The following is a 54,467-nucleotide window of genomic DNA, read 5'->3' as shown; positions in this document are numbered from 1 at the left end:
TTGAAGCGCGCCACGCAGGGTGGCCGAAGCTGTTGCAGCGCAAGCCAACTCACAGAAGAAAGCACGCACCGAGGCCAGTAGCGTTGCAGCAATCCCAGCCCAACACGCCAGAGCTTTTTGAGCGCCTAACGCTTGAATTAAGCCGAGTTGCGAAGCAACTTCGGCTTGAATGAGTTGTTAGGCAGTGAGTGGCCGCGAAGGTTGGATGGTGCAACCATGCTCCCCAGCACTGCCGCCTGGACCGAGTGTGCCACAGCTTACGGGATGGAGCTTGCCCAGCGATGCAGCGGCGCGTGATCCCACCGAAGCCCACTGCACCGAGCGCAGCGCGGGAACGACGTACCAAGGCGAAGCACCGAACTTGCCGCAACCAGCAACGGTGATGACTGCTGTCCGGAGCCAACCGCATGCACGCCTGCGAACCCACCGAAGCGGCAACCACCAACGCATTTGCTCCACCACGGCCTAACGCTTGAATTAAGCCGAGTTGCGAAGCAACTTCGGCTTGAATGAGTTGTTAGGCAGTGAGTGGCCGCGAAGGTTGGATGGTGCAACCATGCTCCCCAGCACTGCCGCCTGGACCGAGTTTGCCACAGCTTGCGGGATGGAGCTTGCCCAGCAATGCAGAGGCGCGTGATGCCACCGAAGCCAACTGCACCGAACGCAGCGCGGGAGCGACGTGCCAAGGCGAAGCACCGAACTTACCGCAACCAGCAACGGTGATGACTGCTGTCCGGAGCCAACCGCATGCATGCCTGCGAACCCACCGAAGCGGCAACCACCAACGCATTTGCTCCACCACGGCCTAACGCCTGAATTAAGCCGGCCCACATCAGGGCGGCGACTGAGTGCAAATATAGCCGAAGGCGTGTACTTAGGCGCCGCCCTGATGTGGGCTCGGCTTGAATGAATTGTTAGACGCACTTGCGGGAAAATTGGAACGCCAAGATTCTTTGACTTTTATTAGCTCCATCGAAGCCGGGGAAAGGTGCTTGACAGGCTGACTAAAGGACATACAGAAGACTCTCCCGTGGACAGCGGTCAGCGTGGCATGAACTGGCCTATCCACGCCTGAGACCGACACCGTGATGCGAACAAGCGGAGCTTCATCCGAGTCCATGGTGAGACTTGGAAACCCTGATGATATTTTAGGTCTGCAATAGAAGTTGATGGCACGGCCATCCACCTCCCGGTACGCCCTGTTGTAGGAAGCAATCTGCTCTTGGGCAACGGGCATAAGGTGCGGAGGTAGCTTGTTGACAAGCTGACGTAATAACCAATCTTCGGCTGGCGCAAGGGAGATATCTCCACGAAATATTCCCTTCAGCCAATCTGTGAACTTGGACATGTGCGTCTAACTACTATTGGACCGCCGAAATGCGGTGTTGCGCGGAGTATCTTCGATCGCTGGCGCTTTGTGAATGGGGGAAATCCTAGCAGCGATCACGGGATTACACGATTTTAAGCGGACTCTACCATTGCGAGGCTTCCAGCCTTATCCAGCAAGGACGCAGGCGTATGAAATACACCCCCAAAAACAATGGCGTAACAGCACGTCCGCCGACGCGGCTGCTCGATCGAGTGCGCGACCGCTTGCGCGTTCGGCACTACAGCCTGCGCACTGAGCAGGCGTGTCTCAGTTGGAGACGGCGCTTCATCCTGGCCAGCGGCTCTCTACCGCAACGTACCGCGTATCGATCGGCATCACGTGTCCGACGAAATCCCTAGTTTTCACAATCTTGCGTAGTGGCGTCACAGTGCACACCATGCAGTCACGACGCCCAACGCCAGAAACGAAAAAACCGCGCAATGCGCGGTTTTTTCGTCACACCTTTTGCCAACCGATCAAGGACGACGCGCTAGCGCCTCCACATCCTTGGCCTTGGGCAGCAAATCCTGTTTGGTCACCGCAAACGGCCCGATGCTCAGCATCGGCACTGCGACGATGATCGAGGAGATCACCACGATCACCGCGCCGATCATGTGCGTCTCGGCCAGGCCTTCCATCGACTCGCCGCCGTAGATGTACAGCGCCAATGCCGACAGGAAGAACATCACTGCGGTGATGATCGTGCGCGACAGCGTCTGGTTGATCGAACGGTTCAACACTTCCAGCGGTTCCACTCGCAGCGCACGGAAGTTTTCGCGCACGCGGTCGAACACCACGATGATGTCGTTGATCGCAAAGCCCATCACCGACAACAGGCCGGCCAACACGGTCAGATCGAACTCGCGACCGGTCAGCGACACAAAGGCCACCGTCACCAGCAGGTCGAACAAGGCCGTCAGGCTGGCCACCACCGCAAACTTCCACTCGAAGCGGAAGGCGATGTAGATCAAAAAGCCCACCAGCATGAACACCGTGGCGTACACGCCGTTCAAGGCCAGGTCCTTGCCGACCTGCGGGCCGACGAACTCGCCGGGCTGCACGGTGGCCGGGTTCTGCTCGGTGCTGACGGCCTTGCGCACTTCTTCGGCAACGGTGCGCGCCGCATCGTCCCGGTTGTTGTGCTGCTCGCGTGCCTGCAGGCGAATCATCACCTCGTTGCCGCCGCGGGCGTTTTGCACCTGTGCGTTGTCGAAGCCGGCCTTGGACAGCTGCTCGCGCACCTGGTCCACGTCCACCGTTTTCTGGAAGCTGGTCTGCACCAGCGTGCCGCCGGTGAATTCCAGCGCGTAATTGAAGCCCTTGCCGACGATGATGCCGACCGAAGCCACTGCCAGGATCAGCATCAGGATCAGCACCGGCTTGCGCGGGCGCATGAAGTCGATCTTGGTGTCGTTGGGAATGAGATGGAGCGGGAACAATTTCATGGAAAAGATCTTCCGTTTAGACGGTGCGCACCCTCGGGATACGCAACGCTTGCGAAGGGATTCATCCCTCGACCCCTACAGCGCGGCTGCACGGGTCGAGGCCGGACTCGCATCTCAAATAGCGACGGTCTTCAGCTTCTTGCGGCTGCCGTAGATCAGCACCGCCAGCGCACGCGACACGGTGATTGCGGTGAACATCGAGGCGAAAATACCGATCATCATGGTCAGCGCGAAGCCCTTCAACGGGCCGGTGCCGAACGCGTACAAGGCCACCGCCACGATCAAACCGGTGAGGTTGGCGTCCAGGATGGTGCCGCCGGCTTTTTCATAACCCGCAGCGATCGCCGATTTGGCAGGCACGCCAAGCCGCAATTCTTCGCGGATACGCTCGTTGATCAGCACGTTGGCGTCCACCGACAGACCCACCGACAGGGCAAGGCCAGCAAAACCCGGCAGCGTCATGGTGGCGCCGAACAGCGACATCACCGCCACCACGATCAGCAGGTTGAACAGCAGCGCCACCGAGGTGATCGCGCCGAACACGCGGTAGTAGATCGTGAAGAACACCAGCGTGAACAGGAACGAGTACACCACCGCAGTGACGCCGCGCTCCACGTTTTCCGCACCCAGGCTCGGGCCGATCACGTATTCCTCGACAAAATCCATCGGCGCAGCCAGCGAGCCGGACTTCAACAGCTTGGCCAGGTTCTCCGCTTCCACCTTCTCCAGGCCGGTGGTCTGGAAGTTCTTGCCGAACACACCGGCAATGCGGGTCGGCGACAATGCTTCTTCCTTGACCCGAACGCTGCGCACTTCCTTGCCATCGACCATGGTCACGGTGGGAATGCGCTCGATGTAGACCACCGACATCAGCTTGCCGACATTGGCGCTGGTGTAGTCGAGCATGCGCTGGCCGGCGACATTGTTGAGCGTCACCGACACCGCCGGCATGCCGTTCTGGTCGTTGCTGACACTGGCACTGACCATCTGATCGCCGGTCACCAGCGCGCGCTTGTTGAGCAACACCGGCGCGCCGGTATCGCGCACGCGGTAGACCTTGGCTTCCGGCGGAATGCTGCCGCTGCGCACTGCGTCTTCGGCATTGCCTTCGACCACCGCGCGGAATTCCAGCGAGGCGGTGGCGCCGATCAGGCGCTTGGCCTCGGCGGTGTCCTGCAAGCCGGGCAATTCGACCACGATGCGGTCTTCGCCCTGGCGCTGGATGGTCGGCTCGGACACGCCCAGCGCGTTGACACGATTGCGCAAGGTGGTGAGGTTCTGCTCGATCGCGCCGCTGGCGATCTGCTTGAGCTCGGCCTCCGGCACCTTCACTGCGATGTTCTGGCCGCTGACGTCGTAGGTCAGCGTCGGCTGGGCCTTGGCCAGCGCAGTACGCGCCGCATCGGCGCTGGCGCCCTCGCCCAGGCTGATCTGGATGCTGTTGTCGCCGCGACGCTCGACCGCCCGATAGGCGATGCGGCCCTCACGCAAGGTGGTGCGGATGTCTTCGGCAAAGCCTTCGATCCGCTTTTCCACTGCGGCCTTCTGATCGACCTGCATGGCGAAGTGCACGCCGCCGACCAGGTCCAGGCCCAGCACCATCGGCTTGCCGCCCAGCTTGGCCAGCCACTCCGGCACCGTGGACGCCAGGTTCAGCGCCACCGTGTAGTTCTCGCCCAGCTGCTGACGCAGCACATCGTTGGCGCGGGTCTGCGCCTGCAACGAGGACAGGCGCACCATCAGGCTGTCGCCTTCCTTGGTGACGGCCTTGGGCGTGATGCCCGCGCTCTTGAGCTCGCCGTCGATACGGCTGCGCAATGCGTCGTCGAGCTGGGCACCGCGGCTGGCGGTGATCTGCACGGACGGGTCTTTCTGGTAGACGTTGGGCAGCGCATACAACGCACTGACCGCCAGCACCAGCAGGATCAGGAAATACTTCCAGCGAGGAAATTCGAGCATTGCGACAGTCCCGCGCGACACCATCCCGGCGCAGCGCTCAGCAGTGGAAACGACTTCAAGCGGCCAACACAACGTCGCGAGCGGTCGTCAGGTAGATGCGGGCGGTGCGCAGACGCGGAATGGGTACCGAATCGTGGCACCGAGTGCGCCTGCCTGATGGCGTGCGCACCCGTGTTTTGCGTTACCCAAGGCGACTAGCAAACATGCGAGCGCTCGTCAGGTGGGTGGACGGCGCGTAGGAACCAAAATGCACGCGTGGTGCATGTCGACTCCGGCACCGGCCGCGCCCGCCTGACGGCAGCGCAGCAGTTTGGTAGCGACTTAGTTGGCGGACTTCAGCGTGCCCTTGGGCAACACGTGGCCGACGGCACTCTTCTGCACGCGGATGCGCACGTTATCGGCCACTTCCACGGTGATGAAGTTGTCGCCGATATCGGTGATCGTGCCGGCCACGCCGCCGGAAGTGATGACTTCATCGCCGCGCGCCAGCTTGTCCAGCAGCGACTTGTGCTCCTTCTGACGCTTCATCTGCGGGCGGATCATCAGGAAATACATGACCGCGATCAGGATGATCGGCAGCGCGAAGGTGGACAGGCTTCCCATCGGGCCGGGCGCCGGTGCGCCGCCAGTGGCCTGCGCCTGCGCGACGGGGATCAGGAAATCGAGCAAATTCATTCAATGCATCCTAGTTTGGAGCCAGCGCGCCCGGCGGGCCCACTCGCTATTCAGGTACCGCCGGAGCGGAACAGCCGGGAATTATGCCATGCGGGTCCCCGCCCGTCCGCGCCGGGGCACGGACGGCAGGGCTTAGCCGGTTTCCCCCGGCAACGGCGGCGTGGTCGCGCCGCGTGCCGCATAGAAGGACCGCCGGAACTCCGCAAAGGTTCCCGCCGCGATCGCCGCACGCAGGTCGGCCATCAGTTTTTCGTAGTACCAGAGGTTGTGAAGGGTGCCCAGCATCGGCGCCAGCATCTCGTTGCAGCGGTCCAGATGGCGCAGGTAGGAGCGTGTATAGCCGCTGCTGCAGGCATGGCAGCCGCAACCCGGCTCGATGGTGTCCAGGTCGCGCTCGTACTTGGCATTGCGGATGCGCACGGTGCCGAATGAGGTGAAGTAGTGGCCGTTGCGCGCGTTGCGGGTAGGCATCACGCAGTCGAACATGTCTACGCCACGCGCCACGCCTTCGACCAAATCCTCGGGCCGGCCCACGCCCATCAGGTAACGCGGACGCTCGGCCGGCAGACGCGGATGCAGGTGTTCGAGCATGGCGTTGCGCTCGTGCTCCGGCTCGCCGACCGCCAGCCCGCCGATCGCATAACCGTCGAAACCGATGGCTTGCAGCCCGTCCAGCGAGCGGCTGCGCAGGTCCGGATGGACCCCACCCTGCACGATGCCGAACAGCGCCGCGTCGTTGCCCAGCCCGTCATGCGCCTCGCGCGAGCGTTGCGCCCAGCGCAGGCTCAGCTCCATCGAGCGCTGCGCCACCTCCTCGGTGGCCGGATACGGCGTGCATTCGTCGAAGATCATCACGATGTCCGAATCGAGCACCTTCTGGATCTGCATGCTCTCCTCCGGACCCAGGAAGACCCGCGCGCCGTCGGTGGGCGACGCGAAGGTCACGCCCTGCTCGGTGATCTTGCGGCGATGCGCCAGCGAGAACACCTGGAATCCGCCCGAATCGGTCAGGATCGGCCCGTCCCAGCGCGCAAACCCGTGCAACCCGCCGTGGTCGCCGATCACATCCAGGCCCGGACGCAGATACAGATGGAAGGTGTTGCCCAGGATGATTTCCGCCCCCAGCGCGCGGATCTGCTCGGGCAGGATGCCCTTGACCGAGCCGTAGGTGCCCACCGGCATGAACGCCGGGGTCTCCACGGTGCCGCGCGGAAAGGTCAGGCGACCACGACGCGCATGGCCGTCGGTGGCTTGAAGCTGGAACTGGAGTCGGGACATTGAAAGGCCGGGATTGGGGAATCGGGATTTGGGAATCGGAAGAGCGGTTGGCAGGTGGCTGATCGTTCGGCGGATGCCGCCCTACGATTCCCCATTCCCGATTCCCCAATCCCTGCCCCACAGCAACATCGCATCGCCATACGAAAAGAAGCGATAGCGCTGCGCGATGGCGTGCTGGTACGCCTCGAAGATGCGCTCGCGGCCGGCGAAGGCCGAGACCATCATCAGCAGCGTGCTTTCGGGCAGATGGAAGTTGGTGACCATCGCATCGACACTGCGGATGCGGTAGCCGGGCAGGATGAAGATCCGGGTTTCGCCGGCAAACGGCAGCAGCTCGCCCTCGGGCGCGGCGTCGGTGGTGCGCCAGGCGCTTTCCAGCGAGCGCACCACCGTGGTTCCCACCGCGATGACCCGGCCGCCGCGTGCGCGCGTGCGCCGCACCTGTTCGACCAGCGCGGCGCCGACGTTGAGCCATTCGGTGTGCATCACATGCTGGTCGAGCGCATCCACGCGCACCGGCTGGAAGGTGCCGGCGCCCACATGCAAAGTGACATGGCCCAATTCCACCCCGCGTGCGCGCAACCGCGCCAGCAGCGCCTCGTCGAAATGCAGGCCGGCGGTCGGCGCGGCCACCGCGCCGACTTCGCGCGCGAACACGGTCTGGTAGCGCTCGCGGTCTTCCACTCCCGGCTCGCGGCGGATGTACGGCGGCAGCGGCAGGCGCCCGGCTTCCAGCAGCCAGTGCTCCAGCGGCGTGGGGATATCGAAGCGCAGCAGATAGAACTCGCCGTCGCGGCCCAGCACCTCGGCGTGCCCGCCGGCATCCAGCGCGATCAAACTGCCGGCCTTGGGCGACTTGCTGGCGCCGATCTGGACGCGCGCTTCGCGCTCGCCGAGCAGCCGCTCGATCAGGATCTCCACACGCCCGCCACTGGCTTTCTGCCCGAACAGGCGCGCCGGGATCACCCGGGTATCGTTGAAGACCAGCAGATCGCCCGGCTGCAGCAGTTCGGGCAGGTCGCGCACCTGACGGTCGGCCAGTGCCTGCGGCGATGGCGGCACCACCAGCAGCCGGCTGGCTGCACGCTCGGCCAGCGGCGCCTGGGCGATCAGCTCATCGGGCAGGTCGTAATGGAAATCGGACTTCTTCAAGGCGGCGGCGGTGCAGCGATTGGGGGGCGTTAGTTTAGCGGGACATGCCAGGGACATCCGTCTCCCGCCGGGAGTAAGGTGGCACGCAGCGCCGGACGCGGGCGCGCCGCAGGGATTTTGCCAATGACTGCAACGAAAAACGCGTCGCTACGCGCCGTCAGCAGTGAATCACCGACTGCTTAGCCAGCCCCGCCCTAGCGCCACTGGCACCCAAGCAGTGCCGTATCGCCATGGAGGAAAGCAACTGTGTTGTTTCAGGGGCTCTGGCCGTTGCACAAGCCGGGCAACTATCTTGATCGCCCAATGGCGATCGCTGCGGTGAAGCGCCCCTCTCCGACCTGCGCCATGGAGCCCCTCTCTCCGACCTGCGCAATGAAGCCCCTCTCCCGCCTGCGGGAGAGGGGTTGGGGGTGAGGGTAAGCCAGCAGACAGCCACCTCAATCGCCGCCCCCCATCCGCCCTTCGGGCACCTTCCCCCGCACGCGGGAGAAGGAAGACGATGGAGTTCCTCTCCCACTTGCGCCATGGCTCCCCTCTCTCCGACCTGCGCAATGAAGCCCCTCTCCCGCCTGCGGGAGAGGGGTTGGGGGTGAGGGTAAGTCAGCAGACAGCCACCTCGATCGCCCCCCATCCGCCCTTCGGGCACCTTCCCCCGCACGCGGGAGGAAGGAAGACGATGGAGTTCCTCTCCCAACTTACGCCATTGCGCCCCCTCTCCGACCTGCGCCATGGAGCCCACCTCTCTCACCTGCACGATGAAGCCCCTCTCCCGCCTGCGGGAGAGGGGTTGGGGTGAGGGCAGCACGCTGGGATGAGGACACCAAGGAAGACAGACAACCCAACGCATCAGCCCATCATTCCCCACCACCTCCACACCCGGCACCCGACTGCTTTAGAATTGAGCGGCTAAACGCCGGATTCCGCCATGCCTTTTGTTGTCACCGAAAACTGCATCAAGTGCAAATACACCGACTGCGTCGAGGTCTGCCCGGTGGATTGCTTCCACGTGGGCCCGAATTTCCTGGTCATCGACCCGGACGAGTGCATCGACTGCACCCTGTGCGAGCCGGAATGCCCTGCCAACGCGATCTACCCGGAAGATGACGTTCCGGCAGGCCAGGAAGGCTTTGTGGCGCTCAATGCCGAGCTCGCCAAGGCCTGGCCGGTGTTGACCGTGCGCCAGGAGCCATTGCCCGATGCCGCCGACTGGGATGGCAAGCCGAACAAGTTGCCGCTGCTGCAGCGCTGAGGCGTCAGAGCCGCGCCCCACGTCGCCGCAGCGCGCCAACCGTACCGCGTGGAAATGCAAAACGGGCGCCCAAAGCGCCCGTTTTGCTGTCCGCAACGCGTGAGCGGCCTCAGCCGCCCAGCTTGCCCTTCAATGCAGTGATCACCGCCACCGGCGCTGCAGCGGTAGCCGGCATGCCGCGCGGATCCACCGCCGACACATAGCTGCCCGCCTCGACCTTCACTACGCGCACCAGGAAGCTGGAGCCTTCGTAGCTCACGTCGTAGGAACCGAGCATCTGCGCCTTGCTGGCAATGGTCAGGCCCGGGATATCGGCGAGCGCCGCGCCGACCTTGGCAAACACCTCGTCGCGCTCGCCCGGCACCGTGAAGCCACTGTTGGCACTGGCAGACGGCGGCGCCGAAGTGTTGTGCTGGGTGGTCGATGCCAGCGTCGGCACCTTCATCGCACCGGAGGTGTCCGGCAGGTTCATATCCGGCGGGACTTCCAGTGGGCGGGCTTCCGGGGCGAGCGCATAGTCACCGCGTGCGCCCTTGTTGAACCAGCTGCAACCACTCGTGGCAGCGACGGTGGCGGTCGCCAGCAACGCGAGCGAGAGCACGCGGACGGGGGAAACGGAATGACGCATCGATAGATCTCCTGGGTCAGGCCGCGAGCATTTCGCGGCTGGAAAGCGCTTCCAACGCAACAGCGTCGGCGGCAAGGCGGTCGGCGGCAGGCTGGTGCGCCGCAGAAAGGGGGAGTAACGGCAAACGCAGGCCGTGGCCAATCCCGGCGCGCTGCAGCAGCGCCTTGACCGGGATGGGATTGGATTCGATCCCGCAGAAACTGTGATATTCGCTCAGACGCGCATCCCATGCTGCGGCCGCCTCCCGCTGACCATCCCGGGCCAGATCGCACAGGCGCCGGTACGCCGACGGCAATGCGTTGGACGCCACCGAGATCAGCCCGTCGGCGCCGGACAGCATCGCCTGCGCAGCGGTCCCGTCGTCGCCACTGAGGATCACAAAGGTGTCGCGACGCAGCGCCAGCAGCGCAGCGACACGCTCCGGCTCGTTGCGCGCTTCCTTGATGCCGACGATATTTGGATGGTCCACCAGCGCGGCCACCGTCTCCGGCAACAGGTCGCATCCGGTACGCCCAGGCACGTTGTACAGCACCACCGGCAGCCCGCCGTTGTCGGCAACCGCCAGAAAGTGCGCCTGCAGGCCGGCCTGGGTCGGGCGGACGTACGGTGGCGTCACCACCAGCGCGTACTGCGCACCCAGCGCGGCGGCGCGGCGCGTCTGCGCGATGGTCTTTGCAGTGCCCGACAGGCCGGTGCCGGCCAGCACCGGCACGCGGCCGGCCACCTGCGCCACGGCCGCGCGCAACAAGGTGTCGTACTCGTCGTCGCTCAATGCAGCGGCTTCGCCGGTGGAGCCGGCAACCACGATGCCCTGGACGCCGCCGTGCAGTTGCTGTTCCAGCAACCGCCGCCAGGCATCCAGGTCGAGTGCGCCGTCTGGACCGAATGGGGTCGCCAGCGCGGTGATGATGCCGGAAAGGGACAATATTCTGCTGCTCTTACGTGACAGGAAAGGCCCGCGCGCACGCGGGTTGTGACCGCCTGCATGTTACTTGCGGCGCGAAACCACGGGCAAGTATGCTGGTCACCGCCAGGGCGCCTGCCCGGGCGGCCATTCAGCCTGATGCAATGCCGGAAGCCCCTTTGACCGACTCGACTCCCCGGCCCTCGCCGACCGAAAACCACCTCCTGATCAACGCCTACACGACGCATCCGGAGTCCCCCCTGTTGCCCGTCACCCGCCGCATCGCCGACAGCGGCTGCAATCTCGTGGACGCCCGCCTGGCCACGGTGGGGCGCGATGTCTCGGTCACCGCCCTGGCCACCGGCTCCTGGGATTCGGTCGCCAAGCTCGAAGCGATGCTGACCCGGCTCGAACGCGAGGAAGGCCTGAAGCTGGTCTGGTACCGCACCGGACCCAAGCAGACCCAATCCAACCTGCTGCCCTACATCGTCGAGGTCATCGCCGCCGACAAGCCGGGCATCCTGTTCCAGCTGGCCGATTTCTTCGACCGCCAGGGCATCACCATCGAGAACCTGCAGAGCACACGTTATCGCGCCATGCAAACCGGCGCGGAGATGTTCTCTGCGCAGGTGACGATCGGCGTGCCGGCCAACATGCACATCGCCGCACTGCGCGATGATTTCCTTGAATTCTGCGATCACCTCAATCTCGACGCGATCATGGACCCGATGAAGTTTTAAGGCAGACGTCCCGATGGCCATCGCCCTCTCCGCACTGAAACAGATGTTCGAGCACATCCGCTCCGAGACCGACTGGAATCTCGACGGGCCACTGCGCTGGGAATATTTCTTCGCCGACCCGGCGCAGCAACCGCTGCAACAGCTTTCCGAACAACTGACCCAGGACGGCTACCGGGTCATCGACATCTTCCTCGGCGAACGCGACGAAGACGATGGCGACGACGAAGAGTCGTACTTCCTGCACGTGGACAAACTGGAACATCACACGATCGAGTCGCTGAATCAGCGCAATGCGCAGTTCGACGCACTTGCCAAACGTTTCCATGTGGCTGCTTATGATGGGATGGACGTCGGCCCGGCATGACCGCGCCGCACGCTCCTCCACTTAGGGCTGAGCAACGATGACCGACGCTGTACTGGAATTACCTGCCGCAACCTTCGACCTGCCGCTATCGCTGTCCGGCGGCGCACAGACCACGCTGCGCGACTACGCCGGCAAGTGGGTGGTGCTGTATTTCTACCCGAAGGACAGCACCCCCGGCTGTACCACCGAAGGCCTGGATTTCAACGCGCTGCTGCCGCAGTTCAGCAAGGCCGGCGCAGTGGTGCTGGGCGTATCGCGCGACTCGGTGAAGTCGCACGACACCTTCTGCGCCAAGCAGGGCTTCACCTTCCCGCTGATCAGCGATGGCGACGAGGCCTTGTGCCGCGCCTTCGACGTGATCAAGGAAAAGAACATGTACGGCAAGCAGGTGCTTGGCATCGAGCGCAGCACCTTTTTGCTATCGCCCGAGGGGCATGTCGTGCAGGAATGGCGCAAGGTCAAGGTCGCCGGCCACGCCGACGCCGTACTGACCGCGTTGAAGGCGCACGCCAAACAGTGACACCCCCTCGCATCCCGCGTCCTCCATCACCCTGCCCCGCAGGCGTGATGGCTCGCTCCTGCTCCATCACTTGGAAGACCCAATGACCCGAGGCAAGCGCATCTACGTGCTGGACACCAACGTGCTGATGCACGATCCCACCGCGCTGTTCAAATTCGAGGAACACGATGTATTCCTGCCGATGCAGGTGATCGAAGAACTCGACAACGCCAAGAAGGGCACCTCCGAAGTCAGCCGCAACGCGCGCCAGGTCAGCCGCTTCCTGGACGAATTGCTGGAAAACACCAACGCCGAGCAGATTCAGGCCGGCATCCTGCTCAGCCACCCGCAGGGCATCCAGCTCAAGGGCCAGGCCGCGATCGGCCGGCTGTATTTCCAGATCCATCCGATCGATCCGGGACGCACCTTCGGCGCGATGATTCCGGACAACAAGATCCTGGCCTCGGTGCTGGCGCTGTGCGAGGAAAACCCGGATGTGCCGGTCATTCTGGTGTCCAAGGACATCAACCTGCGCATCAAGGCCTATATCAGCGGCTTGAATGCGGAGGACTACCAGAACGATCGCGCGCTGGACGATTTCAGCCTGCTGTTCACCGGTGCCATCGAGCTGCCGGAAAATTTCTGGGAAAAACACAACGAAGACCTGCGCAGCTGGAACGAGCGCGGCCGCACCCATTACGAAATCGTGCTGGCCGACGACGAAGACTGGTATCCCAATCAATACCTGTATCTGCCGGGCGAGGACGAAGTCGAACTGCGCGTGGCCAGGGTCGGCGGCGGCAAGGCCACGCTGTGCCTGGTGGACGATTTCCGCAGCGGCCAGCACGCGGTGTGGGGCATCGTGGCACGCAACCGCGAGCAGAATTTCGCGCTCAATGCGTTGATGGACCCGGAGATCGACTTCGTCACCCTGCTCGGCACCGCCGGCACCGGCAAGACCCTACTCGCACTCGCCGCCGGCCTGGCGCAAACCATGGATCAGCAGCGCTACCGCGAGATCATCATGACCCGCGCCACCGTCAGCGTCGGCGAAGACATCGGCTTTTTGCCCGGTACAGAAGAAGAAAAGATGACGCCCTGGATGGGCGCGCTGACCGACAACCTGGAAGTGCTCACGCACAATCAGGAAGGCGGCGCCTGGGGGCGTGCAGCGACCAACGATCTGCTCGCCAGCCGCATCAAGATCCGCTCGATGAACTTCATGCGCGGGCGGACTTTCCTGTCGCGTTACCTGATTCTGGACGAGGCGCAAAACCTCACCCCCAAGCAGATGAAAACGCTGATCACCCGTGCCGGCCCCGGCACCAAGATCGTGTGTCTGGGTAACGTCGAACAGATCGACACGCCCTACCTCACCGAAACCACCTCGGGCCTGACCTATGCGGTGGATCGGTTCAAGGCCTGGCCGCACAGCGCGCACATCACGCTGCGTCGCGGCGAGCGTTCGCGGCTGGCCGACTTCGCCTCGGAGGTGTTGTGATGCACCTGCTGCGCGGCGCTGCGGCGCTCGCGGTCATGGCGCTGGCCGGCTGCGCGACCACGCAGCCGCCAGCGAGCGTGCCGACCAACATCAAGACCGGACAGTCGTGGGTGGTCACGCGGCAGAGCGTCGCCGAGGAGGTGCTGGACACCTGCTCGCGCGACAGCCCGGCGCGTCATCCGGGCCAGATCACCGGCTACTGGACGCCGAGCCAGCAACAGATCGAACAGCTCGAATCCAGGCAGGATGCGCTGACCCCGACCATCGCCGAACCACGCGATTTCGACCGGCAATACGTCGGCGTGACGATCCAGGGGCAGCAGTTGATCTACATCAACGCCTTCAAGCTGCCGAACGATCCAGCAGTGAAACCGGCCAGGGAGGCCATCCAGGTCTGCGACGGCGGAAGCGCATTCTGGGGCGCGCTGTACGACCCGCAGACCGGCGGGTTTTCGCAGATCGCCGTCAACGGCAGCCCCTGACCTGCGATGGGAATCCTGCTGCCGCGCTGGATCTGGATAGGCGCGGCGGTATTGTCTGGTGTGGCCGGCATGGTCAACGTGGTTGGCTACCTGAGCTCGGACCATCAGGTGGTCAGTCACCTGACCGGCACCACCAGCCTGCTCGGTGTCGCCCTGGTACAAGGGACAGCGGCCGAGGCCGGCTTTCTGTGGGGCATCCTGATCGCCTTCTGCGCAGGCGCAACGCTGAGTGGCGCGATCATCCAGGACGAGGCGTTGCGACTGGGGCAGCGCTACGGGATCGCACTGCTGATCGAAGCGCTACTGTTGCTGGCAGCCATTCCCCTGTTGAAGCTGCATCATGCCGGCGGCGTGCTGGTCGCCGCAGGTGCCTGCGGCCTGCAGAACGCCATGGCCACCACCCTCAGTGGCGCCGTGGTGCGCACGACCCATCTGAGCGGCATGTTCACCGACCTGGGGATCGGCCTGGGCCACCTGCTGCGCGGCCGACCGCTGCAGATCCGCCGCCTTGCGCTGAGCGGCCTGATCATTTCCGGCTTCCTGGTCGGCAGCATCGTCGGCAGCTTGCTGTTCCAACGCTGGCACTCCGACGCGCTCTACCTGCCTGTCGCCCTCACCGGACTCGGCGGCGCGGGCTACATCGCCGCGTTGCGCTGGCGTCGCTGGCGCAGCCGATGAGCAGCACATCCGCGCTGTGGCGGTGCAGAATCGGCGCATGACCACACCCAGCACCCTGTCCGCCCTGACCATCGCCGGCTCCGATTCCGGCGGTGGCGCCGGCATCCAGGCCGACCTCAAGACTTTCGCCGCGCATCGCGTGCACGGCTTGTCGGCGATCGCTGCCCTGACCGCGCAAAACACCCGCGCCGTCACTGCCGTGCATATCCCGCCGATCGGGTTTTTGCGCGCGCAGGTCGATGCCTGCTTTGTCGATTTCCAGATCCAGGCCGTGAAGCTCGGCATGCTCGCCAATGCCGAGGTCATCCATTGCGTGGCCGATCTGCTGGAAACCCATCGTCCACCGTTCGTGGTGCTCGACCCGGTGATGGTCTCCACCAGTGGCGCTCGCCTGCTCGAAGATGCCGCGCTGGATGCGCTGCGCACCCGCCTGCTCCCGCTGGCCACACTGATCACGCCCAATACGCCAGAAGCCGAACTGCTGACCGGCCGCCGCATCGACACTGCCGACGCCGCCGAACACGCAGCGGCCGCGCTGCTCGAACTCGGCGGCAACGCGGTGCTGCTCAAGGGCGGACACCTGCACGAAGGCGCACGCGTCCTCGATCGCTTCGACGACGGCGTCACCCAGGACGTGTTCATGCACCCGCGCCTGCAGGTGGACGCGCACGGCACCGGCTGCAGCCTGTCGGCGGCGATTGCCGCGCAGTTGTGTCAGGGTCTGTCGTTGCTCAACGCCTGCGAAGCGGCCATCGACTACGTTGCACGCGCCATCCGGCTCGGCCAGTCGCCCGGCCATGGCGACGTGCTGGTGCTCGACCATTTCGGCGCTGCGCCCAGCGTATGAGCCTGCACAGCAGCACGCTCGCCGCCAGCGCAGCGGATGGACATCGCTGGCAGGTGCTCCGCTGCGCGCCAGCGAAGCCGATCGCCACACTCTTGTGGCTGCCAGCGCTCGGGGTGGCGGCGCGCCACTACCAGCCGTTCGCACAGGCACTCGCGTCTGCCGGCATTGCGGTGTATCTGCACGAATGGCGCGGCAACGGCAGCAGCACGCTGCGCCCCTCGCGGCAGCACGACTGGGGCTATCGCGCGCTGCTTGCCGAGGACATTCCGGCCAGCCAGGCCCTGCTCGAGATGCATGACCCGCAGCTGCCGCGCGTGCTGGGCGGACACAGTCTTGGTGGCCAGCTGGCCTGCTGTCACGCCGCACTGCAGCCGGCGCAGGTTGCGCAGCTGTGGCTGGTCGCCAGCGGCTCGCCGTATTGGCGCCATTTCCCGGTACCGATGCGCTATGGCTTGCCGTTCGCCTATCGCGTGCTGCCATGGCTCGCACGCGTGCAAGGCGTCTTGCACGGGCGCGCGCTCGGCTTCGGCGGCACCGAAGCGCGCAGCCTGATCGCCGACTGGGCGCGGGTCGGCCGCAGCAATCGGTATCGCGCGGCCGCAACCACGTGGGATCTGGAACACGCGCTCGGCCAGCTGACGATTCCGATCAGCGCGGTGAGCTTTGCCCACGACCACTTCGGCCCGGTCGGCGCGCTGCATGCGTTGCTGGAAAAGATGCCGCAGGCGCACGCCGAGCGCCGGCAATTGGACGATACGCAGTTGGGCGCGCGCAGCGATCACTTTGCCTGGATGAAAGCGCCTGCTGCCGTGGCTGCCACATTACGGCGCTCCCTGGCGGGTGCGCCGCCGGCCACGCGAACGTCATAAAGGGATTGACGAGTGCGCCGGGCATCCGCATAATTCCGCTCCTGACGACGCGCCCGTAGCTCAGTTGGATAGAGTACCTGGCTACGAACCAGGCGGTCGGGAGTTCGAATCTCTCCGGGCGCACCATCTTCAGAACAACAAGAGACAGCCTTCAACCGCTGTCTTTTTAGTTACAAAGCTCCGATTGCACTGCGTCGGATCTGCAAGTCAAAAAAAAGATCATGCGCCCGTAGCTCAGTTGGATAGAGTACCTGGCTACGAACCAGGCGGTCGGGAGTTCGAATCTCTCCGGGCGCACCAATCTTGAAGAAAACGACCAGCTTGCTGGTCTTTTTTTTGCCTGCCATTTGAGGCGGCACACTCTCGCATCGGCACATCGCAACACGCACCGACGCCACGGTCGCGCACTACGGAAAGCAGCAATCGGTTATCCGATGCGTGCGGCGCTGGCGATCAATCAAGTGCGCCGCCAGGATCGGCGTCGCCGACCACTGCCACCGGCACCAATGCGGTCACCGGATGCCCGGCATCGCGCCAGGCGTCCAGCCCGCCCAGCAACGGACGCACATCGCGATAACCGCGCTCGCGCATCCGGCCGGCCAACCACGCCGCCGACACCTCGCCCGGGCACGCGCAATAAATCACCACGCCACGATCGCGCGGCACGGTGGCCAGAATCTGCGCGAGCTGGCGCTCGTCGGCGAAGACCGCACCAGGGATGGTATAGGGCTGCAGGTTGCGATAGCCCGGCGCTCGGATATCCAGCACGGTGGGACGCCGACTGTCATCGCCATCGAGCAACGGCGCCAGTTCGTCCACCGCGATGCGCGCATGTTCCAGCGAACGCAGCAGGGTCTGCCGCCGCCACCAACGCCAACCGACATAGCACGCCAGCAAGGCCACCAGGACCACGACTGCACCCGATCCGAGGTCGGACAGGAATGCGAGCACGTTCTGCACCTGATGCGCAAACACCGCGCCCAGGCTCAGGCCGACGAGCGCCCATAACGCCGCTCCCAAAGCGTCATAGCGCAGGAACGCCGCCGGGCGCACCTGCATCGCGCCCGCCATCGGCACCGACACCATCGATAACCCCGGCACGAACTTGGCCACTGCCAAGACCCGCACACCCCACCGCGAAAAGAAACGCTCGGTCTTTTTCATGCAGCTATCGCGCGACAGCGACAGCCGACACAGCGACTGCAAGGTGCGATTGCCGAAGCGGCGGCCGGCCAGATACCAGACCAGGTCGCCGAGCAGGCTCGCCAGCACCGACACCGCCAACGCGCTCAGGCCCGCCAGCCACGCGTCGCTGCCGCCCTGCAAGGCATAGCCGGCGCCGACCAACACCAGGGTCGGCAACGCCGGTACCGGCAGCCCAAGCGACAACGCCAGCACGTTGGCGAACACCAGCGCCAATCCGTACTGTTCGATCAAGCCTTGCATGCAACGATCCCGCGCGACGGCAAGCGCGCATTATCCGCTCTTGTTCACGCCTGCGACTGCCCGGCGGCGGCGGAACGATACGTTGCGGCAAGCGACTGCAACCAGCCATCGAACAGCCCCTCGCTGCGCAGTACGCGCCGCCACCAGCCCAGTGCCTCGCCCTCCTCGCCCGGCCGCCACGCCAGATAAAACGTTTCGTCGGGCTTGTGGGTGTCCACCTGTACCTCACGCAGCCGGCCATCCTGCAACGCGCCCCGCGCATAGGCTTCGGGCAGGAACCCATAGCCAACGCCGGCCACCTGCAGCTGCAACTTGGTCAGCATGTCCGGCACGGTGAGCACATCGCGACCCGACAGCAGACCCACCGTGCGCGGCAACAGCCGCCGCGCCGAATCCGCCACCGCGATCGCGCGGTGCGCGGCCAGCTCGGCAGCGCCCAACGTGGCCGCGCCCGCCAGCGGATGCGTGGGCGCCACCGCAAACACGAAGCGCAGCGTGCCGATCGCTTCGGCGACATAGCCACCACCGCTGGGCCCCTCGCCCGCCGCCACGATCAGGTCCACACGCCGATCCAGCAACGCCTCCCAACTGCCCGACAACGACTCGCTCAACACGCGCAGGCGGGTGCTGTCTGCCACGGAGTAGAAGTCCAGAATCTGCGCCTGCAGCAGCGTGACCGGGAAGATCGCATCCAGCCCGATCGCAAAGTCCGATTCCCAGCCCGACGCGACACGCCTGACACGCACCTCCAGTTCCTGCGCAGCCCGCAGCAAATGCCGTCCTTCGCGCAACAATTCGCGGCCGGCCTGGGTCGGGGTTGCCTTGGGGCCGGCCCGCTCGAACAGCTGCACGCCCAGATCGGCCTCCAGCCTGGAGACCGTGTAGGAAATCGTCGACGGCACCTTGAACAACACCTTGGCCGCCGCCGCGAACGAGCCACGACGGTCGATCGCGTCCAGGATCTGCAAGGCTTCCAGGCTGATTTTCATGGTTCGATTTTTTCGATGGTAGCAGCCAAATCTACTCGCTTTTTTTCCATGCCGCTGCCGGGGAGACTACCGATCAAGGCGCTGGGACACCGATTTCACCATCGGCGCCACTCGAATCTTTCAAGGAGATGCAGCATGTTGACTGTCCGCAAGAGCGAAACCCGTGGCCACGCCGAGCATGGCTGGCTGTCCTCGCGCCATACGTTCTCCTTCGCCAGTTATGACGACCCGCGCCATATGGGCATCGGCCCGCTGCGGGTGATCAACGAAGACAAGGTGACCCCCGGCGAAGGCTTCGGCACCCACGCGCATCGCGACATGGAAATCATTTCCTACGTGCTGGGCGGCGCACTGGAGCACAAGGACAGCATGGGCACTGGCTCGGTGCTGCACTACGGGGACGTGCAGCGCATGAGCGCCGGCAGCGGCGTGACCCATAGCGAGTTCAATCACTCGTCCAGCGAGCCGGTGCACTTCCTGCAGATATGGGTGATGCCCGAACGCAACGGCATCGCGCCGAGCTATGAAGAAAAGCACTTCGATGCCGACAGCAAGCGCAATCAGCTGCGCTTGATCGCCTCGCCCGGTGGTGACCACGGTTCGCTACGTCTGCATCAGGACGCGCGCCTGTATGCCTCCCTCCTGGACGGCCAGGCGCGCTTGCAACAGCCGCTGGCCGAAGGCCGCATCGGCTATGTGCACGTGGCGCGCGGCAGCCTGAGCGTGAATGGCCAGGCACTGTCGGCAGGCGATGCGCTACAGATCAGCGATGTGCCGGAGATCGTGCTGGCCGATGCGCGCGATGCGGAAGTGCTGGTGTTCGATCTGCCGCAGTAACCGCGGCGGTCAAAACGACTGCGCTCATCATCAGGTGGGAGCGGCGGGCATTCGGAATCTGCATCTTCCGCGCGCAGATTCCGACACCCCCGCACCGTCCACGCCCACCTGACGACTGCTCACTGTATTCGCGAGTCACTCCAAGCCAAGCACCGTTCTGCCACTCGGGCCTGGAAAGGCGCTTGCGCGCCACGTCAGCGCACTTCATTGCAAAATCGCCGTTTGTTGAAACACACAACGCCCGCGCTTGCGGGCGTTGTCTTGCGCGGAGCATGCATGGCGTTGACGCAGCGAACGCCGTGAGCCTGCGTGCAACGCATCACACCACCTCGCGCAGGCACCACGCGCGACCTGGCTAGGCCGCCTGCGGCTTGTCCAGCAACTCGGCGCGCACATCCGCTGGCGTGGACGCCCCATTCGCATCGCCGTTGACCAAGGCGAACAAGACGTCCGCGTCGGCTTCCAGCACACGCGCCGAGCGCGCCAGGCCATCGACCATCTGCGCCTGATCGCGCGCCTGCATGCCGATCGATTGCAACGCAGTGTTGGCAGTGGAAATATCCTGCGCCTGCTCCTGACTGGCGGCGGCAATCTGCTCCACCGTCGCAGTCACGCGCAGCACCGAACTGACCATGTCCTGCATGACCACCCCGGCCTGCTCGGCCAGGCGCGAGCCATCGCCGACCTGATCGGTTGCATTATCGATCAAGCACCGGATTTCCTTGGCCGACACGCTGCAGCGCTGCGCAAGGCTGCGCACTTCGGTGGCCACCACCGCAAATCCGCGCCCCTGTTCGCCGGCACGCGCCGCTTCCACTGCCGCATTCAAGGCCAGGATATTGGTCTGGAAAGCGATGCCGTCGATGACCTCGATGATCTGGCCGATGCGATCGGTGGCCGAACGAATGCCGGCGGTGGTCTTGACCACTTCGGCAATGACATCGGCGCCGCGCCGCGCCACCGTGGCCGAGTCCTCCGCCATGCGCTGCGCAGAACCGGCGCTTTCGGAGTTGATGCGCACGGTCCGTGCCAGCTGATCGATGGTGGCCGAGGTCTGCGCCACCGCTGTGGACTGCGAGGACACGCGACTGACCAACTCCTGGTTGCTGGCGGAAATCTGGTGCGCTTCGCGTTGCACGTTCTGCGCGATACGCATGGTCTGCCGCATCAAGTCGCGCATGCGCTCGGCCGAACGCACCTGCGCGGTCACATCGGTGGCGTACTTGACCACTTTGTACGGCCGACCGGACACATCCAGGATCGGGTTGTAAGAGGCCTGGATCCACACCGCACTGCCATCCTTCCTCAGGCGGCGATAACGCCCCGCATCGAACTGGCCGCGCGCCAGCTTCGCCCAGAACTGCCGGTAATCCTCGGACGCGCCGTAGACCGCATCCACAAAGACGCGATGGTGCTGACCGATCGCTTCTTCGGCCCGATACCCCAGGATCGTCAGGAAGTTCTCGTTGGCATTGAGGACGTGCCCCTGCAGATCGAACTCGATCACGCCCATCACCTTGTCGATGGCCTGGATACGGCCGTCGGCATCGGCCGAATCGATCACCTGACGGGTCACGTCGGTGGCGTATTTGACCACCTTGTACGGACGCCCGAGCGCGTCGAACACCGGGTTGTAGGACGCCTGGATCCAGACTTCCCTGCCATCCTTGCCGATGCGCTTGTAGCGACCTGCATCGAACGCGCCGCGGCCAAGCTTCTCCCAGAACGCACGATAGGTTGCCGATTGACGCGTGGATGCCTCCACGAACACACCATGATGCTTGCCACGCACCTCATCGAGCCGATAGCCCATGACCTCGAGAAAATTCTGATTGGCATCGAGCACCGTGCCATCCAGCGAAAATTCGATCACTGCCATCACCTTGTCGATGGCCTCGATACGCCCTTCGAAATCGGCGGTCTGGCGCACCTGCGCCGTGATGTCGGTAGCGTACTTCACGACGCGATAAGCCTTGCCGGAACGATCCAGCAACGGGTTGTACGAGGCGTTGATCCACACTTCCCGCCCGTGCTTGTCCAGGCGGCAGAACCGCCCGGCATTGAAATCGCCACGGCGTAGCGCCTGCCAGAACTGTCGATAGCTTTCGCTCTCGCGATCGTCAGGCGTCACGAAGATGCGGTGATGCCGGCCGACGACTTCGTCCAGCCGATACCCCATCAACGACAGGAAGTTTTGGTTCGCATGCAGGATGCGACCGTCCAGATCGAATTCGATCACCGCCATGACCCGGTCCACCGCAGCGGCCTTGTGCCGCAGCCCACGGCTCCAGAAAGAAAAGAGACGTCCAAGCAACGGCGATACGCGCATCACGTCGAAATCCACGATAAGGAGTCATGTGTTTAGCGACCCGCACCCATGTCACTTGACCCATGCGCACCCGGCGCGTTTGGCCTGATTCAGATGGCAAGGCAGCACGCGCATTCCAGCGACGACGCAACTTGATGAGCGCATGCAACATTGCGAACGCGCGACAGGACCAGACGCCATGTTCGTTACCGCTAGACAGAGGCCGGATCGGCCACACCCGCTGCACTGCCTCACCGCCGCCACCCGCGCGTCGAGCCATATGCCAGGCGACACAGACACCGGCCCCGATCGGCCCTGCCATGCGATTCATGGCTGGAACGCGCACCTGCCGATCAGGCAACAAGGAGCACCGGAGCGATCCGTCACCAGCTCTCGGCCCCAATAAAAAACGCCTGCAAATCAGGGATTTGCAGGCGTCAGAACACTGGCGGAGCGAGAGGGATTCGAACCCTCGATAGAGTTTTTGACCCTATACTCCCTTAGCAGGGGAGCCCCTTCAGCCGCTCGGGCATCGCTCCAGTTTTTGCGTCCTGCCCCGATGTCCGTGGCAGGCCGCGAAGAATACCGGGTAAGAGGGGCTAACGTAAACCCTTTGCGACGATCAATTGGAAGAATCGTCACCATGATGCGCGCCGGAGGCAACCGGCTCATCCCCACGTTGGATGCGCTGATAGATTTCTTCGCGATGCACAGCGACATCTTTCGGTGCGGTGATACCGATACGCACCTGATTACCCTTGACGCCGAGCACGGTCACGGTGACCGAGTCGCCGATCATCAAGGTTTCGCCTACTCGGCGAGTGAGGATCAACATTTTGCAAATCTCCTGGAACCGGTGGATTTCCCACCAGCATCGACGGCCTCCTGAGTGAGACGCGCCCTAGGTAAAGGGAATAGACCAGAAATGGTAGCGGGACAGCCTGCTAGCCAGCAAGGCATAGCAGGACAAGTGTTCAGCCCAAGTGTTGCTTGACCCAGGAGGGCACACTGTCGAGTGCGGTCGCAAGGGCGGGCCCGTCCTCGCCACCACCCTGGGCGAGATCCGGACGGCCACCGCCCTTGCCCCCGATCTGACTGGCGATATGGCTGAGGAGTTCCCCTGCCTTGACCCTGCCAGTTGGGCTGCCATTCACACCGGCGACCAGCGCGACCTTGCCTGCGGAAGCGCCTGCCAGCACGATCACCGAGTCGCCCAATTGCTGTTTCAGGCGATCCATCGCGTCGCGCAGCGCCTTGGCATCGAAGCCTTCCAGACGTACTGCGACCACCTTGACTCCGGCCACGTCCACCGCACTGGACCCCAGGTCTGCCGTTGCACCGGACGCCAGCTTGGCCTTGAGCGATTCGAGTTCACGCTCAAGCCGCTTCTGACGCTCGGTGAGCGCACGCACCTTGTCGACCACCTCGGTGGCATTGCCGCCGAGCAGACTGGCCGCCTCCAGCAGACGACGTTCTTCATCGGCAACGTAGTCCAAGGCGCCCTGCCCGGTCACCGCCTCGATACGTCGCACGCCCGAGGACACGCCACCCTCGGCGGTGATCTTGAACAGCCCGATATCGCCGGTGCGGGTGACGTGGGTGCCGCCGCAGAGCTCGGTGGAATAACCGCCCATCTTCAGCACGCGCACGTTCTCGCCGTATTTCTCGCCAAACAGGGCCATTGCGCCAAAATCCAGCGCTTCCTGCATGGCCATGTTGTGCACTTCGACGCTGTGGTTGGTACGCACCTCGGCATTGACCTTGCGTTCGATCACGGCGAGCTCTTCGGCGGTGATCGGCTGAAAGTGCGAGAAGTCGAAGCGCAAACGATCCGGCGCGACCAGCGAGCCCTTCTGCTGTACGTGGGTACCCAGCACTTCGCGCAACGCCGCATGCAACAGATGCGTTGCCGAATGGTTGAGGATGGTCTTGCCGCGACGCTGCACATCGATGCCACCGGCGAGTACATCGCCCAGCGCAAGTGCGCCTTCGGTAATCCGCCCGACATGACCATGGAACTGACCGGCAAACTTCTGGGTGTCGGCGATCTCGACGGAGACATCGCGACCGCTCAGCTGGCCGCTGTCGCCGACCTGACCACCGGACTCGGCATAGAACGGCGTGCGGTCGGTGAACACGATGACCTCATCGCCGGCTTCGGCACGCTCGACCGGACGGCCGTGCTTGAGCAGCGCCACGACCTTGAGCGCATCGGCATCGTGCGCCTCGTAGCCGAGAAACACCGTCGGCGACATCGTGGCGACCAGGTCGGCTGGCAAGGCGACACCACCGCCGAACTTGCCGGCGGCGCGTGCGGTCTCGCGCTGACGCTCCATGGCGAACTCGAAGCCCTCCATGTCCACGCGCATCCCGCGCTCACGCGCGATATCGGCCGTCAGATCGACCGGGAAACCATAGGTGTCATAGAGACGGAACGCATCGGCACCGGGAATGACCTCCTGCGAGCGCGACGCGACGTCATCGAAGATCTTCATGCCGGCATCCAGCGTCTCGGCAAAGCGCTCTTCTTCGGCCAGCAAGGCGCGTGCAACGGTCTCCTGCGCAACCACCAGCTCCGGATAGGCTTCGCCCATCAGCTCGACAAGCGTTGGCACCATCTTGCTGAAGAACGGCTGGCGCACCCCCAGCATCCAGCCATGGCGAAGCGCCCGCCGGATGATCCGACGCAGCACATAGCCGCGACCTTCGTTGGACGGGAGCACGCCGTCGACGATCAGGAACGAACAGGCGCGGATGTGATCGGCGATCACCCGCAGCGACTTGTTTTCCAGATCGGTGATGCCGGTCAGCGCGCTGGCCTTGCCGATCAAGGCCTGAAACAGATCGATTTCGTAATTGGTGTGCACGTGCTGCAGGATCGCAGCCAGACGCTCCAGGCCCATGCCGGTATCCACGCACGGCGCCGGCAACGGCACCAGCGTGCCGTCGGGCTGGCGGTCGAACTGCATGAAGACCAGGTTCCAGATTTCGATGAAGCGATCGCCGTCCTCGTCCGGCGAACCCGGCGGGCCACCGGCGATGTGATCGCCATGGTCGAAGAAGATTTCGGTGCACGGGCCGCATGGGCCGGTGTCGGCCATCTGCCAGAAGTTGTCCGACGCGTACGGCGCCCCCTTGTTGTCGCCGATGCGCACGATGCGGCTTTCCGGGATGCCGATCATGTCGCGCCATAACGCGAAGGCTTCTTCGTCGGTGTGGTAGACGGTGACCAGCAGCCGGTCGGCCGGCAGCTTCCAGACCTGGGTCAGCAGCTCCCAGGCCCAGCTGATGGCGTCCTTCTTGAAGTAGTCGCCGAACGACCAGTTGCCCAGCATTTCGAAGAAGGTATGGTGACGCGCGGTGTAGCCCACCGAATCCAGATCGTTGTGCTTGCCGCCAGCACGCAGGCAGCGCTGGACATCGGCAGCGCGCACGTAGCTGCGCTTTTCCGCGCCAAGGAAAACGTCCTTGAACTGGACCATGCCGGAGTTGGTGAACAGCAAGGTCGGGTCGTTGCCCGGCACCAGCGGTGCCGATGGCACGATGGTGTGGCCCTTCCCCTCAAAAAACGCGAGGAAGTCACTACGGATCTGGGAGGTACTGAATTTGGCAGGTGCGTTCATGTGCTGGCATTGGGCGGGCGGCAGTCCCGGTCACCCAATGAGATGTGGGCGCAGATGAGCGGAACAACCTGAAACCACGAAGGGTAGCAGGCCTGACGCCCTCAGTCCTCAAGGTCGAAGCGCGTGGCGCTGCGAATGCTGTTGCCGTCAAAACCACGCCGGGCCAGCAGATCGGCGGCCTTGCGCCGTTGCGACAGATCCATCGGGCCTTCTTCGCCAAACCGACGGCGGATCAGGTCGCGCGCGTTTTCGGTCCAATCGCCTTCAAAGGTGGCCATTGCCGCACTGATGGCATCGCTATCCAGGCCATGGGTGCCGAGTTCGGCACGAATATGCAGGGGGCCATAGCCCGAACCTGCGCGATTACGCACCACCGACGCCGCAAAACGGGTGTCGTCCTGCCAACCTTCGCCAGCCAGACGCTCGACAGCCGCCTGCGCGGCCTCCGGCTCGATACCACGTGCCAGCAGCTTGCGGTTCAATTCCTTGCGCGAATGCTCGCGCCGCACCAGCAATCCCAGTGCACGTTGCACCGGCGTCTGCTCCTTGAACCGGCGTCCCCGCTTTGGCGCGGGCTGTTGCTCGTCCATCGTCAGGTGTCCCACATCGCTAAAATCAATCACCGCATCAATGCGCCATCCATGGCGCCTGCCCTCCTGGCCTTCGATAGATCTACCGCGAGAAGCGACGGCACTGACTCCGCCGTCCCCGCGATAGAAAACTTGCCGCAACCATCAGCACTGCTGTGATGCCACCAGGCGGGCGCGACCGGCGTGTAGAACCGGGATAGCCGCGAGGACGTCCCAATTCACGCCTACCTGCCGCCGACGCCTGCCTGATGGCGGCTCAGCCCGCATGACTTGGCTGCCGTTATTCCTTCTCGACGTCGTCGCCAGCTTCGCGCGGTGCCTCGGCCGGCTGGAACTTCTCACGCAACTCGGCTTCCAGCCGCTCCGCAACCTGGGGATTGTCACGCAGATAGGTACGGGCGTTGTCCTTGCCCTGCCCGATGCGCTCTTCGCCGTAGCTGTACCAGGCGCCGGCTTTTTCGACCAGCTTGGCTTCCACGCCCATGTCGATCAACTCACCCTCGCGGCTAATGCCTTCGCCGTAGAGGATTTCGGTCACGACCTGCTTGAACGGAGGCGCCAGCTTGTTCTTGACCACCTTGATCTTGGTCTGATTGCCGATGATTTCGTCGCCCTTCTTGATCGCGCCGATACGGCGGATATCCAGACGCACCGACGCATAGAACTTCAGCGCGTTACCGCCGGTGGTCACTTCCGGGCTCTGGCCCGGCATCATCACGCCGATCTTGTGACGCAGCTGGTTGATGAAGACCACCAGCGTGTTGGAGCGCTTGATGTTGCCGGTCAGCTTGCGTAGCGCCTGGCTCATCAGACGGGCCTGCAGACCCGGCAGCTGGTCGCCCATTTCGCCTTCGATTTCCGCCTTCGGGGTCAGCGCGGCGACCGAGTCGATCACCACGATGTCCACCGAACTGGAACGCACCAGCATGTCGGCGATTTCCAGCGCCTGCTCACCGGTATCGGGCTGCGACAACAGCAGGTCGTCGACGTTGACGCCCAGCTTGGCGGCGTAGATCGGATCCAGCGCGTGCTCGGCGTCGATGAAGGCTGCGGTGCCACCCTTCTTCTGGCATTCGGCAATCGCCTGCAGGGTCAAGGTGGTCTTGCCCGACGATTCCGGGCCGTAGATTTCGACCACACGGCCCTTGGGCAGGCCGCCGATCCCCAGTGCGATGTCCAGCATCAACGAGCCGGTCGGAATGACCTCGACGGCCTCGATCACGCGGTCGCCCATGCGCATCACGGAACCCTTGCCGAATTGCTTTTCGATCTGGCTCAGGGCGGCGGAAAGGGCGCGCTTCTTGTTCTCATCCATCTGGGTGATCCTTGTCAGTGATTTCGGTGTAGGGCGAATGTAGCGGCGGTGTATCGCACAGGCTGAGACTGGCGGCGACACACTCAGATTAGGGAGGCGACCACGAAGGTGGCAGCGGGAAATCCTGCGCTGGCGGCTCGGGAGACTGCCAGCACGGCCATCGGCACAGTGCTCAACGATTCGGCCTCAACAGCCCGCAATACAGGCCCTCGATCTCGAAATCCTGATCCGGCAATACTTCGATCGGCGCGTAGTCCGGGTTGCGCGGCAGCAGGCGGATCCGGTCCTTGCCGATCTTCAACAACTTGACGGTGATCTCTTCGTCGATCCGGGCGACCACGATCTGCCCCGAGCGCGCGTCGCGGGTGCGATGCACTCCGATCAGGTCGCCGTTGAAGATGCCCTCATCGCGCATCGAGTCGCCCTGCACCTTGAGCAGGTAATCCGGCGATGGCGAGAAGAACACCCGGTCCAGCACCACAAAGTCGTCCGAACCGATATCCGCGCCGATCGGCAGGCCTGCCGCGACGCGTCCCAGCACCGGCAGACGCAGCACATCGTCGCGGACCGGCTCGTTCGCAGCCGCACGCGGCTGTGCGCCCTGCCCGGCCAGGCGGATGCCGCGGGCCTGGCCCGGGACGCGACGGATCGCACCCGCCTGCTCCAAGGCTTCCAGGTGATATTGCGCGCCGCGCACGCCTTTGAAGCCGAACGCACGTGCGATCTCGGTCTGCGAAGGCGGCACGCCATCGGCTTCGATGCGCTCGGCGATCAAGGCCAGGATTGCTTGTTGGGTATCGGTCAGGTCCATGGTTAGTAGTATTACTACTAACTGGCGCCTGCGCAATAGCTGTGTCGCAGTCTCGCCGCTGGCGCGGCAAGACCGCGCACTGCCGATACCCCGGCTAACGCCGGCTAACGCCGGCTGCGCCAGATCGAGAACAGGATCCAGATGCCGCACAGGCCCGCGCCGATGAAGCCGCTCACGCCCAGCGCGAGCAGCCAGCGGCTGGCGCTGCCGCCGACACTGTTCATCACGATCGACGAGCCGATCACCAATGCCGCCGTGACGATCCCCATGGTGAGCCTGTTGGCGGCGCGGTCGACCTGCTCGCCGAACTCGCGTAATGCACGCGTTTCCACCTGCAGCTGCAATTTGCCGCGACGAGCGGCCTGCAGCAGCCGTTTGAGATCGCGCGGCAGATCGCCGATCAGGTCGATCGCACCGGTCACGGTGCGTCGGCTGCGCCGCAATACCGCACTCGGCGCGTAGCGCTGCAGCACGACGCGTTCGAGATACGGGCGTGCTTCGGAGGCCATGTCGAAGTCCGGGTCGAGTTGGCGCCCCATGCCTTCCAGCGTCAGAAACGCCTTGATCATCAGCGCCAGGTCCGAGGGCAATGTAAGCCCATGTCCGCGCAGGATCGAGGTGACATCGCCCAGCATCGCGCCGATGCGCAACTCTTTCAGCGGCACGCCGCGGTACTCGTCGACGAAGGCGCCGATATCCTGCTGCAGGCGCGACTCGTCGAGATCCAGATGGGTCCCGGCCCACTCCAGCAACACATCGATGACCGCCTCGGCGTCGTAACTGACCATGCCATGCAGCAGCTGCGCGACCTGGAAGCGACGCTGCTCGGAAACGCGCCCGACCATCCCGAAATCGATGACCGCAATGCGCCCATCGCGCAGATAAAAAATATTGCCCGGATGCGGGTCGGCATGGAAGCAGCCGTCCTGCAACACCATCTTCAGCACGATGCCGGCACCGGTGCGCGCGAGCGCCTTGCGATCAAGACCGGCCGCATCGACAGCGGCCAGATCACGCCCGGGAATGCCGTCGATGAATTCCTGCACATTGAGCGATTCGCAGGTCCACTCCCAGTACACGGCAGGCACCACGATCTGCGGGTCGTGGACGAAATTGGCCGCGATGCGTTCGGCGTTGCGGCACTCGGCGGCGAAGTCGAGTTCGCGCCGCAGCGAGAGCGTGAATTGCTGCACCACATCGGCGGGACGGTAACGCTTCAAATCAGGCGCGCGCGTCTCGACGATTTCCGCCAACCGCGCGAGCAGCCGCAGATCCGCATCGATGGTGTCGCCGATGCCGGGGCGACGGATCTTCAACACCACCGGCGTGCCATCGGCCAGCCAGGCGCGGTGCGTCTGCGCCAGCGATGCGGCGGCCAGCGGCTGCTCATCGAGGCGCGCGAAGACGCTTTCCGGCTCCGCGCCCAGCGCTGCGACAAGTTGCGGGCGGATCTGCTCGAACGGCAATGCGGGCACCGCATTCTGCAGCTCGCTCAATTCTTCGATCCAGTCCGGCGGCAACAGGTCCACGCGTGTGGCCAGCACCTGCCCGAGCTTGACGAAGGTTGGCCCGAGTTCCTCAAGTGCGCGCCGTACCCGCATTGCGGCAGACAGGCGCAAGCGCCCTTCGGCGTTATGCCAGTGCAACAGCTTGCCTGCACGTTCGAGTACATCGGCCAGCCCGATACGACGCACCACATCGCCGAAGCCGTAGCGAATCAGGACCGAGGCAATTTCCTGCAGACGCCCGAGATCGCGGACGGTGCCAAGGGCTTCCCACATCAGTGCACCGCCCGCAAGGATGCGACAAGCAGCTGCTGTCGCGCGCGGCGCTGCACAGCAGGTCGTGCGTGATTGACAGCGCCGCTGGTAGCGGATGCCTGATGGCATCGAGCAAGCGCTGCAACTGCTGTCGATGGAGGCAGGTTGGTGGCGGTTGCCCATCGCTGCGCTGACCGGACACCGAAATGATCGCTCGCCCGCATGGCCATCGCATGATCGATCGCCCGGATGGCCATCGCATGATCGATCGCCCGGATGGTCGGTGGATGGAAACCGATACCAGGACGATCGCCAGGACACTCGACGCAGGCAAACAACCGGCCAGCAATCGCACGTGGCGTCGATGGACAAAAGGCAGCGGCAGAAAACGCGAACATCGGCACACGGGGCAGCAACGAGGCCTTTGTTGTAGCCGATCTGCGCGCTGCTGTCTTGCTCTTGCCCGCTCGGGGCACGCGCGATACAGGTGATCGCGGGGACGCCATCAAGCGCAGTGGGCAAACCTGCTGCGCAGCCGCCAGGCGGGCGCAGCCAATGCCTGGAACATCTCTAAGGCTCGAACACCCAGGTTCCTGCGCGCCGTACGCACCCAGCTGACGACCGCTCGCTCCGTCGTTAGCCGTTCGAATAAACGTCTCTGAAAAAATCCTGACAGAACGGCGCTGCGTTCGATACACGGCTGCCGTCGCCCCTGGATGGCCTGGGGGCCGAGCTGGTCGCCATCGACACGTGCGTGCGGAAACGCAGTGACTCCACCCTCAGAATGTAAGCAGAGAGCACTACACAGTGCGACAAACGCTGCAGTTCGCGTGATTCCAACGTGCCGGCTCACCGGCACGACCGGCGCATGCTGCCGCACGCACGACGCACGCTTGGCAATCAAGTAGGCAATGGCGCCATACACCAGGTGCCCAGCCAGCGATTACGGTGCAGCATGGCAGCGTTGAACGTCATGTCCTGCACCTGCCATCCCCCTGGTCAAACCGACGCCATCTCCAATACAGGACCTAGAGCAGCGCACTCAACCCGCGCAATGCCGCAACCACGGTCTGACGACGCACCGCATCGCGATCGCCCGCGAAGTGGAACAACTGCGCAGTGGCATAGCCGCCACGCCGCTTCCAGCCGATCCACACCGTGCCGACCGGCTTGTCCTCGCTGCCGCCTCCCGGCCCGGCAATGCCGGTGACGGCTACCGCGATACTCGCGCCGGAATTGACCAGCGCGCCGGATACCATTTCGATCACCGTTTCGCGGCTGACCGCACCATGCACTTCCAGGGTCTGCGGCCGCACGCCCAGCAACGCCTGCTTGGCCTCGTAGCTGTACGCAGCCATGCCACAGTCGAACCAATGCGACGAGCCCGCCACATCGGTGACCGCCTTGGCGATCCAGCCACCGGTACAACTCTCGGCAGTGACCAGGCGCTCGCGCGCGGCAAGCAGTTGCTGACCGAGGCTTTCGGCCAACTGCTGCAATTCGGAATCGGCGGACATGGACATGGGCACGGCAAAGAAAGGCGCAGCCGACGTTTTAGCCCAATTTTCCGCGCCTGTCTGCGTGACCAGCATTGCGCGACAGCGACGATGTGGCCGAGGTTCAGTGCCGATGTGCGGATAACCGCAGCACGATCGCGTACGCCAGCGACCAGGTCGCCAACGTTTCGTCTGCAACAACGCAGGTTTGATGGCCGAACCTCGGATGCACGCCTGCACCACGGCGTGTCGTCAGCGGGCAGTCAAGCCGCAGCGGCGCACTCATTGCACCGCATGCACCGGCTCACCGAGTGACGCCGGATCTGCATGATCGGGCCGGACCCGACCATGCAGCGCCACTCACGATTCCCAGTCTTCGCGGCGATCGGGCAGCATCGCGCGCAATGGCGCACCGTCGTCGCCGGCCGCCAGGCGCTCGGCCTCGACCATCGGCAGGTCGACCTCCAGCAACCAGCCGTCCTCATCGGACTGCTCGCTGCGCACCACTTCCAGTTGATGCAGTTTGGAACGCAGGCGGCCGGCCGACGGCGGCAGCCGCAGTTGTCCGGTCACATGGCGCAGATCCAATCGCTGCCCGAGCGCGTGCTGCAATGCTTCCAGCCCGCGTCCATCGCGCGCAGAGACCCACACACGTTCGCGCCGCGCCTGGTCGGGAATGCCGTCCTGCGCGTCGTGGCGCACCTGCGCGCCCTCGATCTTGTCGATCTTGTTGAACACCAGCAGCTGCGGCAGATCGCCAGCACCCACCGCATGCAACACCTCATCGACCTGCTGGATGCGTTCTTCGCGCAGCGGGTCGGCCGCATCGACGACATGCAACAGCAGATCGGCATCGCGTGCTTCAGACAACGTGGAACGGAACGCGGCAACCAGTTGGTGCGGCAGATCGCGCACGAAGCCGACCGTATCGGCCAGGATCGCACTGCCGCCCGGCAGCGCGATGCGGCGCACGGTGGGATCGAGTGTGGCGAACAACTGATCGGCCACGTACGCCTCCGCACCGGTCAAGGCATTGAACAACGTGGATTTGCCGGCATTGGTGTAACCGACCAACGCAATCCGCGGCAGTTCGCTGCGCATGCGTGCACGACGCATCTGGGTACGTTGCACCTCGACCTTTTCCAGCCGTTGCTGCAACTGCTCCACCCGCTTCTGCAGCAGGCGACGGTCGGTTTCCAGCTGGGTCTCGCCCGGGCCGCGCAAGCCGATCGCACCGCCGCGCTGACGCTCCAGGTGGGTCCAGCCGCGCACCAGCCGCGTCGCCATGTGCCGCAGCTGCGCCAGCTCCACCTGCAGCTTGCCTTCGTGGCTACGCGCACGTTGCGCGAAGATATCCAGGATCAGCCCGGTGCGATCGATCACGCGCCGCTCCAGATAGCGCTCCAGATTGCGCTCCTGGCCCGGCGACAAGGTGTGGTTGACCAACACCAGATCCGCGCCGGTGGCCTCGGCAGCGGCCTTGATCTCTTCCAGCTTGCCGCTGCCGATCAGGGTCGACGGGCTCGGTTTGTCGATACGCGCGGTAAGCGTGGCCGCCACCGTGGCGCCCGCCGACTTTGCCAGGTCGGCGAACTCCTCCAGCACATCCTCTTCGGCAGGCCCACCGGCGTGGGTCTGAATCAACAACGCGTGCTCACCCTTTTTTGAGCGATCAAACACGCACTACTCCATTACTGCTCGACGTCGTCATCTTCCGCCTGGTTGCCTTCATTGGATTGCACATACCCACCACCGGGTCCCACGCGCACATTGCGCGCCGGCACGACCGTAGAGATGGCGTGCTTGTACACCATCTGACTCACGGTATTGCGCAGCAGGACCACGAACTGGTCGAACGATTCGATCGTGCCTTGCAGCTTGATGCCGTTGACCAGATACACAGAAACCGGCACCCGCTCGCGTCGCAGCGCGTTGAGGAATGGGTCCTGTAAAGATTGCCCCTTAGCCATCGAAAACTCCTCTTCATTATTGTTCTTATAGTCCCGGTCGACACCTGCCATCCCCAGCCGGCCCCGGAAACGGGATGTTACACGCCTGAAGCCGGCTGCACAGCGGGACGTTGACCGAGGAAGCCGACAAGTGCGCTTTCCAGCCGGTGCCGGTCGTGCTGCGGATCGAACCAGCGCGCGTCGAGCTCGCCACGCAGCCAGGTGAGTTGTCGCTTGGCCAGTTGCCGGGTGGCCTGCACCGCCCTGTCGCGGAAGTCGGCCAGGCTGCCGGCCCCATCCAGGTATTCCCAGGCCTGCCTGTAGCCAACGGCGCGCACCGCCGGCAAATCCAGCGGCGCAGCAGCTGCCCGCAGTTGCGGCAGCGCGCGTAGGCGCTGCACTTCTGCAAGGAAATCCTGCGCCAGCATCGCGTCCAGTCGCTGCTCGATCCGGGCGTGCAGCACTGCACGCTCGCGTGGTGCCAGCACCAGCTTCAATACCCGCACCGGCAGGCGCGGGCCGGACGGTAGCGCCTGCCAGTAGCTGATCGGCCGCCCGCTGATCCGGTACACCTCCAATGCCCGCTGGATACGTTGCGGGTCGGTGGTGTGGATACGCGCAGCCGCGACGGGATCGATCTGGGCCAGCTGTGCGTGCAATGCGGCCCAGCCATCTCGCTCGGCCTCGGCCGCGATCGCCAAACGCACCGCCGGGTCCGCCTCGGGCAATTGCGACAGGCCTTCCAGCAGCGCGCGAAAATACAGCCCGGTACCACCGGCCAGAATCGGCAGCTTGCCGCGCGCCACGATCTGGTCGATCGCCCGCCGCGCATCGCTGGCGAATTCCGCTGCCGAATAGATCTGCCAGGGATCGCGCAGATCGATCAGGTGATGCGGCACCGCCGCGCGCATGGCGGCATCTGGCTTGGCGGCGCCGATCTCCAATCCGCGATACACCAGCGCCGAATCGACGCTGACGATTTCCCCGTTCCAGCGCTCCGCCGCTTCCAGTGCCAGCGCGGTCTTGCCGCTGGCGGTCGGCCCCATCAGCGCGATCGCAAGCGGGCGTCGATCGGCAGGCATCAGTCCTCGTCCGGCCAGCGGATCGTCGGTGCAGCAGGTGCGCTCGCGCGTGGCAGCGGAATCGCCGCCATCGCACTCCACACCTTCAAGGCATCCACCGTGGACGCTACATCGTGCACGCGCAACAGCAAGGCGCCGTGCTGGGCGGCAATCAGATGCGCGGCGACCGACCCGTGCACGCGGTCGGCGGCGACCTGCCGCCCGGTCAATTCGCCGATGCTGCGCTTGCGCGACAGCCCCGCCAGCACCGGCAGACCGAATTCCTGCAGGCGCTGCAGTTGCGCCAGCACGGTCAGATTGTGCGTGGTGGTCTTGTCGAAGCCGAAACCCGGATCCAGGATCAGGCGGCGTTTGTCGATCCCGGCCATTTCGGCCGCGAAGATGCGTTCGGCCAGAAAGCGATGCACCTCGCCGATCACGTCGTCGTAGTGCGGCGCGTCCTGCATGGCATGCGGCGCGCTGCGCGCGTGCATCAACACCACCGGCACCCGCAACTCGGACGCCGCCTCCAACGCACCCGGCGAGCGCAGCGCATGCACATCGTTGATCATGCCGGCGCCGGCCGCGACCGCCGCACGCATCACCTCCGGTTTGAAGGTATCCACACTGATCGCCACGCCGGTCTGCTGCACCAGCGCCTGGATCACCGGAATCACGCGCTGCAGCTCTTCTTCCACCGATACCGGCGTCGCGCCCGGACGGGTGGATTCACCGCCGATATCCAGCACCGCAGCGCCCTGCTCGACCAGACGCAAGCCATGCGCGATGGCCGCCTCGCAGGTGGCGTGCTGGCCGCCATCGGAAAACGAATCCGGCGTGACGTTGACGATGCCCATCACCTGCGGCGCATCCAGTCGCAGCGCGCGACCGGCGCAATCCAGTTTGAGGGCAGTGTCGAACATCGTGGGTGTCTCCTTGGATGGGTGCGGTAACACGTGGTCGGGCGATGCGGCCCTATAACGCATCAAGGCCGGGAATCGCTCCCCGGCCTTGATGACTGCTTTGTCGCTGACCGATGCGTGGCGTTACAGCTGCTCGGCAGGTCCGGCGATCGGCGGCAACGGACGCGGGCTACCCTTGTCGTTGTTGTTGCCGCCATCCTTGTCGGACTTGTTCCAGCCGGCCGGCGGCGGCGGATCGCGGCCCTCCATGATGGCGTCGATCTGCGGTACGTCGATGGTCTCGTACTGCAGCAGCAGCTGCGACATCGCATGCAGCTTGTCCAGGTTCTCGGTGAGGATGGTCTTGGTCTTGCTGTAGGCCTTGTCCAGGATCGAACGCACTACTTCGTCGATCATGCGCGCGGTTTCGTCGGAAACGTTCTTGTGCTGCGTCACCGAACGGCCCAGGAACACCTCGTCCTCTTCCTCGCCATACGCCACCGGGCCGAGCTCGTCGGACAAGCCCCACTTGGTGACCATATTGCGCGCCATCTTGGTGGCCCGCTCGATGTCGTTGGAGGCACCGGTAGTGACCTTGTCGCCGCCGAAGATCAATTCTTCCGCAACGCGGCCGCCATACAGCGAGCACAGCTGGGATTCGATCGCCACACGATTCATCGAGTAACGGTCGCCTTCCGGCAGATACATGGTGACGCCCAGGGCGCGGCCACGCGGAATGATGGTGACCTTGTAGACCGGGTCGTGCTCGGGCACCAGACGGCCGACGATGGCATGACCAGCCTCGTGATAGGCGGTCAGGGTCTTCTCGTCTTCGCTCATGGCCATCGAGCGACGCTCGGCACCCATCAGGATCTTGTCGCGGGCACGGTCGAAGTGGTCCATGCGGACTTCCTTCTCGCTGCCACGCGCTGCGAACAGCGCTGCCTCGTTGCACAGGTTGGCCAGATCGGCACCCGAGAAGCCCGGCGTACCGCGTGCGATGACCATCGGCACCACGTCGTCGGCCAGCGGCAACTTACGCATGTGCACACGCAGGATCTGCTCGCGACCCTTCACGTCCGGCAGGCCGACCACGACCTGGCGATCGAAACGGCCCGGACGCAGCAGCGCCGGATCGAGCACGTCGGGACGGTTGGTGGCCGCGATCACGATCACGCCTTCGCCGCCCTCGAACCCGTCCATCTCGACCAGCAGCTGGTTCAGGGTCTGCTCGCGCTCGTCATGTCCACCACCGAGGCCGGCGCCACGGTGACGGCCCACCGCATCGATTTCGTCGATGAAGATGATGCACGGCGCATGCTTCTTGGCCTGCTCGAACATGTCACGCACGCGGCTGGCGCCGACGCCGACGAACATCTCGACGAAATCGGAACCGGAAATGCTGAAGAACGGCACCTTGGCCTCGCCGGCGATCGCCTTGGCGAGCAACGTCTTGCCGGTACCCGGCGGGCCGACCATCAGCACACCACGCGGAATCTTGCCGCCGAGCTTGGTGAACTTGGTCGGGTCGCGCAGGAAGTCGACCAGCTCGCTGACTTCTTCCTTGGCCTCGTCGCAACCGGCGACGTCGGCAAAGGTGATCTTGACCTGGTCCTCGCCCTGCAGCTTGGCGCGCGACTTGCCGAAGCTCATCGCACCCTTGGCACCGCCGCCACCGCCCTGCATCTGGCGCATGATGAACAGCCAGAAGCCGATGATCAGGATGACCGGCAGGAAGTTCAGCACCAACGACCAGAACCCGGGCCCGGTGGAGGGCTTCTGGCGGGTCATCTCGATGTTCTTGCTGTACAGCACGTCGACCAGCTTGTCATCGCGCGGCCCGTAGACGGTCGCTTCGCTGTTGTCGGTACGCGTGAAGTGGATCGCGTTGACCGCCAGATTGGTCTCGTCGGTGTAATCGACCGATTTGACGCGCCCGGCATCCACTTCCTTCAGGAACTGGGTGTAGGTGATCGAGTCGGGGCCACCGCCGCCCGCCGCGCGCGGCGAGAAGCTCTGGAAGACAACCATCAGCACAACTGCGACGACCACCCACAGCAGCAGATTCTTGGTCAAGTCGTTCATCCTCATTGGCTCCGGTGCCCTCTACTCTTTAATTCTTGAAACACGGTGGTCATTGGCAGCTTACTTGATCTGGACGCGCTTGCCCTGACCGAGTGCATAAACTTCCGGGGAGCGCTTGCGCGAGGCCGCCGGCTTGCGAATCGTCACCTTGTCATAGCGGCGGCGAAGCTCGCGAATGTAGTCGTCGGATCCGACACCCTGGAACAACTTGATCAGGAACGCCCCACCCGGCTTGAGATGGTTATCGGCAAATTCCATCGCCAGTTCCGCCAGGTGCATCATCCGCGGTTGGTCGACCGCATCCATGCCACTCTTATTGGGGGCCATATCGGACAGCACAAGGTCCACCGGCACATCGCCCAGCATCGCCTCGAACTGCGATAGGACGGCCTGCTCCCTGAAGTCGCCGTGAAGGAATTCCACCCCTGCCAGGGCCGGCATGTCCAGGATATCCAGCGCCACGATCCGACCGCTGTCCCCCATGGACTTGCGCACCTGCTGCGACCAGCCCCCCGGCGCAGCGCCCAGATCGACCACCACCATGCCCGGCTTGAGCAGACGATCGCGCTGCAGCAACTCCTCCAGTTTATAGGCCGCACGCGAGCGCATGCCTTCGGCCTGGGCCTTTTTTACGAAAGGGTCGGCGAAGTGTTCCTTGAGCCAGCGCTGGCTGCTTTTACTGCGGGAAGGCATTGGCGAAGGGGTCTGAACGGGCCGCCATGATACCCTGAACACCCTTTGCTTCCCTTCGATCCTGCATGTCCATTGTTCTCACCTCCGCCCAGAACCGCTTCCTGCGCGGCCAGGCCCACGATCTCAAAGCGCTGCTGCAAACCGGCGGCAAAGGGGTCACGCCGGCATTTCTGGCCGAACTCGAGGAAGTGCTCGAGCGCCACGAATTGATCAAGGTGAAGGTGGCATCGGAGGATCGCGAAGCGCGCGACACCATGATCGCCGAACTGACTGCGCAGACCGGCAGCGCGCTGGTGCAGCGGATCGGCCACGTCGCCATCCTCTATCGCCCCAGCAAGGAAAAGCGCCAGATCGTGCTGCCGCGCGGCTGAGCGGACGAGTTCGTTATGCCTTTGAGCCAGGAACATCCCGACTACACCTATGCGCTGCGCGCGGCCGATGGCCGCCATGCCAAGGTGAACGACCAGATTCTGCAGCAGAGCTTCGTGCTGATGCCGGACACATTGGTGGAAGGCTGGCCGGTGTCCGGCCTGGAGCAACTCCAGGTTGGACACATGGACGCAGTGCTCGCGCTGGCTCCGGCGGTGATTCTGCTCGGAACCGGCGAGCAGCAGCGCTTTCCGACGGCGGATGTCCTGGCGTCCTGCCTGACCCGCGGCATCGGCCTGGAAGCGATGACCAATGCGGCTGCGGCACGCACCTACAACGTGCTGGCCAGCGAAGGCCGCCGAGTGGCGTTGGCGATGATTCTGGCGGGCTGATGCGGGAATCGGGAATCGGGAATCGGGAATCGGGAATCGGGAATCGGGAAAGCAGGCTGAACTGAAGTTTCGCTGTCAAGCAAAAATTTGATCAAGCCTTCAGATGCGGCGTTCGTGCGAGGCGTCGCACGCCACCCACCGACAAAGTCCCGGCCCAAGGCTGTTGCGATTCCCGATTCCCGATTCCCGATTCACTTCTTCGGCAGATACAGCAGCGGATCAACCGGCTTGCCGTTGTAGCGGATCTCGAAGTGCAGCATGTCGCGCGCGGCGCCGCTGCGCCCCATCTCGGCGATCTGCTGACCGGCCTTGACGCTCTGGCCTTCGTTGAGCAGACGCTTGCGGTTGTGTCCGTACGCAGACAGCCACTGGTCGTTGTGCTTGATGATGATCAGTTCGCCGTAGCCGACCAGGCCCGCGCCCGAATACACCACCACGCCATCGGCGGCGGCACGCACTGCCTGCCCGCTGGCGCCGGCGATATCCACGCCCTGCTTGGTGGTTTCGCCGGCAACGAAAGTACCGACCACCACGCCATCGGCCGGCCAACGCCAGGGAAATCCACTGCTGACCGGGGCGGCGACCGGTGCGACCGGACGCGACGGAGCGACCGTGCCGGCGGACGCGCTGGCACCCGGCTTGCTGCTGCCGCCCGCACCCGGCGGATACAGCTTGAGCGTCTGGCCGGGATAGATGGTGTTCGGCGAGGACAGGCCATTCCAGGCGGCCAGATCCGGCGCGGTAATGTTGGTCCGGCGCGAGATCGCATAGAGCGTATCGCCGCGCTGGACGGTGACCGTGGCACCTGGACGCGGTACCGACGGCCGGGACGCGGCGGGACGCGACGAAGAACCGCCGCCCGCGCCAGGCGAACGCACCACTGTGGCGCTGCTGCAGGCGGTCAAGCCGACTGCCACTGCGAGCATGACGACTGTCTTGCGTACCGAATTCATCTGCGCCTTGCTCATCCGTTGGTTGTCTTCCATACCAGCCAGCCCGCCCCGACCGCGAGGACGGCCATGGCCACCCAGCCCAGTGGTTCGATCCAGCGATGCAATGCAGCTTCGGCGCGTGCGCCGCCCAGCCGGATCGCCCCTGCAACCAGATACACCCGCTTGCCGCGTCCGACCAGCATGCTGGCGATGAACGGCAGGATCGGCACACCGACCACGCCGGAAGCCCAGGTGAAGATCTTCAGCGGGATCGGCGTAAAGCCGACCAGCACCAGCGCCCAGAACGCCTTCCACGGCGAATCGGCCACCAACGTGCGCAGCGCCTCGATCTGCATCTGGATCTTCGCGCTCCAGCCCAGCCACTCGATCAAGGGCTGCAAGGCGGCAAAGGCGAAATGGCCCAGCAGGTAGCCGACCAGCGCACCGCACAGCGAGCCGATCAGGCTCAAGGTGGCGAACCACAACGCGCGCTTGGGCTCGGCCAGCGACATCGGTGCCAGCATCACTTCCGGCAGCACCGGAAAGATGAAACCCTCCACGAAACTGAGGCCGGTCAGCAGCGCCGGCGCGCGGCGATTGCGCGACCAACGGATGGCCACGTCGTACAACGGCCCGAAGATCTTCATCGAGAAACTCTCATGGATTCAATCCAGCATGCCCGACAACAGCGGGACGAACGTGACCGGCGCCAGAACCTGCTGTTCGATCGCGCCATCGGCACCGCGTGTGAGTTGCACCAGCGACTGTGACGAAGCGCCACCGACCGGGGCGACCAGACGCCCGCCGACAGCGAGCTGATCGACCAGGGCATCGACCAACGCCGGCGCTGCCGCAGTGACCACGATGGCGTCGTACGGGCCATGTTCCGGCCACCCGATGCGGCCATCGTCATGCTTGCTGCGCACGTTCATGCCCAGATGGCGGAAACGCTTGCGCGCCTGCCGCAGCAGGTCGCCGATGCGCTCCACGGTGTAGACCTCCAGCCCCAGCGCGGCGAGGATCGCGCCCTGGTAGCCGGAGCCGGTGCCCACTTCGAGCACCTTGGTCGGCGCTACCTGCAGCACCGCCTCGGTCATGCGCGCGACCACCCAGGGCTGCGAAATGGTCTGCCCGTGGCCGATCGGCAGCGCGGTGTCTTCGTAAGCGCGCGAGGCCAGCGCTTCATCGATGAACAGATGGCGCGGCACGGTGCGCACCGCGTTGAGCGTGGCTTCGTCCTGGATGCCGGCCTCGCGCAGGCGCTCGACCAACCGGTCACGCACGCGCTGGGAGGTCATGCCGATGCCGACCGACTCCGGTTGCAGCAGGCGCAGCCTCGGCGTCATGCCGGCGTATCCAGCGCAGCGGTCAGCCCGCCGACCCAGCCAGCCACCGTCTCCAGCGCCTGATAGCGGGTGAGATCGACATGGATCGGGGTGATCGAGATGTGGCCGGTGCGCACGGCATGAAAGTCGGTGCCGGGGCCGGCGTCCTGCTCCGGTCCGGCCGGGCCGATCCAGTACACGGTCCGGCCGCGCGGGTCGCGCTGCGGTACGCAGGGTTCGGAACGGTGGCGGTTGCCGAGCCGGGTGACTTCGAAACCGAGCACATCCGACCAGGCCAGATCCGGCACGTTGACGTTAAGGATGGTGTCGGCGGGCAACGGGTCGGCCTTCAGGCGCGCCACGATCTCCACCGCTGCGCGCGCAGCGGTTTCGTAGTGATGCGCTTCGTGGTTCTGCGTCACCAACGAAACCGCCACCGCCGGCAGGCCCAGGAAGCGGCCTTCCATCGCGGCGGACACGGTGCCCGAATAGATCACGTCATCGCCCAAATTGGCCGAGTTGTTGATGCCTGAGACCACGATGTCGGGGTCGTAGTCGAGCATGCCGGTCAGCGCCAGATGCACGCAGTCGGTCGGCGTGCCGGCCACCGCGCAGGTCTGCGCGTCGATGCGGCGGGTGCGGATCGGCAGATCCAGCGTCAGCGAATTGCTGGCGCCGGAGCGGTCGCGGTCGGGAGCGACCACCATCACTTCGTGACCGGCATGGCGCAGCGCCTCGGCCAGGATCTGGATGCCAGGGGCGTCGACACCGTCGTCGTTGCTAACCAGTACGCGCATGAGACTCCTCGGAAAACCGGACCATGATACCGGATGCGTCCGTGCCCTTCGCGCTTGATCTTCGCTTGCACCTGAGGTGGGGCACGTTACGCTGTGACCATGTCGCACCCTGAAGACGAAGACGACGGCGCGTTGTTCCGCGCGGCGATCGGCGCGGTCAAGCCGATTCGTGAAGTCGCGCCACCGGCCAACGTCAAGCCGCGCCCGAAGCCGCGTGCGCGCATGGCCGAGCGCGACGACGCCGAAGCACATACCGAATTCGCACGTCTGCTGCGCGACAGCGCGCCGTTGGAGGCAGGCGATACCGCCAGCTATCGACGCGAGAATCTTCCCACCCGTTTGTTTCAGCGGCTCAAGCGCGGTCAATTTTCGATCCAGGACGAACTGGATCTGCACGGTGCCACTGCCGCGCAGGCCGAATCCCTGCTGCGACAGTTTCTGCTCGAAGCGCATGCGCACGAACACGGTTGCGTGCGCATCATCCACGGCAAAGGCTTGCAGTCCGATACCGGCGCGCCGGTATTGAAGAATCTGATGGACCGCCTGCTGCGTCAGCGCAACGATGTGCTGGCGTTTCATTCGGCGCCGCCCACGCAAGGCGGCACTGGCGCGCTGCTGGTGTTGCTGGCACGGCGCTAGACCGATTGGGCAACGCTGCCGCATTGCCGCGTTGGAAGCCGCCTGCGCACGGTGACGCGTCAGCGGGCTTGCCGATCGCGGCCTAGGCGGCTGCGATGCGCGAGGCAGCGGTCGCAAGGCGACATGGCACCAAGCAGATGCCAATCGTGACCGAGACTGCCTGCCTGCCTGCATGCATGCATCGGCACGCCAAGATCCTCCTTGCTGACAGGCAGTGCGGCGGCAGCAGCCCGGCCGCCTTACGCGTCGGAACGCACGCTGGCGTTGAGACGGCCAGCGTCGCCGACCTCGCCGAGTTCCCACAGCACCGCGGTGGCATAGCAGCCCGGCGGCAATGCGAATTCGATCTGCAGGCTGTGCGTGTCCAGCCAGCGGTACTGCAGCTGTTGCGGACGCAAGCGCAATGCGCGGCGCTCCTGCTTCAAGCCGGCAGCTTCCAGCCCCTCTCGCAGCGCGCTGGATTGCGGATCGGACAATGCCCCCTGCTCCAGCGCCGCAGCCTGATCGGTCGGGCGCAGGTCGCCGACGCCCCACAACGGCCCGCTGGGATGGATATCGAAGCGCGCCAGGCGCTCGGCCAGCACATCGCTAAACGGCTCGGGGCCGAACACGCTGCGCGAGCCGTCCAGCATCCACGCCTCGCCCTCCAGCGCGGTGTCCCAACTGCCCTGCTCCACGCGTGCGGTGAGCACACGATTGAACAACGCCGAGCGCGCCGCAGACAGCAGCATCGAGCGCTGATCGTTGCGCAGCCGCCGCTTGGATGCCGGGGCCGCGACCAACGTGCCGTCTGCAACTTGCATGTAGCCGAACATCGCCAACGCAGCGGCCACGTTGCCGCCATCGCGGCCGAAGCGTTGTTCGCCGAACCAGTTGGGGATGCCGCGCGCGGCGATCGCCTGCAGGCGTTGCTCGATCGCCTCATGCGCGCCCTGCACCTGGCGCAGCGTCAGCTCGAAGCGATTGCCCGACAGTGCGCCGCGCTGCAGCTTGCGGTTGTGCCAGGTGCTGTCGATCACCTGCATGTCGTCGTCATCGAGCGTGGCGATTTCCGGCGCGATGCGCTTGGGCAGATGCACGCTGAAGCGCTGCGTGGTCACCGCATGGCGGTCTTTCAGCCCGGCGTAGCTGACGCCCATCTCGGCGATCCCGGCCCACTGCGCGAGCTTTTTGGCGATGTAGGCGGTGTTCTGGCCGCGCTTGCGGATGGTGAGCAGCAAGTGCTCGCCCTCGCCGGAGGGTTCGAAGGCCGGCAATTCGTCGACCTGAAAATCTTCCGGCGTGCTGCGCATTGCCGCGCTGAGGACCGCAGCGCCATGCGCGCGCGGCAGAACAAAGGTATCGCTCATGCTGTGATTTACCTTCGCGCCGACAGGTCGAGCGCTGTATGCCGAATGCCTCGGCGCGGTGGTGTCGCGTTGCAACGCCAGGATCAGCCCGGCGCAGGTAACAGCGATGTGGAGCGGCTAGAAAACCTGGCCGGCAGTATCAGATGCGTATGGACGGCACGCTCGGAACCGCAGGGTATGCGTGATGATCGCCGTGCATAGCGCCGACCGCACCCGATCGGCGATGAGAGCAGGCGCTGTGTTAGCCGCCGTCAGGCAGCGATTTTGCCGAGCAATACCGCCGCTTGCGCAGCGATGCCCTCGCTGCGGCCGGTGAAACCGAGTTTTTCGCTGGTGGTGGCCTTGACGCTGACCGCATCGAGCTCGATCACCAGCAGGCCGGCGATGCGTTCGCGCATGGCCAACGCATGCGGGCCGACCTTGGGCCGCTCGCAGATCACGGTCACATCGGCATTGCCGACACGCCAGCCACGCTCGCGCAGCAACGCATCGCAATGCTGCAGGAACTGCGCGCTGTCGGCGTCCTTCCAACGCGCGTCGGAGGGCGGAAAATGCTGACCGATATCGCCCAGCGCCAGGGCACCCAGCATCGCATCGCACAGCGCATGCAACACCACGTCGCCATCGCTGTGCGCGAGGACGCCGTGGCTGTGTGCAACACGCACGCCACCCAGCATCACATGGTCGCCAGGACCAAACGCGTGGACGTCGTAGCCCTGGCCGATTCGAAAATTGAAAGACATGGCAAATCCGCAGGTGATTAAAGGGCGTCGGCGTCGTGGTTCACACGGGCAGCCAGTGCTGCATCGCTACGTGCGGCCTCGGACCCACCATGCGACAAGGCGAGGGGCGCATCGGCCTCCATCGCGACGCCGCGCCGGGCGAGCTCGAATTCGAATCGCGCCAGATCCGATGGCGTGGTGACCTTGAAGTTGTCTTCGGCGCCCTCCACCAGCAACGGGCGCAGACCGAGCCGCTCCATTGCCATCGCTTCGTCGGTGACATCCACAGCGGCGGCCGACGCCTCGGTGAGGCCGCGAATCAATTGATGTCGGCGAAACAGCTGCGGGGTCAATGCACGCCACAGCCGCTCGCGCGGCTCGGTGGCATCGATGCCGCCATCGTCGCCCGCGCGCTTGAGGGTATCGCGCACCGGTGCAGCCAGGATCGCGCCGACCGGATCGCCACGACCGATTTCCAGCAAGCGCTCCAGGTCGGCCAACGCCAGATTCGGACGCGCCGCGTCGTGCACCAGCACAAAGTCGTCCGCACGCACGCTCTCCGGGAGGGCCAGCAAGCCGGCCAGCACCGACGCGGCGCGCGTGGCACCGCCGACGCAGGTGCGCACCGGTTTGGACTGCACCATCGTCCAGCCCGGCCAGTCGGCATCGTCGGGCGCAATCGCCACCACGATGCCGGCCACCACCGGGTGCGCGGCCAGCGCCGCCAGCGTGTAGGCCATCAGCGGTTGCCCGCCTGCCTGCAGATATTGTTTGGGAACCTGCCCGCCAAACCGCGTGCCGCGCCCGGCCGCCGGCACGATCGCCCAGATCGAACCGGTCATGGCTGTTCCGCCGGCGCGTCCGCTGCAGGCGGCCCGTCCGATGGCGCGCCCACTGCGGGCGGCAGCGGCGGCGCATCCTCGACCACGCGATAGAACGTCTCGCCGGGCTTGATCATGCCCAACTCACTACGTGCGCGTTCCTCGATCGCCGCCTCGCCGTCCTTCAAATCCTTCACCTCTGCTGCCAACGCCTGGTTGCGTTGGCGCAGACCTTCGTTGTCCTGTGTCTGATGCGCGACCTGGGCTTCCAGCATCATCACCTCGCCGGAATTCCCGGGCCCGAACCAGAAGCGGTACTGCAGCCAAGCCAGCAGCACCGCCAGCACCAGCAGTAGCCAGCGCCAGTTGCGCACGGCTTATCGCTTGATCGAAACGAACGCGTCGCGGCCGGCGTAACGCGCGCCGGAGCCCAACGCCTGTTCGATGCGCAGCAACTGGTTGTACTTGGCCACACGATCGCTGCGGCACAGCGAGCCGGTCTTGATCTGGGTGGCGGTGGTGGCCACGGCGATATCGGCAATGGTGGTGTCTTCGGTTTCGCCGGAACGGTGCGAGACGATGGACGCGTAGTTGGCCGCATGCGCCATGGCGATCGCTTCCAGCGTTTCGGTCAGGGTGCCGATCTGGTTGACCTTGATCAGGATCGCGTTGGCGGTGCCCGAGTCGATGCCCTGCTTGAAGATCTTCGGGTTGGTGACGAACAGATCGTCGCCGACCAGCTGCACCTTCTTGCCGACGCGATCGGTGAGCAGCTTCCAGCCGGCCCAGTCGTCCTCGGCCAGGCCGTCTTCGATGCTGATGATCGGGTACTGCGCGACCCAGTCGGCCAGGAAGTCGACGAACTGCTCGCTGGTCAGGCGCTTGTTCTCGCCGACCAGGTTGTACTTGCCGTTGTCGTAGAACTCGCTGGAGGCCACGTCCAGGCCCAGCAATACGTCTTCGCCAGCGGTGTAGCCAGCCTTGCCGATCGCTTCGAGAATGGTGTCCAGCGCTTCGACGTTGCTGCGGAAGTCCGGCGCAAAGCCACCTTCATCGCCCACCGCCGTGCTCAGGCCGTGGCCCTTGAGCACCGACTTGAGCGCGTGGAAGATTTCGGTACCGGCACGCAGCGCTTCGGAGAACGAGCTGCAACCGACCGGCAGCACCATGAACTCCTGGAAATCGACGTTGTTGTCGGCATGCGCGCCACCGTTGATGATGTTCATCATCGGCACCGGCAGCGCCACATCCGATTCGGTGATGGTGGACAGGTACTGCCACAGCGGCTGCTTGCGCGAGGCGGCCACGGCATGCGCGGCGGCCAGCGAGACACCCAGCAGCGCATTGGCGCCCAGGCGGCCCTTGTTCTCGGTGCCGTCCAGGTCGATCAGGCGACGGTCCAAGCCCTGCTGGTCGGCGGCATCGAAGCCCTTGAGCGTGTCGGCAATGGTGCCGTTGACGTTCTGCACCGCGTGCAGCACGCCCTTGCCCAGGTAGCGGGTCTTGTCGCCATCACGCAGCTCCACCGCTTCCTTGGTGCCGGTCGAGGCGCCCGAGGGCACGGCAGCGCGGCCGAACGAGCCGTCTGCCAGCGTGACTTCGGCCTCCAGCGTTGGATTGCCGCGAGAGTCGAGGATTTCGCGGGCGAGGATCTTGGCGATAGTGGTCATAGGTCGATCGGTTACCAGTAAGGGGGAAGTACACCGGAAACAAGCTGCCGGATTATCGCTGCACACCGGTCCATTGCCAAATCGCATGGGGCCGGATGCGCGCCTGACCGGCAAGACTGTGCAGCTAGGCCTTCAGGCCCAGCAGCGACAAGCAAAACAGCAGTAGCAAGAGCAGCAGCAGCGCCAAGCCCATGGCTGCAGCGCCCGGCTGGCGACGCAGCGAGAACGCGACCGGGCTGGCGACAAGACCGCCCAGCGTCACCAGCACGCCGACCAACAGCGTGACAAACATCGGAATGCGGGTGGCCTGCATCGCATGGTTGCCGTCGCCCGGCATGCCGATGCTGGCGGTCACCAGGAAGGCCATGACGGCCAGGCAGGCCCACGCAGCGAGCGACAGACCCAACGCCATCCAGCCCCAGGGCCAGTGCCGCCACTGCCGGCGTTGGCGATGCGATGCCGCCAACGCCCAGGGATCGGAACTCATGCGAAGCGCGCGAACCCGTGCTTCTTGGTCACTGCATCCAGTTCCATCAGCGTTTCGAGCAGCTCTTCCATGCGATCCAGCGGCCAGGCGTTGGGACCGTCCGACAAGGCCTTGGACGGATCCGGATGGGTTTCGGCGAACAGGCCGGAGATGCCCACCGCCACCGCAGCGCGCGCCAGCACCGGCACGAACTCGCGCTGGCCGCCGGAACTGCTGCCCTGACCGCCCGGCAACTGCACCGAGTGGGTGGCGTCGAACACCACCGGGCAGCCGGTGTCGCGCATCACGCTCAGCGAACGCATATCGCTGACCAGATTGTTGTAGCCGAACGAGGCGCCACGCTCGCAGACCATGATCTGCTCGTTGCCGGTCGACTTGGCCTTGTCCACCACCGGCTTCATGTCCCACGGCGCCAGGAACTGGCCCTTCTTGATGTTGACCGGCTTGCCGGCGGCGCAGACGTTCTTGATGAAGTCGGTCTGCCGCACCAGGAAGGCCGGGGTCTGCAGCACGTCGACGACGGCGGCGACCTCGTTCATCGGGGTGTATTCGTGCACGTCGGTGAGCACCGGCACGCCGATCTGCTGTTTCACCGCATCCAGCACCTTCAGGCCTTCTTCCAGGCCGGGGCCACGGAAGCTGGTGCCGGAGGTGCGATTGGCCTTGTCGAAGCTCGACTTGAAGATGAAGTTGATCCCCAGCCTGCCGGTGATCTCCTTGAGTTTGCCGGCCACGTCGAGTTGCAGCTGCATCGACTCGATCACGCAGGGGCCGGCGATCAGGAACAACGGCTGATCCAGGCCGACTTCGAAATCACACAGTTTCATCAGGTCACCTATTGATTAAGCCCCTCTCCCATCGGGAGAGGGGTTGGGGTGAGGGTACGGTTGCGAGGCACTGGTAAAGCCAGATGGTTTGCCTTGGCTGGCGCGTGGCGACGCGTTCGTCGTGGCTGCCATCTTGCGGTGTGCTGCGGCGCCCCTCTCATCCGGCGCTTCGCGCCTCCTTCTCCCGACGGGAGAAGGGATCCGCCACCCGTTTTTGATTTAAGCCCTTCTCCCGATGGGAGAAGGAACGGCTCACGCACGCGCTTCCTTCAATAACTTGCCGCCCGCCTTCTTCTCGCGCGCGGCGCGCACGAAGCCGATGAACAGCGGGTGCCCGTCGCGCGGGGTGGAGAGGAATTCCGGGTGCGCCTGGCAGGCCAGGAACCACGGGTGCGCCTCGCGCGGCAGTTCCACCATTTCCACCAGCGTGTCGTCCATCGACTTGGCGGAAATCACCAGACCGGCGTCTTCCAGCTGGGTGCGGTAGCGGTTGTTGAACTCGTAGCGATGGCGATGACGCTCGGCGACCACGTCCTTGCCGTATACCTCGCGCGCCAGCGTACCCGGCTTCAGGCGCTGCTCCTGCAGGCCCAGGCGCATGGTGCCGCCCAGATCCGACTTCTCGTCGCGCTTTTCGACTTCGCCACTGGCGGTGCGCCACTCGGTGATCAGGCCGATCACCGGATGCGGCGACTGGCGATCGTTCTCGGTGCTGTTGGCTGCGTCCAGATCGGCCACGTGGCGCGCATAGTCCACCACCGCCGCCTGCATGCCATAGCAGATGCCGAAGTACGGCACCTTGTGCTCACGCGCGTACTTGGAGGTCTGCACCTTGCCTTCGAAACCGCGATCGCCGAAGCCGCCCGGTACCAGGATGCCGTCGACATCCTGCAAGGCGGCCATGTCGCTGCCTTCCAGGTCCTGCGCTTCCAGCCACTTCAGGTTGACCTTGGTGCGCTGGCGCAAACCGCCGTGCCGCAATGCTTCGGCCACCGACTTGTAGGCGTCCTGGTGATCGACGTACTTGCCGACCACCGCAATGGTGACTTCGTCCAGCGGATGCTTGACCGCATCCACCACTGCGGCCCACTCCGACAGGTCGGCAGCGGCGACCTTGTCGCGCAGCTTGAACTGATCGATGACCAGCTCGTCCAGGCCCTGGCGGCGCAGCTCCAGCGGCATGCCGTACAGCACGTCGATATCGGGGCAGCTGATCACTGCGCGTTCGGAGACGTTGGTGAACAGCGCGATCTTGCGGCGCTCCGAATCCGGCACCGCCTGCTCGGACCGGCACAGCAGCACGTCCGGCTGGATGCCGATCGAGCGCAGTTCCTTGACCGAGTGCTGGGTCGGCTTGGTCTTCAACTCGCCGGCCGCAGCGATATACGGCACCAGCGTGAGGTGCATGAACATGGCCTTCTCGGCACCACGTTCGGTGCGCACCTGGCGGATCGCTTCCAGGAACGGCAGCGACTCGATATCGCCCACCGTGCCGCCGATCTCGATCAACGCCACGTCGAAGCCGGCGGTGGCCTCGTCGATGCAGCGGCGGATCTCGTCGGTGATGTGCGGGATCACCTGCACGGTGGCACCCAGATAATCGCCGCGACGCTCCTTGCGGATCACGTTCTCGTAGATCCGGCCGGTGGTGACCGAGTTCTTGCGCGACAGCCGCGTGCGCACGTAGCGCTCGTAGTGGCCCAGATCCAGGTCGGTCTCGGCGCCGTCGTCGGTGACGTAGACCTCGCCATGCTGGAACGGGCTCATCGTGCCCGGGTCCACATTGATGTACGGGTCCAGCTTCATCATCGTGACCTTGAGGCCACGCGCTTCCAGAATGGAGGCAAGCGAAGCGGCGGCAATGCCCTTGCCTAGCGAGGACACTACGCCGCCGGTAACGAAAATCAGGGGGGTCATGGGGCTTGAAGCCTCCCGGAAAGCCATAGTTTAGCGGGTGACGGGCGAATGCCCAAGGGTTGTGTGACGCCGAAGCCATCCCGCGAGCGAAAGCGGCCGCAGGCGCATGCCGTAAATGCAGACGCCCCGGCCGAAGCCGGGGCGTCCGTGTGGCGCATCGCCGAGGCGCAGGAGCATCAGCGCGCCGGCTTTTCTTCTTCCTCTTCCTCGCGCGGAGCGCTGTCGGCCTTGGGCTTTTGCGCCGCAGCGGCGGCACGGCGCTCGGCCTTGCGCTCGGCTTCGGTCTTGGCCTTGGCGTCTTCGGCCTTCTGTGCGCTGGCGCCCTGACCGGTCTGCTGCGGGGCCGCCTGGGCCATGGCAGGAAGCGCGGCCACTGCGGCGGCACCGAGGGTGAGCATCAGGATGTGTTTGAACTTCATGGGTTCCTCCGGTTTCGGTGACATCCTCAGGTGGGGACGTTTGGTTCCGAATCCAGCGCCAGGGTATCCAGCCGCACCCAGCCCTGCACTGAACGCCTGTCGCGTGCAAAAAATCGGCCCAGCCCCCACACTTGCGCGTCGTTTCACGTGCCAACGAGATGCATGAACACCCGTTATAACGCCGCCGATATTGAAGTCCTGTCGGGTCTCGACCCGGTCAAGCGCCGCCCTGGCATGTATACCGACACTGCGCGCCCGAACCATCTGGCGCAGGAGGTGATCGACAACTCGGTGGACGAGGCGCTGGCCGGTCACGCCAAGCAGGTCGATGTGACCCTCTACAAGGACGGTAGCTGCGAGGTGTCCGACGACGGCCGCGGCATGCCGGTGGACATGCACCCGGAGGAGAAGATTCCCGGTGTCGAGCTGATCCTGACCCGGCTGCACGCCGGCGGCAAGTTCAACAACCGCAACTACACCTTCTCCGGCGGCCTGCATGGCGTGGGCGTGAGCGTGGTCAATGCGCTGTCGACCAAGGTCGAGCTGTTCATCAAACGCGAAGGCAACGAGCACCGCATGGAGTTCCGCGACGGCAACGCCGCCTCCAAGCTGGAAGTGGTCGGCACCGTCGGCAAGAAGAACACCGGCACCCGCCTGCGCTTCTGGGCCGACCCGAAATACTTCGACACGCCCAAGTTCAACGTGCGCGCGCTGCGCCATCTGCTGCGCGCCAAGGCCGTGCTGTGCCCCGGTCTGACCGTCAAGCTGCACGACGAGGCCACCGGCGAGCAGGACAGCTGGTACTTCGAGAACGGCCTGCGCGATTACCTCAAGGGCGAGATGGCCGAGCACGAGATGCTGCCGGCCGACCTGTTCGCGGGCAGCCTGAAAAAACACACCGAGATCGTCGATTGGGCCGCGGCCTGGGTGCCGGAAGGCGAACTGGTGCAGGAAAGCTACGTCAACCTGATCCCCACCGCGCAGCACGGCACCCACGTCAACGGCCTGCGCTCGGGCCTGACCGATGCGCTGCGCGAGTTCTGCGACTTCCGCAACCTGTTGCCGCGCGGGGTCAAGCTGGCGCCGGAAGACGTGTGGGACCGGGTCACCTTCGTGCTCAGCCTGAAGATGACCGACCCGCAGTTCTCCGGGCAGACCAAGGAGCGGCTGTCCTCGCGCCAGGCCGCCGGCTTCATCGAAGGCGCCGCGCACGATGCCTTCAGCCTGTATCTCAACCAGAACGTGGAGATCGGCGAGAAGATCGCGCAGATCGCCATCGACCGTGCCAGTGCGCGGTTGAAGACCGAAAAGCAGATCGTCCGCAAGAAGGTCACCCAGGGTCCGGCTCTGCCCGGCAAGCTGGCCGATTGCATCAGCCAGGATCTGTCGCGCACCGAACTGTTCCTGGTCGAAGGCGATTCGGCCGGCGGCTCGGCCAAGCAGGCGCGCGACAAGGATTTCCAGGCGATCCTGCCGCTGCGCGGCAAGATCCTCAACACCTGGGAAGTGGCGTCGGGCAGCGTGCTGGCGTCCGAAGAAGTGCATAACCTGGCGATCGCGATCGGCTGCGATCCGGGCAAGGACGACATCAGCGGGTTGCGCTACGGCAAGGTGGTGATCCTGGCCGACGCCGACTCCGACGGCCTGCATATCGCCACCTTGTTGACCGCGCTGTTCCTCAAGCATTTTCCGGCGCTGGTCGCGGCTGGCCACGTGTTCGTGGCAATGCCGCCGCTGTTCCGCGTGGATGTGGGCAAGCAGGTGTTCTACGCGCTGGACGAAGAGGAAAAGACCACGCTGCTGGACAAGATCGCGCGCGAGAAGATCAAGGGCCAGGTCAGCGTCACCCGCTTCAAGGGCCTGGGCGAAATGAATCCGCAGCAGCTGCGCGAATCGACCATCCATCCGGACACGCGCCGGCTGGTGCAGCTGACCATCGACGACGGCGAGCAGACCCGTTCGCTGATGGACATGCTGCTGGCCAAAAAGCGCGCGGGCGACCGCAAGCAGTGGCTGGAAACCAAGGGCGACCTGGCCTCGCTGGAAGTCTGAGCGCCGCTAAGCAAGACGCCTGCGCCGCCGCCGGGCAGGCGTGCCGGTGCTCGGCATCGGCATGCACCACGCGTGCATTCCGGTTCCTGCGCGCCATGCGCACCCGCCTGAGGGCTGCTCGCGGCGCGCTGTTAGCGGCTCCAAGACCAGCGAGACCCGCACGCCGTTGTCGCGTGCAGGCCATCTTCGAGACCAACCTGCGCGATCAAGCGAACCCTTGAGCGAGGCAGCCGCTCTTGCACCAAGCGACAAAGCGACGCGCCGGACCCCGGCATTGCCCCATCCCGCATGCCCACGCCCCAGTCCCGGCCCCTCAGCGCTCGAACTTGGTGGACAGAATGATCGACGTGGTCGTGCGCTCCACGCCGTCGATGGCGCCGATGGCGTCGGTGAGCACGTCCATTTCGTTGACGCCGCCGACCACGCCCAGGGCGATCAGGTCGTAGGCGCCGCTGACCGAGTGCAGCAGGCGCACTTCCGGGATATCGCGCAGCGCCTTGACCACCGCAGGCATCTTCCTGGGCAGCACCGTGATCAGGATATGCGCGCGGATGCGGCCCTGTTCGTAGGCGTCGTGGGTGCGCACGGTGTAGCCGCTAATCACGCCGTCGCGTTCGAGTTTTTCAATCCGGCTCTGCACGGTGGTGCGCGACAGCCCGAGCCGGCGCGCAATCTGCGCGGTGGAGGCGCGCGCGTCCTCGCGCAACAGCGACAACAGGCGTTCGTCGGACGGGGTGATTTTCACTTTTGCGTATTCTTTTCGGCGAATCGCCGAAAATACCGCACTTCCTGCCCAGATTCACGCTGCCAAACGCCGATCTCCTGCCGATAATAGAAAGACAACGCCACCGCTCAAGGAGATGCGCCATGTCCGTCCTCGCCCCGCTCGCCCCGCTGCGTGCCCATGCCGGCCGCCGCCTGACCGATGGCCTGGACGATGCCAGCATCGCGCGTCTGGCTCCCAATCACCCGGACCTAGCACAGGCCATCGCCGCCGCCGCCGCCGAATACACGCTGGTCCGCGACGACGTGACCGACCTGCTGGACCTGGATGAAGACGCGCAGATCAGCGCGGTGCAGGACGGCTACATCAACTTCTATGCCGACGATGCGGTGACCCCGTATGTGGCGCTGGCTGCGCGCGGCCCGTGGGTGGTCACGCTCAAGGGCGCGGTGCTGTACGACGCCGGCGGTTACGGCATGCTGGGGTTCGGCCATACGCCGGCGCCGGTGCTCGATGCCATG

General features: G+C 64.8%; 52 protein-coding genes, 3 tRNA genes and 3 other RNA genes (1 of these 58 cut by a window edge). 19 read left to right on the top strand and 39 right to left on the bottom strand.

Translation table 11 applies throughout. The features are described from left to right. Positions 1–1,845: 1,845 nt before the first annotated feature. The 6 genes from secF to queA form a co-directional block, all read right to left on the bottom strand. Positions 1,846–2,814 (bottom strand): protein translocase subunit SecF, encoded by a 969-nt coding sequence (gene secF, locus GGR62_RS13895; RefSeq protein ID WP_184408448.1) that lies wholly within the window; start codon positions 2,812–2,814, stop codon positions 1,846–1,848. 114 nt (positions 2,815–2,928) lie between these two features. Then, positions 2,929–4,773: a protein translocase subunit SecD gene (secD, locus tag GGR62_RS13890; RefSeq protein ID WP_184408447.1), complete on the bottom strand. Its 1,845-nt coding sequence runs from the start codon at positions 4,771–4,773 to the stop codon at positions 2,929–2,931. 192 nt (positions 4,774–4,965) lie between these two features. Beyond that, a non-coding RNA gene (locus tag GGR62_RS13885) (sX9 sRNA) lies at positions 4,966–5,037 on the bottom strand. Positions 5,038–5,094: 57 nt separating this feature from the next. Next, positions 5,095–5,448: a preprotein translocase subunit YajC gene (yajC, locus tag GGR62_RS13880; RefSeq protein ID WP_184408446.1), complete on the bottom strand. Its 354-nt coding sequence runs from the start codon at positions 5,446–5,448 to the stop codon at positions 5,095–5,097. A 132-nt stretch (positions 5,449–5,580) separates the two neighbouring features. Next, the gene (gene tgt / locus GGR62_RS13875) at positions 5,581–6,726 is read right to left on the bottom strand and encodes a tRNA guanosine(34) transglycosylase Tgt (protein ID WP_184408445.1); all 1,146 of its coding nucleotides are present in this window, start codon (positions 6,724–6,726) and stop codon (positions 5,581–5,583) included. Positions 6,727–6,807: 81 nt separating this feature from the next. Continuing rightward, on the bottom strand, positions 6,808–7,878 hold the full coding sequence (gene queA, locus GGR62_RS13870) for a tRNA preQ1(34) S-adenosylmethionine ribosyltransferase-isomerase QueA (RefSeq protein WP_184408444.1): 1,071 nt from the start codon (positions 7,876–7,878) through the stop codon (positions 6,808–6,810). Positions 7,879–8,803: 925 nt separating this feature from the next. On the opposite strand from queA, the gene fdxA reads away from it, so the two are divergent. Then, positions 8,804–9,127, top strand: coding sequence for a ferredoxin FdxA (gene fdxA, locus GGR62_RS13865; RefSeq protein ID WP_005994928.1), 324 nt, complete (start codon positions 8,804–8,806; stop codon positions 9,125–9,127). Between the two features lie 109 nt (positions 9,128–9,236). Here the strand turns inward: fdxA and GGR62_RS13860 are convergent, their stop codons facing one another. Then, complete coding sequence (locus tag GGR62_RS13860; protein WP_184408443.1) at positions 9,237–9,755, bottom strand: hypothetical protein; 519 nt, start codon at positions 9,753–9,755, stop codon at positions 9,237–9,239. Positions 9,756–9,771: 16 nt separating this feature from the next. Further along, a complete protein-coding gene (gene dapA, locus GGR62_RS13855) occupies positions 9,772–10,680 on the bottom strand; it encodes a 4-hydroxy-tetrahydrodipicolinate synthase (protein WP_184408442.1) in 909 nt (302 codons plus the stop codon). 92 nt (positions 10,681–10,772) lie between these two features. Here dapA and GGR62_RS13850 point away from each other — a divergent pair, with 92 nt between their 5' ends. From GGR62_RS13850 to GGR62_RS13805, 10 genes are all read left to right on the top strand, one after another. Then, the gene (locus GGR62_RS13850) at positions 10,773–11,399 is read left to right on the top strand and encodes a glycine cleavage system protein R (protein ID WP_002813792.1); all 627 of its coding nucleotides are present in this window, start codon (positions 10,773–10,775) and stop codon (positions 11,397–11,399) included. 13 nt (positions 11,400–11,412) lie between these two features. Further along, positions 11,413–11,763 (top strand): ribonuclease E inhibitor RraB, encoded by a 351-nt coding sequence (locus GGR62_RS13845; RefSeq protein WP_184408441.1) that lies wholly within the window; start codon positions 11,413–11,415, stop codon positions 11,761–11,763. Between the two features lie 37 nt (positions 11,764–11,800). Then, positions 11,801–12,283 (top strand): peroxiredoxin, encoded by a 483-nt coding sequence (locus GGR62_RS13840; protein WP_184408440.1) that lies wholly within the window; start codon positions 11,801–11,803, stop codon positions 12,281–12,283. Between the two features lie 82 nt (positions 12,284–12,365). Beyond that, entirely contained in the window at positions 12,366–13,763 is a 1,398-nt protein-coding gene (locus GGR62_RS13835; protein ID WP_184408439.1) for a PhoH family protein, read from the top strand. Beyond that, positions 13,763–14,245: a hypothetical protein gene (locus tag GGR62_RS13830; RefSeq protein ID WP_184408438.1), complete on the top strand. Its 483-nt coding sequence runs from the start codon at positions 13,763–13,765 to the stop codon at positions 14,243–14,245. Before GGR62_RS13835 ends, GGR62_RS13830 begins: the two co-directional genes overlap by 1 nt. Before the next feature lie 6 nt (positions 14,246–14,251). Next, positions 14,252–14,923, top strand: a complete 672-nt coding sequence (locus tag GGR62_RS13825; RefSeq protein ID WP_184408437.1) for a YoaK family protein — start codon at positions 14,252–14,254, stop codon at positions 14,921–14,923. Positions 14,924–14,960: 37 nt separating this feature from the next. After that, positions 14,961–15,770, top strand: a complete 810-nt coding sequence (gene thiD, locus GGR62_RS13820) for a bifunctional hydroxymethylpyrimidine kinase/phosphomethylpyrimidine kinase (RefSeq protein ID WP_184408436.1) — start codon at positions 14,961–14,963, stop codon at positions 15,768–15,770. Beyond that, entirely contained in the window at positions 15,767–16,639 is an 873-nt protein-coding gene (locus tag GGR62_RS13815) for an alpha/beta fold hydrolase (RefSeq protein ID WP_184408435.1), read from the top strand. Before thiD ends, GGR62_RS13815 begins: the two co-directional genes overlap by 4 nt. A 49-nt stretch (positions 16,640–16,688) precedes the next feature. Beyond that, positions 16,689–16,765: transfer RNA gene (locus GGR62_RS13810), tRNA-Arg, on the top strand. A 97-nt stretch (positions 16,766–16,862) separates the two neighbouring features. Next, positions 16,863–16,939 (top strand) — tRNA-Arg (locus tag GGR62_RS13805). Positions 16,940–17,092: 153 nt separating this feature from the next. Here GGR62_RS13805 and GGR62_RS13800 read toward each other — a convergent pair. Both GGR62_RS13800 and GGR62_RS13795 read right to left on the bottom strand, forming a co-directional pair. Next, complete coding sequence (locus tag GGR62_RS13800; protein WP_184408434.1) at positions 17,093–18,085, bottom strand: DedA family protein/thiosulfate sulfurtransferase GlpE; 993 nt, start codon at positions 18,083–18,085, stop codon at positions 17,093–17,095. A 44-nt stretch (positions 18,086–18,129) separates the two neighbouring features. Next, the gene (locus GGR62_RS13795) at positions 18,130–19,074 is read right to left on the bottom strand and encodes a LysR substrate-binding domain-containing protein (protein ID WP_184408433.1); all 945 of its coding nucleotides are present in this window, start codon (positions 19,072–19,074) and stop codon (positions 18,130–18,132) included. A 135-nt stretch (positions 19,075–19,209) separates the two neighbouring features. Here GGR62_RS13795 and GGR62_RS13790 point away from each other — a divergent pair, with 135 nt between their 5' ends. Further along, entirely contained in the window at positions 19,210–19,911 is a 702-nt protein-coding gene (locus tag GGR62_RS13790; RefSeq protein ID WP_184408432.1) for a pirin family protein, read from the top strand. 355 nt (positions 19,912–20,266) lie between these two features. Here the strand turns inward: GGR62_RS13790 and GGR62_RS13785 are convergent, their stop codons facing one another. The 8 genes from GGR62_RS13785 to ubiB form a co-directional block, all read right to left on the bottom strand. Then, positions 20,267–22,240 carry a PAS domain S-box protein gene (locus tag GGR62_RS13785; RefSeq protein WP_184408463.1) on the bottom strand — a complete coding sequence of 658 codons (1,974 nt, stop codon included), beginning with the start codon at positions 22,238–22,240 and terminating at the stop codon, positions 20,267–20,269. A 425-nt stretch (positions 22,241–22,665) separates the two neighbouring features. Then, positions 22,666–22,758: transfer RNA gene (locus GGR62_RS13780), tRNA-Ser, on the bottom strand. An 83-nt stretch (positions 22,759–22,841) separates the two neighbouring features. Beyond that, positions 22,842–23,054 (bottom strand): carbon storage regulator CsrA, encoded by a 213-nt coding sequence (gene csrA / locus GGR62_RS13775; RefSeq protein ID WP_003481884.1) that lies wholly within the window; start codon positions 23,052–23,054, stop codon positions 22,842–22,844. 139 nt (positions 23,055–23,193) lie between these two features. Beyond that, complete coding sequence (alaS, locus tag GGR62_RS13770; protein WP_184408431.1) at positions 23,194–25,842, bottom strand: alanine--tRNA ligase; 2,649 nt, start codon at positions 25,840–25,842, stop codon at positions 23,194–23,196. Positions 25,843–25,943: 101 nt separating this feature from the next. After that, on the bottom strand, positions 25,944–26,432 hold the full coding sequence (gene recX, locus GGR62_RS13765) for a recombination regulator RecX (protein WP_184408430.1): 489 nt from the start codon (positions 26,430–26,432) through the stop codon (positions 25,944–25,946). Positions 26,433–26,712: 280 nt separating this feature from the next. Next, the gene (recA, locus tag GGR62_RS13760; protein ID WP_184408429.1) at positions 26,713–27,747 is read right to left on the bottom strand and encodes a recombinase RecA; all 1,035 of its coding nucleotides are present in this window, start codon (positions 27,745–27,747) and stop codon (positions 26,713–26,715) included. Positions 27,748–27,919: 172 nt separating this feature from the next. Next, complete coding sequence (gene lexA / locus GGR62_RS13755) at positions 27,920–28,558, bottom strand: transcriptional repressor LexA (protein ID WP_184408428.1); 639 nt, start codon at positions 28,556–28,558, stop codon at positions 27,920–27,922. Between the two features lie 104 nt (positions 28,559–28,662). Continuing rightward, complete coding sequence (gene ubiB, locus GGR62_RS13750; RefSeq protein ID WP_184408427.1) at positions 28,663–30,339, bottom strand: 2-polyprenylphenol 6-hydroxylase; 1,677 nt, start codon at positions 30,337–30,339, stop codon at positions 28,663–28,665. Between the two features lie 552 nt (positions 30,340–30,891). Between ubiB and GGR62_RS13745 the strand changes: the two genes are divergently transcribed. Further along, positions 30,892–30,960, top strand: a non-coding RNA gene (locus GGR62_RS13745) — sX9 sRNA. Between the two features lie 386 nt (positions 30,961–31,346). Here the strand turns inward: GGR62_RS13745 and GGR62_RS13740 are convergent. The 7 genes from GGR62_RS13740 to rlmE all read right to left on the bottom strand — a co-directional run bounded on the left by GGR62_RS13740 (position 31,347) and on the right by rlmE (position 38,504). Further along, positions 31,347–31,841, bottom strand: a complete 495-nt coding sequence (locus GGR62_RS13740; protein WP_184408426.1) for a CinA family protein — start codon at positions 31,839–31,841, stop codon at positions 31,347–31,349. Between the two features lie 333 nt (positions 31,842–32,174). Beyond that, a complete protein-coding gene (hflX, locus tag GGR62_RS13735; protein ID WP_184408425.1) occupies positions 32,175–33,494 on the bottom strand; it encodes a ribosome rescue GTPase HflX in 1,320 nt (439 codons plus the stop codon). A gap of 11 nt (positions 33,495–33,505) precedes the next feature. Continuing rightward, positions 33,506–33,784 carry an RNA chaperone Hfq gene (gene hfq, locus GGR62_RS13730; RefSeq protein ID WP_005915027.1) on the bottom strand — a complete coding sequence of 93 codons (279 nt, stop codon included), beginning with the start codon at positions 33,782–33,784 and terminating at the stop codon, positions 33,506–33,508. Positions 33,785–33,861: 77 nt separating this feature from the next. Further along, positions 33,862–34,845, bottom strand: a complete 984-nt coding sequence (miaA, locus tag GGR62_RS13725; RefSeq protein ID WP_184408424.1) for a tRNA (adenosine(37)-N6)-dimethylallyltransferase MiaA — start codon at positions 34,843–34,845, stop codon at positions 33,862–33,864. Beyond that, complete coding sequence (gene folP / locus GGR62_RS13720; RefSeq protein ID WP_184408423.1) at positions 34,845–35,747, bottom strand: dihydropteroate synthase; 903 nt, start codon at positions 35,745–35,747, stop codon at positions 34,845–34,847. The genes miaA and folP overlap by 1 nt, the downstream gene beginning before the upstream one ends. Before the next feature lie 123 nt (positions 35,748–35,870). Next, positions 35,871–37,811, bottom strand: coding sequence for an ATP-dependent zinc metalloprotease FtsH (ftsH, locus tag GGR62_RS13715; RefSeq protein ID WP_184408422.1), 1,941 nt, complete (start codon positions 37,809–37,811; stop codon positions 35,871–35,873). Positions 37,812–37,871: 60 nt separating this feature from the next. Continuing rightward, entirely contained in the window at positions 37,872–38,504 is a 633-nt protein-coding gene (rlmE, locus tag GGR62_RS13710) for a 23S rRNA (uridine(2552)-2'-O)-methyltransferase RlmE (protein ID WP_184408421.1), read from the bottom strand. A 65-nt stretch (positions 38,505–38,569) separates the two neighbouring features. Here rlmE and yhbY point away from each other — a divergent pair, with 65 nt between their 5' ends. Beyond that, positions 38,570–38,875, top strand: coding sequence for a ribosome assembly RNA-binding protein YhbY (gene yhbY / locus GGR62_RS13705; RefSeq protein WP_184408420.1), 306 nt, complete (start codon positions 38,570–38,572; stop codon positions 38,873–38,875). Positions 38,876–38,890: 15 nt separating this feature from the next. After that, positions 38,891–39,265, top strand: a complete 375-nt coding sequence (locus tag GGR62_RS13700) for an Mth938-like domain-containing protein (RefSeq protein WP_184408419.1) — start codon at positions 38,891–38,893, stop codon at positions 39,263–39,265. 191 nt (positions 39,266–39,456) lie between these two features. Here the strand turns inward: GGR62_RS13700 and GGR62_RS13695 are convergent, their stop codons facing one another. From GGR62_RS13695 to surE, 4 genes are read right to left on the bottom strand one after another with little or no spacing between them, the layout of a single operon-like run. Continuing rightward, the gene (locus GGR62_RS13695) at positions 39,457–40,233 is read right to left on the bottom strand and encodes a peptidoglycan DD-metalloendopeptidase family protein (RefSeq protein WP_184408462.1); all 777 of its coding nucleotides are present in this window, start codon (positions 40,231–40,233) and stop codon (positions 39,457–39,459) included. Further along, positions 40,230–40,844, bottom strand: a complete 615-nt coding sequence (locus tag GGR62_RS13690) for a YqaA family protein (RefSeq protein WP_184408418.1) — start codon at positions 40,842–40,844, stop codon at positions 40,230–40,232. Before GGR62_RS13690 ends, GGR62_RS13695 begins: the two co-directional genes overlap by 4 nt. Positions 40,845–40,862: 18 nt before the next feature. Beyond that, positions 40,863–41,543: a protein-L-isoaspartate(D-aspartate) O-methyltransferase gene (locus GGR62_RS13685; RefSeq protein ID WP_184408417.1), complete on the bottom strand. Its 681-nt coding sequence runs from the start codon at positions 41,541–41,543 to the stop codon at positions 40,863–40,865. Continuing rightward, positions 41,540–42,319, bottom strand: coding sequence for a 5'/3'-nucleotidase SurE (gene surE, locus GGR62_RS13680; RefSeq protein ID WP_184408416.1), 780 nt, complete (start codon positions 42,317–42,319; stop codon positions 41,540–41,542). The genes GGR62_RS13685 and surE overlap by 4 nt, the downstream gene beginning before the upstream one ends. Positions 42,320–42,418: 99 nt before the next feature. Here surE and GGR62_RS13675 point away from each other — a divergent pair, with 99 nt between their 5' ends. Further along, the gene (locus GGR62_RS13675) at positions 42,419–42,958 is read left to right on the top strand and encodes a Smr/MutS family protein (RefSeq protein WP_184408415.1); all 540 of its coding nucleotides are present in this window, start codon (positions 42,419–42,421) and stop codon (positions 42,956–42,958) included. 239 nt (positions 42,959–43,197) lie between these two features. Here GGR62_RS13675 and truD read toward each other — a convergent pair whose 3' ends face one another. From truD to GGR62_RS13630, 9 genes are all read right to left on the bottom strand, one after another. After that, the gene (gene truD / locus GGR62_RS13670; RefSeq protein ID WP_184408414.1) at positions 43,198–44,307 is read right to left on the bottom strand and encodes a tRNA pseudouridine(13) synthase TruD; all 1,110 of its coding nucleotides are present in this window, start codon (positions 44,305–44,307) and stop codon (positions 43,198–43,200) included. Between the two features lie 251 nt (positions 44,308–44,558). Further along, on the bottom strand, positions 44,559–45,050 hold the full coding sequence (ispF, locus tag GGR62_RS13665; protein WP_184408413.1) for a 2-C-methyl-D-erythritol 2,4-cyclodiphosphate synthase: 492 nt from the start codon (positions 45,048–45,050) through the stop codon (positions 44,559–44,561). A 17-nt stretch (positions 45,051–45,067) separates the two neighbouring features. Next, on the bottom strand, positions 45,068–45,871 hold the full coding sequence (ispD, locus tag GGR62_RS13660) for a 2-C-methyl-D-erythritol 4-phosphate cytidylyltransferase (protein WP_184408412.1): 804 nt from the start codon (positions 45,869–45,871) through the stop codon (positions 45,068–45,070). Beyond that, entirely contained in the window at positions 45,868–46,224 is a 357-nt protein-coding gene (ftsB, locus tag GGR62_RS13655) for a cell division protein FtsB (RefSeq protein ID WP_184408411.1), read from the bottom strand. Before ftsB ends, ispD begins: the two co-directional genes overlap by 4 nt. A 3-nt stretch (positions 46,225–46,227) precedes the next feature. After that, complete coding sequence (gene eno, locus GGR62_RS13650; protein ID WP_184408410.1) at positions 46,228–47,520, bottom strand: phosphopyruvate hydratase; 1,293 nt, start codon at positions 47,518–47,520, stop codon at positions 46,228–46,230. A 124-nt stretch (positions 47,521–47,644) separates the two neighbouring features. Next, the gene (locus GGR62_RS13645; RefSeq protein WP_184408409.1) at positions 47,645–48,007 is read right to left on the bottom strand and encodes a hypothetical protein; all 363 of its coding nucleotides are present in this window, start codon (positions 48,005–48,007) and stop codon (positions 47,645–47,647) included. After that, on the bottom strand, positions 48,004–48,834 hold the full coding sequence (gene kdsA / locus GGR62_RS13640; RefSeq protein ID WP_184408408.1) for a 3-deoxy-8-phosphooctulonate synthase: 831 nt from the start codon (positions 48,832–48,834) through the stop codon (positions 48,004–48,006). The genes GGR62_RS13645 and kdsA overlap by 4 nt, the downstream gene beginning before the upstream one ends. Before the next feature lie 252 nt (positions 48,835–49,086). Next, on the bottom strand, positions 49,087–50,751 hold the full coding sequence (locus GGR62_RS13635) for a CTP synthase (RefSeq protein WP_184408407.1): 1,665 nt from the start codon (positions 50,749–50,751) through the stop codon (positions 49,087–49,089). A 176-nt stretch (positions 50,752–50,927) separates the two neighbouring features. Beyond that, complete coding sequence (locus GGR62_RS13630) at positions 50,928–51,170, bottom strand: hypothetical protein (RefSeq protein WP_184408406.1); 243 nt, start codon at positions 51,168–51,170, stop codon at positions 50,928–50,930. Between the two features lie 162 nt (positions 51,171–51,332). Between GGR62_RS13630 and parE the strand changes: the two genes are divergently transcribed. Both parE and GGR62_RS13620 read left to right on the top strand, forming a co-directional pair. Continuing rightward, complete coding sequence (gene parE / locus GGR62_RS13625; protein ID WP_184408405.1) at positions 51,333–53,222, top strand: DNA topoisomerase IV subunit B; 1,890 nt, start codon at positions 51,333–51,335, stop codon at positions 53,220–53,222. 61 nt (positions 53,223–53,283) lie between these two features. Beyond that, positions 53,284–53,359, top strand: a non-coding RNA gene (locus GGR62_RS13620) — sX9 sRNA. Positions 53,360–53,535: 176 nt separating this feature from the next. Here GGR62_RS13620 and GGR62_RS13615 read toward each other — a convergent pair. Continuing rightward, positions 53,536–53,967, bottom strand: a complete 432-nt coding sequence (locus tag GGR62_RS13615) for an Lrp/AsnC family transcriptional regulator (protein WP_184408404.1) — start codon at positions 53,965–53,967, stop codon at positions 53,536–53,538. 122 nt (positions 53,968–54,089) lie between these two features. Here GGR62_RS13615 and GGR62_RS13610 point away from each other — a divergent pair, with 122 nt between their 5' ends. Then, positions 54,090–54,467, top strand: partial view of an aminotransferase class III-fold pyridoxal phosphate-dependent enzyme gene (locus GGR62_RS13610; protein ID WP_184408403.1) — the start only. 1,119 nt of this gene lie beyond the right edge of the window; only the first 378 of its 1,497 coding nucleotides appear in the window; the start codon lies at positions 54,090–54,092; the stop codon falls past the right edge of the window.

It is taken from the genome of Xanthomonas sp. 3075 (assembly GCF_014197275.1).
Taxonomy (GTDB): domain Bacteria; phylum Pseudomonadota; class Gammaproteobacteria; order Xanthomonadales; family Xanthomonadaceae; genus Xanthomonas; species Xanthomonas campestris_B.
The sequence above is the reverse complement of the archived record's forward strand: the minus strand, read 5'-3'. Positions and strand labels throughout refer to the sequence as shown.

Excerpts from the sequence above, each read along its gene's own strand:
- secF (WP_184408448.1), bottom strand. The coding sequence starts at position 2,814 with ATGAAATTGTTCCCGCTCCATCTCATTCCCAACGACACCAAGATCGAC.
- secD (WP_184408447.1), bottom strand. The coding sequence starts at position 4,773 with ATGCTCGAATTTCCTCGCTGGAAGTATTTCCTGATCCTGCTGGTGCTG.
- yajC (WP_184408446.1), bottom strand. The coding sequence starts at position 5,448 with ATGAATTTGCTCGATTTCCTGATCCCCGTCGCGCAGGCGCAGGCCACT.
- tgt (WP_184408445.1), bottom strand. The coding sequence starts at position 6,726 with ATGTCCCGACTCCAGTTCCAGCTTCAAGCCACCGACGGCCATGCGCGT.
- fdxA (WP_005994928.1), top strand. The coding sequence starts at position 8,804 with ATGCCTTTTGTTGTCACCGAAAACTGCATCAAGTGCAAATACACCGAC.
- GGR62_RS13860 (WP_184408443.1), bottom strand. The coding sequence starts at position 9,755 with ATGCGTCATTCCGTTTCCCCCGTCCGCGTGCTCTCGCTCGCGTTGCTG.
- GGR62_RS13850 (WP_002813792.1), top strand. The coding sequence starts at position 10,773 with ATGCTGGTCACCGCCAGGGCGCCTGCCCGGGCGGCCATTCAGCCTGAT.
- GGR62_RS13845 (WP_184408441.1), top strand. The coding sequence starts at position 11,413 with ATGGCCATCGCCCTCTCCGCACTGAAACAGATGTTCGAGCACATCCGC.
- GGR62_RS13840 (WP_184408440.1), top strand. The coding sequence starts at position 11,801 with ATGACCGACGCTGTACTGGAATTACCTGCCGCAACCTTCGACCTGCCG.
- GGR62_RS13835 (WP_184408439.1), top strand. The coding sequence starts at position 12,366 with ATGACCCGAGGCAAGCGCATCTACGTGCTGGACACCAACGTGCTGATG.
- GGR62_RS13830 (WP_184408438.1), top strand. The coding sequence starts at position 13,763 with ATGCACCTGCTGCGCGGCGCTGCGGCGCTCGCGGTCATGGCGCTGGCC.
- GGR62_RS13825 (WP_184408437.1), top strand. The coding sequence starts at position 14,252 with ATGGGAATCCTGCTGCCGCGCTGGATCTGGATAGGCGCGGCGGTATTG.
- thiD (WP_184408436.1), top strand. The coding sequence starts at position 14,961 with ATGACCACACCCAGCACCCTGTCCGCCCTGACCATCGCCGGCTCCGAT.
- GGR62_RS13815 (WP_184408435.1), top strand. The coding sequence starts at position 15,767 with ATGAGCCTGCACAGCAGCACGCTCGCCGCCAGCGCAGCGGATGGACAT.
- GGR62_RS13800 (WP_184408434.1), bottom strand. The coding sequence starts at position 18,085 with ATGCAAGGCTTGATCGAACAGTACGGATTGGCGCTGGTGTTCGCCAAC.
- GGR62_RS13795 (WP_184408433.1), bottom strand. The coding sequence starts at position 19,074 with ATGAAAATCAGCCTGGAAGCCTTGCAGATCCTGGACGCGATCGACCGT.
- GGR62_RS13790 (WP_184408432.1), top strand. The coding sequence starts at position 19,210 with ATGTTGACTGTCCGCAAGAGCGAAACCCGTGGCCACGCCGAGCATGGC.
- GGR62_RS13785 (WP_184408463.1), bottom strand. The coding sequence starts at position 22,240 with ATGCGCGTATCGCCGTTGCTTGGACGTCTCTTTTCTTTCTGGAGCCGT.
- csrA (WP_003481884.1), bottom strand. The coding sequence starts at position 23,054 with ATGTTGATCCTCACTCGCCGAGTAGGCGAAACCTTGATGATCGGCGAC.
- alaS (WP_184408431.1), bottom strand. The coding sequence starts at position 25,842 with ATGAACGCACCTGCCAAATTCAGTACCTCCCAGATCCGTAGTGACTTC.
- recX (WP_184408430.1), bottom strand. The coding sequence starts at position 26,432 with ATGGACGAGCAACAGCCCGCGCCAAAGCGGGGACGCCGGTTCAAGGAG.
- recA (WP_184408429.1), bottom strand. The coding sequence starts at position 27,747 with ATGGATGAGAACAAGAAGCGCGCCCTTTCCGCCGCCCTGAGCCAGATC.
- lexA (WP_184408428.1), bottom strand. The coding sequence starts at position 28,558 with ATGGACCTGACCGATACCCAACAAGCAATCCTGGCCTTGATCGCCGAG.
- ubiB (WP_184408427.1), bottom strand. The coding sequence starts at position 30,339 with ATGTGGGAAGCCCTTGGCACCGTCCGCGATCTCGGGCGTCTGCAGGAA.
- GGR62_RS13740 (WP_184408426.1), bottom strand. The coding sequence starts at position 31,841 with ATGTCCATGTCCGCCGATTCCGAATTGCAGCAGTTGGCCGAAAGCCTC.
- hfq (WP_005915027.1), bottom strand. The coding sequence starts at position 33,784 with ATGGCTAAGGGGCAATCTTTACAGGACCCATTCCTCAACGCGCTGCGA.
- miaA (WP_184408424.1), bottom strand. The coding sequence starts at position 34,845 with ATGCCTGCCGATCGACGCCCGCTTGCGATCGCGCTGATGGGGCCGACC.
- folP (WP_184408423.1), bottom strand. The coding sequence starts at position 35,747 with ATGTTCGACACTGCCCTCAAACTGGATTGCGCCGGTCGCGCGCTGCGA.
- ftsH (WP_184408422.1), bottom strand. The coding sequence starts at position 37,811 with ATGAACGACTTGACCAAGAATCTGCTGCTGTGGGTGGTCGTCGCAGTT.
- rlmE (WP_184408421.1), bottom strand. The coding sequence starts at position 38,504 with ATGCCTTCCCGCAGTAAAAGCAGCCAGCGCTGGCTCAAGGAACACTTC.
- yhbY (WP_184408420.1), top strand. The coding sequence starts at position 38,570 with ATGTCCATTGTTCTCACCTCCGCCCAGAACCGCTTCCTGCGCGGCCAG.
- GGR62_RS13700 (WP_184408419.1), top strand. The coding sequence starts at position 38,891 with ATGCCTTTGAGCCAGGAACATCCCGACTACACCTATGCGCTGCGCGCG.
- GGR62_RS13695 (WP_184408462.1), bottom strand. The coding sequence starts at position 40,233 with ATGAGCAAGGCGCAGATGAATTCGGTACGCAAGACAGTCGTCATGCTC.
- GGR62_RS13690 (WP_184408418.1), bottom strand. The coding sequence starts at position 40,844 with ATGAAGATCTTCGGGCCGTTGTACGACGTGGCCATCCGTTGGTCGCGC.
- GGR62_RS13685 (WP_184408417.1), bottom strand. The coding sequence starts at position 41,543 with ATGACGCCGAGGCTGCGCCTGCTGCAACCGGAGTCGGTCGGCATCGGC.
- surE (WP_184408416.1), bottom strand. The coding sequence starts at position 42,319 with ATGCGCGTACTGGTTAGCAACGACGACGGTGTCGACGCCCCTGGCATC.
- GGR62_RS13675 (WP_184408415.1), top strand. The coding sequence starts at position 42,419 with ATGTCGCACCCTGAAGACGAAGACGACGGCGCGTTGTTCCGCGCGGCG.
- truD (WP_184408414.1), bottom strand. The coding sequence starts at position 44,307 with ATGAGCGATACCTTTGTTCTGCCGCGCGCGCATGGCGCTGCGGTCCTC.
- ispF (WP_184408413.1), bottom strand. The coding sequence starts at position 45,050 with ATGTCTTTCAATTTTCGAATCGGCCAGGGCTACGACGTCCACGCGTTT.
- ispD (WP_184408412.1), bottom strand. The coding sequence starts at position 45,871 with ATGACCGGTTCGATCTGGGCGATCGTGCCGGCGGCCGGGCGCGGCACG.
- eno (WP_184408410.1), bottom strand. The coding sequence starts at position 47,520 with ATGACCACTATCGCCAAGATCCTCGCCCGCGAAATCCTCGACTCTCGC.
- GGR62_RS13645 (WP_184408409.1), bottom strand. The coding sequence starts at position 48,007 with ATGAGTTCCGATCCCTGGGCGTTGGCGGCATCGCATCGCCAACGCCGG.
- kdsA (WP_184408408.1), bottom strand. The coding sequence starts at position 48,834 with ATGAAACTGTGTGATTTCGAAGTCGGCCTGGATCAGCCGTTGTTCCTG.
- GGR62_RS13635 (WP_184408407.1), bottom strand. The coding sequence starts at position 50,751 with ATGACCCCCCTGATTTTCGTTACCGGCGGCGTAGTGTCCTCGCTAGGC.
- GGR62_RS13630 (WP_184408406.1), bottom strand. The coding sequence starts at position 51,170 with ATGAAGTTCAAACACATCCTGATGCTCACCCTCGGTGCCGCCGCAGTG.
- parE (WP_184408405.1), top strand. The coding sequence starts at position 51,333 with ATGAACACCCGTTATAACGCCGCCGATATTGAAGTCCTGTCGGGTCTC.